The organism is Mycolicibacterium chubuense, from assembly GCF_001044255.1.
GTDB lineage: Bacteria > Actinomycetota > Actinomycetes > Mycobacteriales > Mycobacteriaceae > Mycobacterium > Mycobacterium chubuense.
The window spans coordinates 1-56,977 of record NZ_JYNX01000016.1 but is presented as its reverse complement, the minus strand read 5'-3'; the positions used below and the strand labels follow the sequence as shown (position 1 = coordinate 56,977).

Below are 56,977 nucleotides of genomic sequence, written 5' to 3'. Positions count from 1 at the left end.
GTGATCTCGGGATTCCTGATAACGGGCAATCTTCTGAGGATGGCGGATCGCGCTGGAAATGTTTCCTTCAAGCGATTCTACTGGCACCGTGTACGTCGCATCGTCCCAGCTGCGACAGTGGTGCTAGTTCTGACGTACTGCTGTTCGCTAGTTGTATTTCAAACATTTCGAGCGAATGAAGTCGGCGTCGATGCGTTGTTCGCTTTCGCTTTTATATCTAATTGGTGGTTCGCGTTCCAGCAGACCGACTATTTCGCGGGGGGCGATGCCGTCTCGCCGTTACAGCACTATTGGTCGCTGTCAGTTGAAGAGCAATTTTATTTTGTGTGGCCGGCATTAATATTTGTGGTCGGCCTGATAGTTGCGCGAAAATCCTGGAATCATCAGCGTCGGCTTCACCTCGCTGGGGCAATCATGGCTGGAATCGTCGTTGCATCTTTTGTATGGGCCATGTACGAGACTGCCGTAGCACCGACGTGGGCCTATTTCGACACCTTCGTCCGCGTGTGGGAGCTCGGCGTCGGGGCTCTCATGGCGACAGCTACAGGCGTACTGGCGCGGATTCCGAGAATCGCGAAGCCTTGGCTTTCGTGGGCTGGATTGGCGCTGATTCTGGCAGGTGTGCTGAGTATCAGCGAGCAGTCACTCGGCTTTCCAGCACCGTGGGCACTCGTGCCAGTCGCAGGATCAGCGCTAGTCATTGCCGCCGGTGTCTCGGGCGAGCCGCAATTCCAAGCCTTTCTCCGGAACCCTGCAAGTGTGTATATAGGCAATATCTCATATTCCCTCTACCTGGTTCATTGGCCGACGATTGTATTTCTTGCGGCGTTGATGCCTGAGGGCCGATCTTTTTATGTGGCGGCTGCAGCGACGTCGTTCGCCTTGGCGATCGCCTCCTATCACTTCGTGGAGAATCCCCTGCGCTACGGCGACTGGAACAAGTTGCGCCAAGTGCTCAAAGATATCCGCCGCCGGCGCTATATTCCGCAAAGATCGAGCGGATATGCAGGTGTGGGTGCTCTTTTCCTGATCACCCTCGGTCTATGGGCGTATGCGATCCGGCCCGAGATACCTCATGAAACGCCGCCAGTCATTGTGGCGCAAGAGAATGTAGATCCTTCTGCCGGCAAGCCTCCTTCTGGGCCTTTTACTTCACAACTACAGCGGGAGATGGTGCAGGCGCTGTCAGCCACGAAGTGGCCAGCATTAGATCCTTCGATGGAGTCGGCCATGAACACTCCGGAATCACCACTTGATGTTCACGCCTGCAACGCAGCCGACCCCATGGATGAGTCGAGGTGTCGGTGGGGATCGCCCTCTGCAGGAACCCGCATTCTCCTGGTGGGGGACTCGATCGCGTTGTCCTACGGCGGTCCGCTTCGCGACATTGCGCTTAATTCCGAGGGCCGGCTTCAACTTCAGGTTGCAGCCATGGGGGGCTGCGAGTTCGTGGACGCGCCAGTGTTCAATCCCGACTCCTCTATCGTCGAGGCTTGCCCTGGCTGGGCGCAGCGAGTTGTGGACTCGATCAACGCGACAAAGCCCGATGTCGTGATTGTGTCCAATCTCTACGGAGCCAAGCGTGTCGTTGGAAGCGACCAGTGGATGACGCCCCGCGAGTGGTCTCGCGCCCTGCGCTCGATGATCGAGAAGTTCCGGCCCAGCACGGGGAAGGTGGTATTGCTCTCTGCCCCACCGGCCGACAAGAACATCCGGGAATGCTACGGCGCTCGATCGAGCTCTCCGGCAGATTGCATAAGCCAGGTAAACGACGTATGGCGATCGGTGGGCGGAGTTGAGCGTGATGTTGCGGCATCGATTCACGGAACGTGGGTTGACTCGCGACCTTGGTTCTGCGGCGAGGAGCGGTACTGTCCCAGTTTTGTTGGATCGACGCCCACAAAGCTTGACACCAACCACATGACCGTTGCGTATGGGCAGAAGATCGCGCCAGCAATCGCGGAGTCACTCAGAGCGGCTGGGGTGATCTGACGTGCCGCGTTAATGCCCTCTCTGGCCGCACAATCCGACTCTTAATGCGGCCGCTTCGCAGGGCCGCTTTCGACTGTTGATGCCGATGCATGGTCGGTAGGGTCAAACCAATTCGCCCGCCGCACGGACGGACGGACCGATACGAAAGACACATCACTCTGATGACAAGACGCGCACTAATTACAGGAATCACGGGCCAAGACGGCTCATACCTCGCTGAACTCCTTCTGAGCAAGGGTTATGAGGTCCACGGGCTTATCCGTCGCGCGTCGACCTTCAATACGTCCCGCATTGATCACCTCTACGTTGATCCGCACTCGCCAGACGCTCGCTTATTCCTGCACTACGGCGATCTCGGTGACGGCGCACGATTGGTAACACTTCTGGCTGATATCGATCCCGATGAGGTTTATAACCTCGCGGCTCAATCCCACGTCCGCGTTTCCTTCGATGAGCCGGAGCACACCGCCGATACGACTGGTACGGGCACAATTCGCATGCTCGAGGCGGTGCGACTCTCAGGCATCAAAACTCGCTTCTATCAGGCCTCGTCGTCAGAACTTTATGGTGCGACGTCACCTCCGCAGAATGAGGACACACCGTTCTACCCCCGTTCCCCGTATGCCGTCGCGAAGCTGTACAGCTTCTGGATCACGAAGAACTACCGCGAGGCGTACGGCATGTTCGCCGTCAACGGAATCCTCTTTAACCACGAATCACCCCGACGCGGTGAGACTTTCGTGACCCGCAAGATCACTCGCGCGGTTGCTGCGATCAAGGCCGGCCGGCAGGAACACGTTTACATGGGCAACCTCGACTCGATCCGCGACTGGGGCTACGCACCTGAATATGTCGAGGGCATGTGGCGGATGCTCCAGGCGGAGGAGCCTGACGATTACGTTCTGGCGACGGGCGTGGGAATCATGGTTCGGGAATTCCTCGAGATCGCCTTCGACCATGCCGGTTTGAACTGGGAGGATCACGTTCGCTTCGATGAACGCTATCTCCGGCCCACTGAGGTCGACGCCTTGATTGGTGATCCAACGCGTGCGGCCAAGAAACTCGACTGGGTTCCCGCCGTTGATGGCCGCCAGCTCGCGCGCCTGATGGTGGATGCCGATATCGAGGCGCTCAAGCATGCGGGCCGGCCGTGGATCGACCGGGTGCAGCTGGAGTCCTGGGTGACGCCGTCGACTGAGGACGCGAGAATGCCGTGACTGAAGGCCTGCAGTTTTCGCCGACGGAGTTGGACCGTGACGCGACTTTTTATGTGGCGGGGCACCGAGGCCTCGTCGGGTCCGCGATTGTGCGCCGCCTGGAAGCGGCAGGATTCCACAACATCGTTGGGAAGACCTCCAACGAACTCGACCTTAAGAATAGAGACGCGGTATTCGATTTCTTCGCCGCAGAGAAGCCGGCATACGTCGTGCTGGCGGCAGCGAAGGTCGGCGGCATTCTGGCAAACAGCACCTACCCGGTCGATTTCCTTAGTGACAACGTTCGTATCCAGGTCAATGTGCTTGATGCAGCACGAGAGTCGGAGGTCGAACGTCTGCTGTTCCTCGGGTCGTCCTGCATCTACCCGAAGTTTGCCAAACAACCAATCCGTGAAGATTCGCTGCTTACCGGCGCACTCGAACCCACCAACGATGCCTATGCCATCGCGAAGATCACCGGCATCCTCCACGTTCAAGCGGTGCGTCGGCAATATGGCTTGCCGTGGATCTCGGCGATGCCGACAAACCTCTACGGGCCCAACGACAACTTCTCGCGCACCGGGTCGCATGTGCTTCCCGCCTTGATCCGGCGCTACGACGAAGCCGTCGCGGAGGGCGCGTCCTCCGTGACGAACTGGGGGACCGGTACCCCTCGGCGTGAGTTCCTCCACGCGGACGACATGGCGGACGCCTGCCTCCACCTTCTCGAGCATTACGACGGCCCGCAGCAAGTCAATGTCGGCAGCGGCACCGATGTGACTATCCGTGACATCGCCGACACCATTGCCTCCGTTGTCGGCTACGACGGCGAAACGCGTTGGGATAAAACAAAACCTGACGGAACTCCACAGAAGCTCCTCGACGTCTCCAAACTCACTCAGACTGGATGGACGTCGAAGATCGATCTGCGCGAGGGGCTCGAACGGACTGTCGCCTGGTACCGCGAGCACGTCAACGATCTTCGTATATAGCACGTCAACGATCTTCGTATATAGAAGGTCATGCAGTGCTTTCGAGCTCAGCGGGTCAGCCACCGGGCCAGCAATCGGTCCACCCACGTCCGAGACTCGCAGCTACTTCGTTGAAACCGCGGACATTCGCACAGTGAACAATCCGTTCCTGCTCGGTAGTGTTCATGAGCGGTCCCGTCGTGGCCACACCGACACGTCTCGACCTGCACCATGATCAAGATACGCTTGGCTAATGCGTTAGCTGGCAAATACTGAGAATTTACTGAGTTGGGTGCGGCGTCGTATTTTGCCAGGTCGCTGAGAGCGCCGCTGAGATTGGCCCGCGCGATCTACCGCCGCTGAGTACAGTGCCTGCGTGGGCTATCCCGAGAATGTGCTGGCGCAGGACGAACACGTCGTCCTGCACCGCCACCCGCACTGGGGGCGTCTCACCATCCCAGCGCTCGTCCTCATTCTGGCGACCGCCGCCGCCGCGTTCCTCGCCGGCTACGTCAACACTCTTGCCTGGGAGCCGTCCGCGAAGAACATCGTCTTCCTCGTCATCGCCGCCGTCTGGCTCATCCTCATCGGTTGGCTCTCGATCTGGCCGTTCCTCAACTGGTGGACCACCCACTTCGTCATCACCGACCGCCGGGTGATGTTCCGCCACGGCCTGGTCACCCGCTCCGGCATCGACATCCCGTTGGCCCGCATCAACAGCGTCGAGTTCCGGCACGGGCTGCTCGACCGCATCCTTCGCACCGGCACGCTGATCATCGAATCCGCCTCGCAGGACCCCCTCGAGTTCCACGACATTCCCCAGGTCGAGCGCGTCCACTCGCTGCTCTACCACGAGGTCTTCGACACCCTCGGATCGGAAGAATCCCCCAGCTGACGGACTGCGCATCGCTGCGCGCTCCAATACCGTGCAGACCATGGGGGACAGGCGACGCTCAGGAGTGCGCGCGGGACCGCTGCCGGCGGCCGTGATCGCCCTTGTCTTCATACTGTTCCTCAACGGCGCCACCGGTACCTTCTTCTTCGCTCACGCCCAACCGGACCCGCTGCGCAAAGTCGACGCCATCGTCGTACTCGGCGGCGAACACGACGGCCGGGAAGCGTACGGCCTCAAGCTCGCCGAGCAGGGCTACGCGCCCACCGTCCTCATTTCTGACGCGTACGGGCCAAGGGATGTCGTTATGGAGGAGGTATGCAAACCGCGCGCTGACGTCGAAGTGATTTGCAAGCGATCGAAATTGCAGACCACCCGCGGCGAAGCGCTTATGACCCGTGCTCTCGCCGAGCAGCGCGGCTGGCGGTCGATCATCGTGATCAGCTGGCGCTATCACATGCCACGAGCCCGATGGATATTTAATGCCTGCTTCGCCTCGCCTTCCCGATCTATAGTGATGCGCGACGTACCGCGCAGCTATCCGTTCTCGGTGGCCCGTTGGCAGTACACCTTCCTCTATCAGTACGCGGCCTGGGTCAAAGCCGAAGTCCAGGGCTCTTGCGACGGGATCAGCTGAGCTTCTTGTACAGCGTTGCCCCGCCGCGCACCGCGAGATAACCCAGCAACGCGAACGTCACCCCCACCACGCAGTACACCGCCAGCCTTTTGGTGATCCCCGCGGTGCTGCGGACCGGCGCGTCGCCGCCCACCCACGCCGGAGACGCCAGCGCGAACGCGACCATGCTCGTTGCAGACCCCAGCACGCCATAGCCCAGCACAGCCGTCACCTTCGGTGAAACCAGTTGTGCGCTCAGCATTCCCATCAGCCCGCACACCGATGCCGTCGCCAGCAGCAGCCGCGTCCCCGTGGGCCGGCGCATCAGAAGCGCGCCGATCGCCGAACCCGCCGCGCCGCCGAGGGCGACCAGCAGCCACGTCACCGTGCCACCATCCGCGCCGCCAGCAAGCCGCACAGCAGTCCGGCGACCGCCGCCGCCGGCGTCCCGATCAGGAACCCGATCGACAGCTTCGGTGGCTGGCTGATGGTGAGCACCGCCCACGCGCTGAGACTCGCCGCACTCGCACACGCACCGAACACCGCCACCCGCAGGGCCGACGTCAGCCCGGCCGCCACCAGAAACCCGGCCACCGCGAACGCGATTGCGGCCGTCACCGTTGTCGACACGAACACGTGGCGCGGCAACGGCCACGCCGTCGCCGCTCCGTACCGCACCAGCGCGCCCACCGTGCCGCCGACAACGAGAGCGGCCGTGTGAGTAGGAGATTGACGGTGTCGGGCGGGCACCAACTCAGGCTATGCGGACGCGGCTTTCGATGCTCGGGCACGCGCTGACGCCGATGTCAGATACCGTGGACGGGTGTCTGGTTCGCTGAAGCGTTTTGACGAATGGCTCAACCGCCAACTCGAGCAGTGTGCGCGCGACGCCGGTGAGGACGTCAACACCTATGTGGCGCGGGCGGTCGCGTCGAAGATGGTGGCGGACCAACGCCTGTCCGACAATGCTGCCGTCGAACGGCTCATGGAGCACCTGTCCGAGTCCGGCGTCTTCGCCGGCACCGACATGCCGAGTGTGTCCACCGTGATCGCCGACCCCGACCGGTTGCGCGCCCTGTATGCCACCGGGTTGCTCGACTCTCCGCGCGAGGAGATCTACGACCGCATCACCCGCGCGGCGGCCGATGCGCTGGACGCCCCGAACTCCTGCGTGACGCTCGTCGACGTGGACCGGCAATTCTTCAAGAGCGCCGCCGGGATGCAGGCGAACACGCCAGAGGAAAGGCAGACGCCACTCTCGCGGTCGATCTGTCAGTACGCAGTGGCTAATGGATTGCCGCTCATCCTCGAGGACGCCCGAGCTGACCCGGTGTTCAAGAATCATCCGGCGGTCCGCGACGGCACCGTCGTCGCCTATCTCGGTATCCCATTGACCGACGACAACGGCAACGCCGTCGGCACGCTGTGTGTATTCGACACCAAGCCGCGGCTCTGGGGGACCGGTCACGTACAGGTCCTGACCGATCTCGCCGGCCTCGCCGCCGAGCGCATCTTCGGTCCTGGCACGGGTCAAGGCCGCTGACGCACTGAGCTCAGCTATGCCGCGCGCCACTGTACCGTCGTTCAAGGTGGCAAATTAACATTCGCGGATGGCAATTTGACTGCAGCGGGCGCTCAGCACACTTAGAGTTGGGTTTCCTAGTGCCTTCCCAGGGGACCCGCGCATGCAGCTCGACACGAAGCACACGGTGCACACACCGAGCGCTCGGCCGACGACGCCGCTGCGCGCGGCGAGTACGCCGCTCGTGGTCGAGAAGCCGTCCTTATGGCACCGCCTGGTCGACTACCTCCGCAACGAATCGGGCTATGTCGCCGTCACTGTTGGGCTGGACATCTGGGCCGGCTTCTGGGCGGTGTTCTTCGCGCACCTGGTTTTCAGGGGGCAGGTCGACAGCCGGGGCGCCTTGACCTGGTCGTGGGTCTTCGTGCCGATACTGATCGTGATTCTGGCGACGCGGTCGATGTACAAGCGAAAGCTCGGTGACCGGTTCCTCGACGAGTTCGAGCCCGTCGAGACGTCGGTGGCGGTCTCGGCTCTCTTCACGCTCGCCGTGATGACGTGGGCAATTCCACCATTGGAGGTAGGCCAGCCAGTTCCGCCCTTCATCCCTCTCAGCCGCATCGCGCTGTGGACGTGGGTTTTCGCAGCGATTCTCGTTCCCGCGGTACGACTGTGCCGTTCGCTGACGCAGCGCTACCTGCGGCGCAAGTTCAACTTCGGCAAGCCGGCGATCATCGTCGGCAGCGGCCCGATCGCCCACCAGATCATCACCCGGATGCAGCAGGTGCCCGACTACGGACTGCGCCCCGTCGGCGTCATCGACGACACGCGGCCCGCGAGTGTCGAACTCGGGGGTGTCCCGTACCTCGGCACCACCGACAATCTCGAACGCGCGGTCGTGACATCGGGCGCCGAGAAGCTGATCATCGCGCACTCTGCGGTGTCCGACGAACAACTGGCGGCCGTCGCCCAGCGCGCGCACAACCTCGGCCTGAAAGTCCGTGTGGTGCCGCGCATGATGGACGTCGTCGGCGTCGGCGCCACCATCGAGCACATGGGTGGCATCCCGCTGATGGTGCTCCACCACACCAATCCGAAGGGCTGGCAGTTCGCGGTCAAGCACACCATGGATCGCACCTTCGCCACCGTCGGTCTGGTGCTGATCTCGCCGCTGTTCCTGACACTGATGCTGCTCGTCCGGCTCAGCTCGCCGGGGCCGATCTTCTTCGGACAGGACCGAATCGGCCGCGACAGCAAGGTGTTCCAGTGCCTGAAGTTCCGCAGCATGCGCCCCGCCGACCCCTCCGGTGAGGCCTTCCAGCTCAAGGATGGCGCGGCCCCCGGCGGTGTCGAGGGCGAGGACCGGCGCACCTGGATCGGCAAGATCATGCGCAAGACGTCGATGGACGAATTGCCCCAGCTGCTCAACGTGATCCGCGGGGACATGAGCCTGGTCGGTCCGCGGCCCGAGCGGCCCGAATTCGTCGACCTGTTCGAGATGCAGATCCGCCGCTACGGCGACCGGCACCGCGTCAAAGCCGGCATGACGGGCTGGGCGCAGGTGCACGGCCTGCGTGGGCAGACCTCGATCGCCGACCGCGCCGAGTTCGACAACTTCTACATCGAGAACTGGTCGATCCTGCTCGATCTCAAGACCCTCGCGCTGACGGTGCTCGCTGTACTGCGGCCCGCAGAGTGAGGCCGTTCGATGCGGGCCGGCGGAACATACGCACGCTGTTTCGTCCATTTGAATTCGCGTCGAACCGTTCTGTCATACGCTTTGCTCGGGGAGTAGATGGGTTGGGGTGGGTGTGGAGCAGGGACCGAACCACGTCGGATTGATTCCCGACGGCTTGCGGCGGTGGGCCAAGAGCCACGACACCACGCTCGCCGCCGCATATCTGCGCGGCGCCCACAAAGTGATCGAGATTCTGCAGACGCTGCAAGCCCATGGCGTACACACCGTGACGGTGTACAACCTGAGCCGGGCCAACCTCGGCCGCACCCCCGATGAACTCGACGCGGTGTACCAGGCGTCACTGCAGTTCCTCACCACACTGATCCCGGACCGGTTCGACCCGGCGAAGTGCAGCCTGCGTCTCTATGGCGATCGAAAAGCGTTGCCCGACAACTATGTTGCCGCCGCGCACGACCTCGAAGTCGCGATGACCGGGGATGCGTTCCGCATCAACATGCTCGCCGCCTACGACGCCTACGACGAGCTGCGCGAGGCCTCCCGGCGGGCCCAGCAGGACGGCTGCGACATCTCCTCGGCGTTCGAGATCGGCGACGTCGACCTCGTCATCCGCACCACCCCCGAGCCGCTGCTCAGCGGCTTCCTGCCGCTGCAGAGCCAGTACGCGCAGCTGCGCTTCCTGGACACCCCGCTCAACGACCTCACCACCGGGCACATCGACGACCTCATCGCCGAATTCCGCGGCGTCCCACAACTGCGGGGGCGGTAACTGTGGAGCGCGCGCCGCTGATCATCGGCGCCGGGCCGGCGGGCCTGTCGGCCGGCCTCGAACTGACCCGGCGTGGCGTCACCCCGACCATCCTCGAATCCACCGGCGGCATCGGCGGGCTGGCCCGCACCCAGGTCGACGGCGACTGGCGCATCGACCCCGGCGGGCACCGGTTCTTCACCCGCAGCGAGGAAGTCGCCGACCTCTGGCGTTCGCTGCTCCCCGAGGATCAGTGGCTCGTCGTGCCCCGCAGCTCCGCGATGCTCGTCAACAACCGCTACGTCCGATACCCCTTGATGGGGCGTGACCTGCTGCTTCAGCTCGCGATCGGTGACGTGGTACGCGGTGCCGGCGGCTACGCCTGGGCACGCTTCCGCCGCCAGACCCGCATCGAGCCGCGCGAGATCAGCTTCCAGGAATGGGGGCGCTCGGAGTTCGGCCGGCACTGGTACGAACTGTTCTTCGACGGGTACGTCCGCAAGACCTGGCTCGCCGACCCCGAGAACATCGCCAGCGACTGGGCCAACCAGCGCATCAAGCCGATCGGTTGGCAGCTGTCCAAACACGAGCAGGCCGCCGACCAGGACGTGTTCCGGTATCCGCGCTACGGGCCAGGTCAGCTGTGGGAAGCCGCGGCCAAGAAGCTCGCGAACGCCGGGGTCGACGTCAGGCTGAACGCGATGGCGGCCGGCGCCCGCTACGACGGCCGCACCTGGACGGTGACCACCGACCGGGGCGACGTCGTCAGCGGGGATGCGCTGTTCTCCAGCATGCCGCTGCGCGTGCTCGTCGACATGCTCGATCCCGCGCCGCCGGACTATATCCGCGCGGTCGCTGACAACCTCCGCCACCGCTCGCTGATCACCGTCGCGGTCGCGCTCCGCAAGCACTACGACATCCCTTACAACTGGGTGTACACCCCCGGCCCCAACTTTCACGCCGGCCGCATCCAGAACTACCGGCGCTGGTCGCAGGACCTCTGCCCCAAGGGCTTCAATGGCACCTACCTGGGCTTCGAATACTTCCTGCTACCCGACCAGGACCTGTGGCTGGCCAACGAGCACGGCCTGGGCGCGATCGTCGAACGCGATCTGCACCAGCTGGGCTTCAAGAACCCGCAGATCGAGCGGGTGATGATCACCCGGTCCAAGTTCGCCTACCCGATCCACGATCCGGCGCGCGACCGCAGCGTGGTGCGCATCCGCGACTACCTGCGCGAGCATTACCCGTCGCTGCACCCGATCGGCCGGAACGGCATGCACCACTACGACAACCAGGACCACGCGATGCTCAGCGCGATCCGCAGCGTCGGCAAGTACTTCGGCGAGAATGTCGACCCCTGGCAGGTCAACACCGACCTGAGCTACCACGAGCAGGGGCTGCGCCGCTAGGACGTCTTCGAGATCCGGGTCTCGGCGTCGTACTGCCGCGCTTTGCGGCGGCGCGACGACCGCATCGGCGTGACGGTGCCCTCGGCGGGGTGCCGGCTCTCGTACTCGTCCTCGAGCGCCTCGGCGATGCCGCCGCCGGTCAGCGTCGACTCCAGCGCCTTGTCCGGGTTGCGCGCGAACTCGTCGGGGAAGACGAAGCGGCGGAACGCCCAGAACCGGAACGCCATCTGCAACAGGTTGCCGACCACGTAGGCCGACACGAAGTCCGCGACGTTCTCGGTGAACAGGGAGACCATCGGCACGCGCAGCATCAGCACGTAGCTCGAGATCCACAGCGGGGCCATGCTCAGCAGTACGCCCACCCCGCTGACCCCGAAGAACAGCAGCGCCTCGTGGTGCTTCTCGCGGCCACCCCGGTCCCGGAAGCTCCACTCCCGATTCAGGATGTACGACGCGATCACCGCGACGATGCCCGCGATGATCTTCGCGGTCACCGGCTTGGGCTCGAGGATCGTCAGCTTCAGCGTGAAAAAGATCGCCGAATCGATGACGAACGTGGTGGCGCCGACGATGGCGAACTTGATGAGCTCATGGTGCCGCTCCGCGTAGGGACGGAGCGGCCCAGGGAGACGCTTGATCGTCGCATCGGCAAAGGACACAAGGAGCGAGTCTACGGAACGAACCCTTGAAACTCCCAAGCGCGAAGTAACCGCAGGTCAACGATGTGGTGTAGGTCATGACACGATGTACGGCGTGCCACGAACCGGATCCTCCCACCCCGTCGTCGCGATGGTCGGCGGCGGCCAACTCGCCCGCATGACCCACCAGGCGGCAATCGCGCTGGGCCAGACGCTGCGGGTGCTGGCCGTGCGCAGCGACGAGTCCGCCGCCCAGGTGTCGCCCGACGTCGTCCTGGGCCACCACACCGACTACGACGCGCTGCGCCGCGTCGCCGACGGGGCCACCGCGCTGACCTTCGACCACGAGCACGTCCCCACCGAACTGCTGGAGAAGCTCGTCGCCGACGGCGTCCCCGTCTACCCGCCCCCGTCGGCGCTGGTGCACGCCCAGGACAAGCTGGTGATGCGTCAGCGGCTGTCCGCCCTCGGCGCGCCCGTGCCGCGCTTCGCTTCTGTGACGAGCACCGGCGAGGCGGAGGCCTTCGCCGTAGAGGTCGGGGGAGCGGTCGTCATCAAGACCATCCGCGGCGGGTACGACGGCCGCGGCGTGGTCATGGCCGACACCCCCGAGGACGCCCGCGACATCGTCGCGCGCTACCTGGCCGACGGCGTGCCGGTGATGGTCGAGGAGAAGGTGGCGATGCGCCGCGAGCTGGCGGCGCTGGTCGCGCGGTCCCCGTTCGGGCAGGGCGCGGCGTGGCCCGTGGTCGAGACCGTGCAAGAGGACGGCATCTGTGTGACGGTGATCGCGCCGGCGCCGTCGTTGTCTTCCGAGGTGGCTTCTGCCGCTTCCGAATTGGCGTTGCGGCTGGCGTCCGAGCTGGGCGTGGTCGGGGTGCTGGCCGTCGAGCTGTTCGAGACCTCCGACGGTGCGCTGCTGGTCAACGAGCTCGCGATGCGCCCGCACAACTCCGGGCACTGGACCATGGACGGCGCCCGCACATCGCAGTTCGAGCAGCATCTGCGCGCCGTGCTGGACTACCCGCTGGGCGACACGACGCCGCTGACGCCCTACACGGTGATGGGCAACGTGATCGGGGCGCCGTCGACCCCCACGATGTCGATGGACGAACGCGTGCACCACCTGTTCGCGCGGCTGCCCGAGGCCAAGGTGCACCTCTACGGCAAGGAGGAGCGGCCCGGCCGCAAGATCGGCCACGTCAACATCGTCGGCGAGGACTGGGAGTCGCTGCGCGAGCGCGCCGAGCGGGCGGCACACTGGCTCTCGCACGCCGAGTGGACCGACGGCTGGGACCCGCACGCCTGAGGTCTCAGGTGAACGCCCGCGTGTACTGCGGGGGATGGGGCAGCGCGTGTCCCAGCGCGGCGGCGGCCTGCCGCGGCCATGCCGGATTGCGCAGCAGCTCCCGGCCGAGGAACACCGCGTCGGCCTGACCGCTCGCCACGATCGTCTCGGCCTGCTCCGCGTCGGTGATCAGCCCGACCGCGGCCGTCGGGATGCCCGCCTTGGCGCGGACCGCCTGCGCGAACGGCACCTGATAGCCCGGCCCCACCGTGATGGGGGCGTCGGGCACGATGCCGCCGCTGGAGACGTCGGCCAGGTCCACACCCCGTTCCTTGAGCAGTGAGGCGAGTTCGACGGCGTCGTCGACGGTCCAGCCGGGACGCTCGTCGTCGGTATCGCCGGCGAGCCAGTCGGTGGCCGAGGTGCGGAAGAACAGCGGCAGCTCCTCGGGCCAGTGCCGACGGACCTCGTCGACCACCTCGGTGGCGAACCGCATCCGGTTGGCCAACGAGCCGCCGTAGCGATCGGTGCGGTGGTTGGCCTGCGGGGACAGGAACTGGTGGATGAGATAGCCGTGCGCGCCGTGCAATTCGAGCACCTGGAAGCCGGTGTGCGCCGCGCGGGCGGCCGCCGTGCCGAAGGCCGCGATGATCGCGGCGATGTCCTCTTCGGTCAGTTCGGTCGGCTGGGGAAGGCGGCCGAACGCTTTGGGGCTGGGAGCCGTTGTCGGCCAACTGTTCTGGGTGCGCTTCGGATCCGGCCACGGCCGACCCGTCGAACCCTTGCGACCGGCGTGCACCAGCTGGATGCCCGGGACGGTGCCCAGCCCGCGGAGGAAGGCGGTGATTCTCTGCAGGGCCTCGGCTTGGGTGTCGTTCCACAGCCCCAGGTCGTAGTCGCTGCTGCGACCGTCGGGAAGGACCGCCGTCGCCTCCGTCATCACCAGCGCCGCCCCGCCGGCCGCGCGTGCCCCCAGATGCGCGAGGTGCCAGTCAGTGGGCGCGCCCGTCTCCGGGCCATCGGGGACCGCGGCGAACTGCATCATCGGCGACATCCACACGCGGTGGGCAAACGTGATGTCCCGCAACGTCAACGGATCGAACAGATGGGTGGTCATCGGACGCTCTCCTCGGTGTGCGGCTCCGCCGGCAGCGGCATGCCGCGGGTTTCGGGGGCGAAGGCCAGGCCGATCACCGCGACCACGCCCAGCGCCGCGACCGACGCGGTGGCCAGACCGAGATTCCCGTCGAACCACGACACCGCGATGACGCCCGCGACGAGCGGCCCGAACGCGGTGACGAACCGCCCCGCGCTGTTGCAGACCGCCAACGCCGTCGCCCGCACACTGACCGGGAACAGTTCCGGGCCGTAGATGAACGTGCCCGACAGCGCGCCGAACAACCCGAACCCGAGGATCGGCATCGCGAACAGGTACTCGGTGTAGGTGCGGTCGAACGCGAACGTCGCCACGATCGCCGCAGCCGAAACCGCGAAGCACAGCCCGAACGTCTTGCGCCGCCCGAACGCATCGGCGAGGAAACCCCACAGCGCGTACCCGATGATGCCGCCGGCGTTGAACAGCATCGAGGCGATCGCGACCCGGTGATCGGCCGTCTCCTTCGGCAGCCCGTCGGACGCGGTGAACTGGCGGATGATCTGCGGATACCACGTCGACACGCTCCAGAACGCGATCAGCGAGCCCGTCGCCAACGCGGTGCACACCAGCGTCGGGGTCAGCAGCGGCTTACTGAACAGTCGCTTGAGGACAAACGTGTCTTTTTCGTTGCGGCGCTTCCGCTCTCGGCGGCGGTCCAGGTGAGCGCCGACCTCCTCCGGCTCGGGAACGTACCGGCGGATGAACCAGACCAGCAGCGCCGGCAGCACCGCGAGGCCCAGCATCAGGCGCCAGCCGTAGTGGCCGAGTGCGGCGTACACCGCTGCGGCGACGAAGAACCCGCCGGCGTAGCCACTCATCATGATGCCGCCCGCGCGGGCGCGGAACCGGTTGCGCCACGTCTCGGCGATCAGCGCGGCGCCGACGGGCGCCTCCACCCCGGATCCGACGCCCGCGACGAACCGCAGAAGCGCCAGCTGCCACCACGTTTCGGAGAACGCGGCGAGCGCGGTGAACACCGCGTAGGTGAGGATGCCCAGCGACAGCACCCGGGTGCGGCCGAAGTAGTCGGCCAGGATGCCGAAGCAGATCCCGCCGACCGCCCAGCCCAGCAGGAACATCGTCACCGTCAGGCCGCCGTAGAGGCCGATGGCCGACGGGGTGACGCCGATCCCGCTGTTGGGCAGCAGCTCCGTCATCGTGGGCCCGAGCACCAGCACGTAGAGGCTGCCGGCGAAACCGTCCAGGCCCCATCCGAGCGTCGTCCCGGCGAGCACCAGCCACTGGGTGCGGGTGATCTCCCGGTGCCAGGTGGTGTGGGGTGGCGTCTTGGTGGTCATGTGCTGCTCCTGTCAGTTCAGCCGGGTCTCGGCGGAGGCGCCGTACCAGTCGACGGACGAATCCGACGTCCGGACCACGATCGTCTTCACCCACGAGAAGTCGTCGAAAGACTCTGTGCCCGCGTCTTTTCCGATGCCGGACTCCTTGACGCCGCCCCAGGGCAGCGACGGTTCCAGACGGTGGTGGTCGTTGACCCACACCATGCCGGCCACGATGGCGTCGGCGACCCGGTGCGCCCGCGCGACGTCGGTGGTCCACACCCCGGCGCCGAGCCCGTAGAGGTTGTCGTTGGCCATCGCGACCGCGTCGGCCTCGGCGTCGAAGGGGACGACCACGGCGACCGGGCCGAAGATCTCCTCCCGCGCGACCGCCATGTCCATCGTGGCGTCGGCGAACACGGTGGGCGCGACGAAGAAGCCCTCTGCGAGGTGGTCCGGCAGCTCGGGTGGGCCTCCGGCCGCGAGCCGGGCGCCCTCGTCGGCGCCGGTGCGGATCAGCGCGACGATCTTGTCGCGCTGGCGGGCGCTGATCACCGGACCCATCTGGGTGCCGGACTCACTCGGGTCACCGACGCGAATGTTTTTCGCCCGGGCGGCCAGCCTGTCGACGAACTTGTCGTAGATGCCGCGCTGCACCAGGAATCGTGAACCGGCGACACAGGATTGGCCCGCCGCGATGAACGCTGCGAACGCCGCCCCTTCGGCCGCCGTCACCGGATCGACGTCGTCGAACACCACCACCGGCGTCTTGCCGCCGAGCTCGGCGGTCATCCGGGCGAACCGCGCGGCCGTCGCCACTGACGCCGAGCGGCCGGCCTCGGTGCCGCCCGTGAGCGTGATCTTCGCGACGTCGGGATGCTCGGTCAGCGCGACACCGGCCTCGCGACCACCCGTGACGACATTGACGACGCCGTCCGGCACGCCGGTCTCGGCGAGGATCTCGGCGAGCGCGAGCGTCGTCAGCGGGGTGAGCTCGGACGGCTTGACCACCACTGTGTTGCCGTTGGCCAGCGCGGCCGACAGGCTGCGGGCCAGGATCAGCATCGGGTGGTTGAACGGCGTGATGATGCCGCACACGCCCAGCGGCTGTCGGCGCTGGTAGGTCAGATAGGGGCCGTCGCCGGGCAGCACCGCATTGCGTTGCGCGGCAAGCAGACCCGCGTTGTAGCGGAACCACTCCGGCACCCGGGACAGCTGCGCGCGGGTCTCGGTGATCGGCCGTCCGTTGTTCCGGGTCTCCAGGCGGAACAGCCGCTCGGAGTTGGCCTCGATCGCGTCGGCGATACGCAGCAGCAGCTTCGCGCGCTCGCTGCGGACCATGGCCGGCCACGGGCCGGTGTCGAAGGCGGTTTTGGCGCGGGCCACTGCGGCGTGCACGTCGGCGGCGGTGTGCTCGGGGACGGTGGCGATGACGGCGGTGGTCGCGGGGTCGAGGATGTCGCGGGTGGCTTGCGCGTCCTCGCGGTGCCGCGGTGTGACCGGGGTTACAGAAGTCATGGTGCGAGTTTCGCCAGTGGCCTGCCGCGCTGGCAATGTTCCGCCGCACATACTTGTTCGGGTTTGGGTGTCGCCGGCAACACCTCGGGCGGCGGCTCTATAGAGTGCTGCCGTACCCCGAACGGAGAGGACCCCGCATGACGCCACGGGTCGGCTTGATCATGGGCAGCGACAGCGACTGGCCGGTGATGTCGGATGCCGCCGAGGCGCTCGCCGAGTTCGACATCCCGTTCGAGGTCGGCGTCGTCTCCGCGCACCGCACGCCGGGGCGCATGCTCAGCTACGCGCAGGAAGCGGCGGGCCGCGGTATCGAGGTGATCATCGCCGGGGCCGGGGGAGCGGCGCATCTGCCCGGCATGGTCGCCTCGGCGACGCCGCTGCCGGTGATCGGGGTCCCGGTGCCTTTGGCGCGGCTGGACGGTCTCGATTCCCTGCTGTCGATCGTGCAGATGCCGGCCGGCGTGCCGGTGGCGACCGTGTCGATCGGAGGGGCGCGCAACGCGGGACTGCTGGCCGTCCGGATCCTCGGGGCGTTCGACCCCAAACTGCGGTCGCGGATGGCGGACTTCCAGGCCGGGCTGGAGAAGATGGTGCTGGAGAAGGACTCGGCGCTGCGGCAGCGGCTGCTGGGTGACTAGATTTCGCTGACCGCGTCAATAAGGGCGGTAATGGCTGCTCGAGCCGCCGTTCCGGTCCTGGCAGGTTCTTGCTGACGCAAGCGTCAAACGGTTGCTTAGCAAACTCGGATTCGTGTCGCCGAGACGTCTCGCGGGGAGCCGTTCACGGCAGATGTGATCTTCGTCACACTAACGAAGGTGTGACGGAAAAGGGTCGGTCAGGACGCCCGGAGGACGACGACCGGTTCGGCGCTCTGCACCGGAGCGGCGGCCTGGATGTGCCCGGTCTGCGCTGCATGCACGCCCGCGTCGACTACCGCCGATGCGCGCAGAACATGGCGAGTACCGTTCCAGCCACACTCGCAGTGCGCGGTACGGCGAAGGACTGGGCCATCGATGTACACCTGCATGTTTCGGAGAGTAACCATGCAACTTGAGAACAAACCATGCCTGCAGCTGAGCTCCGGCTGAGAGAGCAGGCGGGCGGACTTCGCGTCGCAGTGCGAGCACGGTAAAGTTACCGGCGAGTAGCAAGGAGATGATGATGGCTGGATGGGGCGGAAATCCGTCGTTCGATTTGTTCCAGTTGCCCGAGGAACACCAGGAGCTGCGCGACGCGATCCGCGCGCTGGCGGAGAAGGAGATCGCTCCCTACGCCGCCGACGTCGACGAGAACTCGCGCTTCCCGCAGGAGGCTCTCGATGCGCTGGTGGCGTCGGGCTTCAACGCGGTGCATGTGCCCGAGGAGTACGACGGCCAGGGTGCCGACTCGGTGGCGGCCTGCATCGTCATCGAAGAGGTCGCGCGCGTCGACGCGTCGGCCTCGCTGATCCCGGCGGTCAACAAGCTCGGCACCATGGGGCTGATCCTGCGCGGCTCTGACGAGCTGAAGAAGAAGGTGCTGCCCTCGATCGCCTCCGGTGAGGCGATGGCGTCCTACGCGCTCTCCGAGCGTGAGGCCGGCAGTGACGCCGCCGCGATGCGCACCCGCGCCAAGGCCGACGGTGACGACTGGATCCTCAACGGCGCCAAGTGCTGGATCACCAACGGCGGCAAGTCGAGCTGGTACACGGTCATGGCCGTCACCGATCCCGACAAGGGCGCCAACGGCATCTCGGCGTTCATGGTCCACGTCGACGACGAGGGCTTCACGATCGGACCCAAGGAGCGCAAGCTCGGCATCAAGGGCTCGCCGACCACCGAGCTGTACTTCGAGAACTGCCGCATCCCGGGCGACCGGATCATCGGCGAGCCCGGCACCGGCTTCAAGACCGCGCTGGCCACACTCGACCACACCCGTCCGACCATCGGCGCGCAGGCGGTCGGTATCGCGCAGGGTGCGCTCGACGCGGCGATCGAATACACCAAGGACCGCAAGCAGTTCGGCAAGAGCATCTCCGATTTCCAGGCGGTGCAGTTCATGCTCGCCGACATGGCGATGAAGGTCGAAGCCGCAAGGCTGATGGTCTACAGCGCGGCCGCGCGCGCCGAGCGGGGCGAGGGCAACCTCGGCTTCATCTCGGCGGCGTCGAAGTGCCTGGCCTCCGACGTCGCGATGGAGGTGACCACCGACGCGGTGCAGTTGTTCGGCGGCGCCGGCTACACCATCGACTTCCCGGTCGAGCGGATGATGCGCGATGCCAAGATCACGCAGATCTACGAGGGCACGAACCAGATCCAGCGCGTCGTCATGAGCCGAGCCCTGCTGAAGTAATCCTGTTGCCGCGGAATAGCATTCCTGGCTGCTGCTGCGCGATTTTCGCGGCCAGGAATGCTATTCCGCGTGCGGGCGGACCTCAGCCTGCTGCCCGCGGGTGCGAGACCGCCTTGCCGGGCAGGGGCACGATCATCGGCACCGTCTCCCGGTAGGCGGCATAGCGTGGTCCCAACTTCGCCATCAGGTCACGCTCCTCGAGGTGCATGGCGAGGAAGATCCACGCCGTCGTCACCGACGCGAACAACAGGTGGCCTACCGTCATCGTCGGCGCCGCCCAGAAGGCCACGATGAAGCCGAGATTCAGCGGGTGGCGCACCACGCGATAGAACAGCGTCGTGCGGAAGCCCGTCTCGGCCGGCCCGTGGCCACGCCAGGCCGCGAACACCTGCTTGAGCCCGAAGAGTTCGAAGTGGTTGATCATGAACGTCGACGCGAGCACGACAGCCCATCCGAGCCAGAACACGATGTAGATCGTCCATCGTGCGGGCGGTGAACTCACCTCCCACACGACGGTCGGAAGCTCCCGCCACTGCCAGAGCGCAAGCGCGAGAAAAGCACTCGCGGCGAGCACGTAGGTGCTGCGTTCGATGGACTGCGGGACGAAGCGGGTCCACCATCGCTTGAACGCCGGCCGCGCCATCACACTGTGCTGCACGGCGAACAGCGTCAGCAGCACCACGTCGATGGCCACGGCTTGCCCCCACGGGGCCTGGACGGCGTGGTCGACGGAGCGGGGCACGCCCAGATCGCCGACCCAGAGGATCGCGTACACGAACACGGCGAGGAACAGCACGTAGCTGACAGCGCCGTAGCAGAGCGTCAGGAATCGAGTCATGCCCCGATGGTGAACCGGCACGGTGGCGACGGCATGGGGCAAATGCCCCCATTTTCTGCGCCGCGGAAGCGCATTCCCGGTTGTACTTTCGCGGAAATCGCAACCAGGAATGCTATTCCGCGGGCGCGGCCGCGGGCGCGGGCGCGAGGGCGTTTGCGCGCGGCTGCCGCTAGCCTGCCGGGCGCAGGTGCGTGATGTCGCCCGCCGAGACCGTCACCAGCGTGCCGTCGCGGTCGATCACCAGTCGGCCGCTGTCGTCGATACCCGTTGCGATGCCGACGATTTCGTCGCCGCCGGGCAATAGCGCGCGTACCTGCGTGCCGATCGTGGAGCTGACGCTTCGGTAGTCCGCGGCCAGCGGGCCGTCGACGCCGTGGGCCGCACGCCACTGCCGTACCCGCTCACTGAGCGCATCCAGCAGCGCCGCCGTCAGCTCGGTGCGGTCGGCGTCGTGCTGCAGCATGGTCAGCGACACCGCATTGGGATCGGGAAGCTCGTCGGGGTCGAGGCTGACGTTCAGCCCGAGGCCGATGACGACGACCGACCCCGCCACCTCGGCGAGGATGCCGGCCAGCTTGCCGCCGCCGACCAGGACGTCGTTGGGCCATTTGAGCGTCGCGTCGACGCCGTAGTGCTGACGCACCGTCCGGCAGACCACCAGCCCCGTCAGCAGCGGCAGCCAACCCCAGCCGTCAGCCGGGACATCGGTGGTGTCGACGGCGAAGGACATCGAGATCTGCGTCCGCGGGGGAGCCGACCAGCTGCGGCCGTGGCGGCCCCGTCCGGCGGTCTGGTGCTCGGCCAGCAGCACTGCGCCCGCGATGTCCTCACCGCGGCCGGCGCGGGCGACGAGATCGGCATTCGTCGAGCCCGTCTCCTCGACCACATCGACGCGTCGCCATTCGGTGCCGGTGATCGATGCGCGCAGCACATCAGGATTCAGGGCAGGGCGGTTGACTGCGTGCACGCGTCGAGGCTAGTCGACCCGGCGCTTTCGCTTTACGTACCGGGCTAATTCGTCGCCGCGTCCGAGTGCTCGAGCGTCTCGACCTGCTGCGCGGCCCATGCGTGATCCGCGGTGACCCGGTTGAGGTGGCCGAAGCCGAGGACGAACGCGATCATCGCGGCGAGCGCCCACAGGTTCCCGAACGCCCACTCCCATGTGGTCGCGGCGGGCGCCGTCTCCAGCCAGAACGCGGCGATCGCCACCAGGGCGTAGCCGCAGAAGATGAAGAAGCGGCCATCGGGGCTGGCCAGCCAGCCGGGATGCCGACGGTTGCGCAGGTGCCATGCGGTGAGCACGGCGAGGACCGCGAGTGCGGAAACGGTCGACTCCATCGGCGCCTCTCCTTGCCACGATCTTGATTCGTGCGAAATCAAAGACCGTCTTTGCCACAACTGTCGCTACCCGCCGGTTCAGAGTGTGGACGACAAAGCTGTGAACAGCTTGTGGTTATGCAAACAATAAGGTCACGGTTACGATCATGTCAATTATGTCGGCCTGGAATTGACTTTACCTAGGTTCGGACCGGAGTTCGCCAAAACGGCAGATTGACGTCACAAATTGATCTCGGCCTTAGCCGCGAGTTGTCTTCTCGGTTTCGCGTCGGCGGTCCAGCAAATACGGGTTCGCATTGGCCACGTACACCAGGGATGCCCCCGCCACATACGGCGCCAGCAGATGCTCAATCACGTCGTCGGCGGTGTCCCACGGCGCGGACGACAGCACCCGGTCGTCGGCGGTCAGGCCTTGCGTCGCCGCCGACGCGCGCGCGGCAGCCAGCACGTCGTCCGCCAACCGGCCGTCCAGCGCGAGCTCCGTCTGCCGCCACGGCGTGATCTGGTCCCCGTGCACGCGCACCGCCGTCGCGTAATCGATAACTCCCACCGGCAGATTCGACGCGGGCGTGCCGAACGGGTCCAACGACAACACCGCCACGGAGCCCCCGCCGACAGCGAGATATGCCTCATCGATCCGGTCGGCCGTACACAGAACCTGTTCGACGGAATCAGGCCGCGGGGGCTCGAGCACGACCTCCGCGGCGGCCCACCAGATGCCCAGCATCACCGCCGCCGTCTGCCAGTGGGCGGGCAACATGACCGCGACGTGACTACTGGGGTGACACTCCATCTCGTCGCGCAGCAAGTTCGCGGTTTTCGCGGCCCAGTTCGCCAGCGTCACCGTCGAACACTCGATGCGTTCACCGGTCGCATCGTCGTAGTAGGTGATGCGCGGGCCCGCCGGGTTGCGTGCCAGCAGCGGGTCGAGAATCGCCGCGCCGAGATTGGTCATCAGTTGACGCACTGCGGGTCGTCGGACCCGGCCGTGATGATCGGCGACGCCGTCGGCAGGGCCTCGCCGCCACCCGACGCATTGGTCACCGGCGCCGACAGCGCGACGTCCGTACCGTCCAGCCCCGATCCCGGGCCCGTGTAGTCGGCGGCCAGCATCACGCGCACCGTGCCCGGCGGCACCGAGGCATCCTCGACGATCGGCAGCCCGCCCAACTCCTTGGCCACCGCCTGCGCACCCATGTCGTCGCTCTTGGCGGCCTGCACCTGGCTGTTGGTGACCTTGGCGCCCTCGTTGTTGCCGACATTGCCCGCCGCGAAGCCCTTGCCCGTCAGCACCGACGAGACCGCGGCGGCCAGGCCGTTGACGTCGCTGTCGTTGATGACGTCGGCGGTGGTCTTGTCATTGCTGTAGGCGATCTCGTCGGTCTTGCCCTCGTCCTGGTCGTGCAGCAGGCTGCTCACCCAGTCCTTGACCTCCGACGGATTCACCCGCACCACCGACTGCATGCCGTCGTCGCTCCAACCCGCCTCCTCGACGATCGGGATGGTCGCGAACGCGACGTTGCCGCCCGACAGCTTGGTCAGCTGGTCGGCGAAGTCCATGATGTTCCAGCCGTCGGAGAGCACCACCGAACGCTGCACCGCGTCCTCGAGCCGGTTCAGTGTGGCGGGGCTCGAGAGCGTCTTGCTGGAGATCACCTCATGGGCCAGCGACGCCATGAACGCCTGCTGACGGGTGACGCGGTCCAGATCGCCGCGGGGCAGATCGTGGCGCTGCCGCACGAAGCTCAGCGCCTGCGGACCGTCCAGCTTCTGCCAGCCGGCGGGGAAGTCGGCACCCGAAAGAGGTTCGTAGACAGCATCTTTGAGGCAGACATTGACGCCGCCGAGGGCGTCGGTGATCAACGCGAAACCCAGCAGGCCGATCTCGGCGTAGTGGTCGACGGTGACGCCGGTGAGGTTGGCGACCGTCTTGATCAGCTCCTCGCGGCCCGCCTCGGTGGCTTCCTTCTCCGCGACGGCGGGGTCCTCGCCCTGCTGCTCGACGAGCTGCTTCATCTTCTCCAGGTGCACCGAGCCGTAGACGCCGTTGATCTTCATCTTGCCGATGCCGGGCGCCTCCACGTAGGAGTCGCGGGGGATCGAGATCGCCGTCGCCGAACGCCCGTTGTTCGGGATGCGCACCAGGATGATGGTGTCGGTGTTGGTGGAGACGTCGTCGCCGGCGCGCAGCGTCGCGAGCTCCTCCTGGCTAAGCGGGTTGCCGTGCGCATCGGTGCGGCTGTCCATGCCGACCAGCAGGATGTCGATCGCGCCGTCCTCGCCGCCCTCGCCCAGCGCGACCGGGCTGACGTGGTTGATGCCCGACTCGAACGACCGGATCTTGCCCCACGCGACCCCGGTGCTGACCACGATGGCCAACGCCACGACCACGGAGACGACACGGGTCAGCTGAGCTGCAGGCATCCGCCCAGGCTACTGGCGCGTGGACGGCAGACGGGGGAGCCGACCTCGGCGTGCCACACTCGCTACCTATGGCTGACCGGATCGTGATCACAGGCGCAGGCGGCATGGTCGGACGCTTTCTGGCAGGTCAGGCCGCGTCCACCGGATATGACGTACAGGCCTTCACCTCGGCGGAGTGGGACATCACCGGACCCGGCGACGACTTCGTCTCACCCGGCGACGTCGTCGTCAACTGCGCGGCGTTCACCCAGGTCGACCAGGCCGAGGCCGAACCCGACCGGGCGCACGCGGTCAACGCCACCGGCGCCGGCAACGTTGCGCAGGCCTGCGCGCGGGCCGGGGCGTCGCTCATCCACATCTCCACCGACTACGTGTTCGGCGCATCCGGCGCGCGGCACCCGTACGAGATCGACGACGAGACCGGACCGCTGTCGGTGTACGGGCGCACCAAGCTGCTCGGCGAGCAGGCCGTGCTGGCCGCACTGCCGGCGGCCTACGTGGTGCGCACCGCCTGGATCTACGAGGGCGGCGACGGGAAGGACTTCGCCGCCGTCATGCGGCGCGCCGCCGCCGGGTCGGACACCGTCGACGTCGTCGCCGACCAAATCGGCTCCCCGACCTACGTCGGCGACCTGTGCCGGGCGCTGCTGCAGATCGCCGGCGGCGGGGTGCGCGGGCCGGTGCTGCACGCCGCCAACGCCGGCACGGTCAGCCGGTTCGAGCAGGCCCAGGCCGTCTTCTCGCTGCTCGGGGCCGATCCGGCGCGGGTGCGGCCCGTCACCAGCGACCTGCATCCCCGGCCCGCGCCGCGGCCCTCGTACTCGGCGTTGTCGGCCGAAGGCTCGGCGCGCGCCGGGCTGACGCCGCTGCGCGGATGGCGGGAGGCGCTGGCCGACGCGCTGGGCAGGCCCTGACGCGGTTGCCGCATTCGCCGAGTCGACCATGAGGCCGCCCCAATGGTGGCAAGCTGCGCTGGTGGGGGCACGGAAGATGTGACAAGCGACAGTGCCGGGCTGACATCGCCGTGGACGCCCGGTCGTCGGCAGATTCTCGCGCGATATGTGATCGCGGGAGTGCTCGGCCTGTGGGGGGTCGTCACCACCGCTTTGGTCTTCGGTGCGCGAGGTCCCCACGGTGCGCCCGCCACCGCCGTGTCGATCGCAGCGGCGCTGTGCTGCCTGCTGCTCGGGGCGCTGTGGGCCGCGCGCTCGCAGTCCGAAGTGGTCGGCATCCTCGGCGCGGTGGCCGTCGCGGCGGCGAGCCTGAGTCAGTCGCACGCATGGATCGGCCTCGCGGGGTGCTTCATCATCGCGGTGCTCAACAGCTTCGGCGCCTTCCTGCATCCGCTACGCAGCGTCGTCGCGGTCATGGTGATCGCGACGGGCACCGCCGTGGTGCTGGGCGTCGAACTGGCGCAGCGCACCGGAGATCCGGCGTTGGCGATCGGCGCCGTCGCCGTGGTCTGTGCGCTGAACATCGGCCTGCCGCTGGCCGTCACCGCCATCGCGAGCTCGGTGCGGATGGACCTGCGCGAGGTCGATCACGACGGGCTGACCGGCCTGCTCAACCGCCGCGCATTCCTGCGTGAGGTCGCCGAGATCACGCATTCGCAGACCGACCCCGACGCCCATCTGGTCCTGATCATGATCGACATCGACGACTTCAAGAAGATCAACGACACCGCCGGGCATGCCGCAGGAGACCGTGCCTTGATCGACATCGCCAAGACTTTGCGCGACGAGGCCGCGTCGTCGGCGGTGATCGGCCGCTACGGCGGGGAAGAGTTCGCCATCGCCGACGTCCTGATCGACAGCGAGGCAGGTGAATTCGCCGGACAGCTGTGTCGCCGCCTCGCCGCGGTGGCGTCGCCGGTGCCGTTCACGGCCAGCCTCGGCTGGTCCAGCATGGGTCTGCGCACCATCGCGCTCGGCGCAGAGGCCCAGGCCATCAACGCGCTGCTGGTGTGCGCCGACAGCGCGATGTACGCCGCGAAGCGCAACGGCGGCAACGGGGTTCGGCATCGTCCCGCACCACCGCTAGGCGCGGCCGACGACTTCTCGTTCGACGTGTGGCTGCAACGCTCGGCGCAGCTGGTCGGCGGCGCCGCGGCGCCCGACACGTCAGGCGCTGAGACTTCCGGTGCCGAGAAGCTGCTCGACGCCGCCGTCGACGGTGTCGGCCTGACCTCGGTGTTCCAGCCCATCGTGTTGCTGGCCGACGAGTCCGTCGTGGGCTTCGAAGTGCTGACCCGCTGGCCGCAGCTCGACGACCCCTTCCCGCCCGACGTGTTCGCGCGGGCCGAATCCACCGGGCGCACGGAGGAATTGGAGGACCGATGCATCGCATCGGCGTTCCGGTCCGCGGTGGCCGCCACCATGAGCCCGCAGTGCTGGCTGTTCGTCAACCTGGAGTCGACCGTGAGCACGGCCTCGGCGATCAGCGGGCGCGACAACGACCGGCTGGTGCTGGAACTGACCGAGCGCAGGCTGCTCGGGCACCCCGGCGTGCTGCTGAACAAGGTGGACACGCTGCGCGCGCAGGGCTTCGCGATCGCTCTCGACGACGTCGGCGCGGAACCGGATTCGCTCGCGCTGCTCGACATCATCGGCCCCGACATCATCAAGCTGGAGCCCGCCCTGATCGGTCACGGGGCGAGCAACGACCACGTACGCACCTTGGCGGCGGTCCTCGCCCATCGTCGGCGGACAGGGGCGACGATCCTCGTCGAGGGCATCGAGACGACCGCCCAGCTCGACCGCGCACGGGCCCTCGGCGCCACCCTGGGTCAGGGCTACCGATTCGGCCGACCGACACCCACGCCGCACTGGTCGGAGAACACCGTGCCGTGGTCACCGGAGCGGGTGGACCATCCGCCACCAGTCGGATCGAACACCCCGTTCGACATCGTCGTCGCCCACGCCGACGTGCGCACCGAACGCAAAGACACCCTCGTCGCGCTGTCGCGCTACATCGAAAGCCAGGCCGTCGCCGCGGCCAACCCGCCGATCGTGCTCGCCACGCTGCAAAGAGTCGAGCACTTCACGGAGGCCACCCGGGCGCGCTACCGCCGCATCGGGGCGGCGTCGCCGCTGGTCGCCCTGTTCGGCGAGCGTCTGCCCGCGGATCTCGGGCCGAACCTGCGCAGCGTCGCCCTCGACCCCCACGATCCGCTCACCGCGGAGTGGATCGTGCTGGTCCTCGGCCCGGATACGTCCACCGCGCTGATCGCCCGTGAGGAACACGGAGGGCCGCGCGCCGACGGCGACCGGTACTTCGCCGCCGCGCTGACCAACGACCGTCTTCTCGTCACCTTGGCGGCGCGCAGTCTTCTCAGCCGGGTACGGTGACGCGGCTCAGGCCGGATACCCTCAACGCCGTGAGATTGGTAGCCCCCGCGTGAGCGACGAACTCTTCGTCGTGACCGTGACGTACTCGCCGGGGCCCCACCTCGACCGTTTCCTCGCGTCACTGGCGCACGCGACCGAGCGGCCGGTGACGGTGATCATGGCCGACAACGGGTCCGTCGACGGCTCGGTCGAGGAGGCCGTCGACCGCTATCAGAACGCGCGGCTGCTGCGCACCGGCGGCAATCTCGGTTACGGGTCGGCGATCAACCGGGCCGTCGCCGAATACGGACTGCCCGCTGCCACCGACATGTTCATCGTCGCCAACCCCGACGTGCAGTGGGGACCGGGCAGCATCGACCAGCTGCTCGAGGCGGCGGGACGCTGGCCGCGCGCCGGCGCGCTGGGACCGCTGATCCGCGACCCCGACGGCACGGTGTATCCGTCCGCGCGGCATCTGCCGTCGATCATCCGGGGCGGCATGCACGCCGTCGTCGGCCCCGTCTGGCCGTCGAACCCGTGGACCGCCGTCTACCGCCAGGAGCGCGAAGACCCCAGCGAACGCGCCGTCGGCTGGCTGTCCGGATCCTGCCTGTTGCTGCGCAGCGCGGCGTTCACGGAGATCTCCGGCTTCGATGAGCGCTACTTCATGTACATGGAGGACGTCGACCTCGGCGACCGACTCGGCCGGGCCGGGTGGCAGAACGTCTACGTGCCCTCGGCGGAGGTGTTGCACGACAAAGGCCACTCCACCGGCCGCGACCCCGCTCGCAACCTGGCAGCCCACCATGAGAGCACCTACACTTTTCTCGCGGATCGCTACCCGCGACGGTGGCAGGCACCGTTACGGTGGGCGTTCCGGGGGGCACTGGGGGCGCGGTCACGGCTGGTCGTGCGGAGTTCGCTTCGGGCCCGACGGAAGGAAGGGCAGAGCTGATGGTGAATCCGGCCGACGTCGACGCAGTGATCCTGGTGGGCGGCATGGGAACTCGGCTGCGACCGTTGACGCTCTCGGCGCCCAAGCCGATGCTGCCGACCGCCGGGCTGCCGTTCCTGACCCATCTGCTGTCGCGGATCGCCGAGGCGGGTATCGAACACGTCGTGCTCGGAACCTCGTACAAGGCGGGCGTCTTCGAAGCCGAGTTCGGTGACGGGTCCAAGCTCGGGCTGCAGATCGACTACGTCGTCGAGGACGAGCCACTCGGTACCGGCGGCGGAATCGCCAACGTCGCGTCGCGGCTGCGGCACGACACGGCCGTCGTCTTCAACGGCGACGTGCTCTCCGGGTGCGACCTGCGGGCGCTGCTGGCTTCGCATTCCGACAACGATGCGGACGTCACGCTGCACCTGGTGCGCGTCGGCGACCCCCGCGCGTTCGGTTGTGTGCCAACGGATTCCGATGACCGGGTGACGGCCTTCCTGGAGAAGACGCAGGACCCGCCGACCGACCAGATCAATGCCGGCTGCTACGTCTTCAAGCGGTCGGTGATCGACCGGATCCCGAAGGGCCGTGCGCTGTCGGTGGAGCGTGAAGTGTTCCCCGGGCTGCTGACCGACGGCTACAAGGTGTGCGGCTACGTCGACTCCAGCTACTGGCGCGACATGGGCACGCCCGAGGACTTCGTCCGCGGCTCAGCGGATTTGGTGCGCGGCATCGCGCCGTCGCCGGCCCTGACGCACCAGCGCGGCGAGAAGCTGGTGCACGACGGGGCGTCGGTGGCGCCGGGTGCACTGTTGATCGGCGGCACGGTGATCGGGCGCGGCGCCGAGATCGCCGGCGGCGCGCGGCTCGACGGCGCGGTGATCTTCGACGGCGTGAAAGTGGGTGCGGGCGCAGTGATCGAGCGGTCGATCATCGGCTTCGGCGCGCATATCGGGCCGCGGGCACTCATTCGCGACGGCGTGATCGGCGACGGTGCGGACATCGGCGCCCGCTGCGAACTGCTGCGCGGCGCGCGGGTGTGGCCGGGCATCACGATCCCCGACGGCGGCATCCGCTTCTCGACGGACATCTAGGGTCCCTTCGCCGCGGAACGCCGCCCGCCGCGGAATAGCATTCCTGGCTGCTATGCGGGCCTTTTCACAGCCATGGCTTCTCTCTGGCGACGGGCCCACGCTTGTTTCACCCAGGCGATGACCTCGTCGTTGCGATCGCCGGCCATCACTCGAACGACGATCCATCCTGCGTCAGCCAGCTTGCGCAGACGCCGCGCATCCCAGCGGTACTGGTCAGTGTCCGTGCGGTGGTGATCGCCGTCGTACTCCACCGCGATCCGCAAATCTTTCCACCCCATGTCGAGGTATGCGAACTCGAAGCCGTACTGGTCGATCACCGGGATCTGCGTCTGCGGCGGTGGAAAGCCTTTGTCGATCAACAGAAGTCGCAACCGAGTCTCCTGCGGTGACTGCGCGCCGGCGTCCACCAGCTCCACTGCCTCGCGGCACAGTCGCACGCCGTGCCTGCCCTTGTAGCGGTAGGTGAGGTCGAGGATCTCCTCAGCAGTCACCCCCGTCGCGGAGGCGAGTGCATCGAGGTGCGCCACGGCGATGTTGCGGGGAAGGTAGCGGCCGAGATCGAGGGCCGTGCGGGCAGGCGTGGCGACGGGCATGCCGTCGATCCAGGTGATCTCACCGGGCGCGATGCGCTCCCGTCTGGTGACGATGCCGTCCGGGCAGTGATTGTTGGCCCACAGCAGCTCGATCTCAGTCGCGTCGTCGACCCATCGCGCGCCGTGCAGCGCCGCGGCGGCTCGTCCGGTGATCACCCCGCGGCGACGGGACCACAGCCACGCACCCCTCGTGCGGACTGCCAGCGTGGGCTCGACGTCCTTTTGCACGTAGATGTCGGGAAAAATCGCGTGGTAGTTCCACCGCAACGACGCCCGAGTGATGGTGCCCGCGAGCACGGATTGCGAACCGACGATGACGTCCCCCATGAAAAGAGCATGCGGTCTTCGCCGGGGGCCTCAGCGCACGAGAAGCCATGGCTGTGGATAAGCCGATTTCGCAGCCAGGAATGCTATTCCGCGGCGGGGGCGAGGTGCACTCTCGCGAGGGTGGCGAGCTGCGTGAGGCCGAAATCGCTCGAGTCGGGCAGGTCGTCCAGCGGCCACCACCGCAGATCCAGCGACTCCTCGCTGCGCTCGGCCTCGGCGCCCTTCGGCGCGCGGGCCACGAACTGCACATCGAGGTGACGGGTCGGCACGCCGAGCGAGCAGGTCACCGGATGCACGTGCACCGCGGTCGGCAACTCGTCGATGATGAGGCCCTCGATGCCGGACTCCTCCGTGGCTTCCCGCAGCGCCGCCGCGACCAGCGTCGCGTCCTCCGGCTCGCAGTGCCCGCCGAGTTGCAGCCAGCGCTGGAACCGCGGATGCAACGTCAACAACGCGTGCGTCCCCGCGTGATTGACCACCAGCGCGGAGCCCGTGATGTGTCCCGGCACCGACTCGCGCAGGCAGGCCTTCTCGTTGGCGTCGAGGAAGGCCAGCAGCGCGTGGCGCATCGACTCCTGCGCCGGGTCGGCCGGCCGCCACGCGTCAAGGGTGTCGATCGCCGACTGATGAAGACTCACGGGTGACCGGATACCCCGCGAATCAACGGACAACCAGCAGGCCGTCGGTCGGCACCGGCGCGCGCGGAGACGCCGGCCCGTCGGACGCATAGCCGATCGCGACCGCCCCCAGCGGCTCCCAGTCCGGTGGCAGATCCAGTTCGGCGCGCACCAGATGCGGCGCGAAGATCGTCGACCCGATCCAGCAGCTGCCCACCCCGCGCACCGCCAGCGCGACCAGCAGCCCCTGCACCGCCGCGCCGACCGCCACCGTGAACATCGTGTGCTCGGCCCCGGTGCGCTGCGCATCCGGATAGGTGTGCGCGCCGTCGGGCACCATGAACGGGATCACCAGCTCGGGCGCGTCGTAAAGGATCTGCCCGCGCGCGACACGGCGCTCCACCGACGAGGGGTCGCGACCGTCGCCGGACAGGTCCGCCCGCCACTGCTCCTTCATCCGGTCCAGCAGCCGCGTCCGTACCGCGCTGTCGCGCACCCACACGAACCGCACCGGTCGGGTGTGATGCGGCGCGGGCGCGGTCAGCGCCTCGCCGACCGCGGCCTCGACGAGTTCCGGCGCGACGGGTTCGTCGCTGAAACTGCGCACCGAGCGGCGCAGCAACTGCGCCTGCGACCGGCCCAGCGCCAGAGCCTCCTCGGTGCCGAGCCAGAACAGGTCCTCCTCGCCGGCACGCACCAGCGTCCGGGCGTTCGATCCGTCGTCGCGCAGCGTCAGCCCGCGCACCACCGCGACCGGCACCGCCGTCAGCTTCCCCTTCACCAGATCGGCCGCCGCCGCGATCTCGTCAGCAACCGCGATCTCGGTGACGATCAACTCGTTGCCGTGCTGATCGTGTTCGCCGGCATAGCCGTGCAGCACCTGCAGTCCGGCCGCGCCGATCGCGACGTCGGTCTGCCCGGTGCGCCACGCCCGGCCCATCGTGTCGGTGACGACGACCCCGACCTCGACGCCGAGCCGCTCGCGCAGCGCGGCGACCAACGCCGCGGCGCTGCCGTCGGGATCTACGGGCAGCAGGGCGAGTTCGTGCGAGTCGACGTTGGATCCGTCCACCCCGGCGGCGGCCTGCACCAGCCCGATCGCGTTCTCGGTGATCAGCGTGCGACCCTTGCGGGCCAGGACCCGCACCGCCTCGTTGTCGATCAGCTTGCGGCGCAATGTGTCCCGCAGCTCGGGATCGGCGGGTGCGTCGACGATGCGGCCCTCGCACTTGGACAGCACCTTGCTGGTGACGACGACGACGTCGTGATCTTGCAGCCACGGCGCGGCCTCGGCGATCGCCGCGCCCAGATCATCGCCGGGCCGGAACTCCGGAAGCCCGGGGACCGGCAGCAGTTCCACCCGCGCCGACGTGCCGTGGTCGCTCACAGCGTGATCCCGGCCAGATCCAGCCCGGCCCGCACCATCTCGGCGGTGACGGCCGGCTCACTCATCAGCAGCGGCGCCGAGCGCACCGTCACCCCCTCGACCACCGCGTCGTCCCCGGAGTGCACCAGCCAGCCGTCGAGGATGCCGGTGCCCGACCGCGCGCCGTAGTGCGCGCCCACCGCCTCGGAGGTGCTCTCGACGCCGATCACCGTCAGGCAGGCGTCGGCCATGCCGCGCAACGGCTTTCCCGCGATGATGGGGGAGTAGCCGATCACCGGGGCCTCGGTGGCGCGCAGCGCGGCGCGGACACCGCCGATACCGAGGATCGCCCCGATGCTCACCACCGGATTCGACGGGGCGATCAGCACCACGTCGGCACCCTCGATTGCCTCGGTGACACCCGGTGCGGCGGTGGCATTGTCGGCGCCGACGAACGCGAAGCTGTCGGTGGGCACCTGGGCGCGGTAGCGCACCCACCACTCCTGGAAGTGGATGGCCTTCTTCTCACCGTCCTCGGGATCGGTGATCACGACGTGGGTTTCACTGCGGTCGTCGCTCGCGGGCAGCAGCCGCACGCCGGGGTTCCAGCGCCGGCACAGCGCCTCGGTCACCTGCGACAGCGGATAGCCCGCGCGCAGCATCTGGGTGCGCACCAGATGGGTGGCCAGATCGCGGTCGCCCAGACCGAACCAGTCGGGCTGCACGCCGTAGGCGGCGAGTTCCTCCTTGGCATGCCACGTTTCGTCGCGGTGCCCCCAACCCCGCTCGGGATCGATACCGCCCCCGAGGGTGTACATGCAGGTGTCGAGATCCGGGCAGATCCGCACGCCGAACATCCAGGCGTCGTCGCCGACGTTCACCACAGCAGTCACATCATGCTCATCGGTATCGTGAGTACCGAACTGCCCCAGCCCCAACAGATATTGGACACCAAGGAGGAAGCGCGCACCACCGACGCCGCCGACGAGAACAGTGACCTTCACACCGACCGAGACTAGGCGCACCGCGGTGCGGCCCGCGCCCGGGAGGGCTCGGATCGCCGGAGTGACAGACACGCCACAACGCGACGCGCCGTATTTGTGTCACGGAATGGTATGAATTCCTGTTCTAGCGCTTGACCGCGACAGCTAACGCGTGTGTAATCACACCAGTGTCATTCGCGGTTCTCCGGCCGGTTCCGGTGTCGCAGACCGAGATTCGATCACTTGTTCGAATTGGGTGGCCACACAGAGTAATAGTGGGGCTGGCATACAACGGATCTACGAGACCTGTGGAGGAGGGGAACATGGCATTTGAGCACGCCGATTTCGGCAATTCGGTTCATTTTGACAGCAGGCTCCTCGGCTCGGTGGGAAGTGCGCCGCACATCCAGACCGGACCGGTGGCAGCAAGCATCGGAGGGCGCCCGCAACTGAGCGTGGTGCCCGACCCGATCGACGACGAGCTGGCAACCGAAGAGGACCAGTGGCAGGAGCGTGCTCTGTGCGCGCAAACCGACCCCGAGGCCTTCTTCCCGGAGAAGGGCGGCTCGACCCGCGAAGCCAAGCGCATCTGCCAGGGCTGTGAGGTGCGCGACGCGTGCCTCGAGTACGCCCTGGCCCATGACGAGCGCTTCGGCATCTGGGGCGGACTGTCCGAGCGGGAGCGCCGGCGCATCAAGCGCGGCATCATCTAGTCGTCGTCTAGTCGTCGTCGATCGTCGGGTCGATCACCGACGGCTCGACGCCCAGATAGGTGGCCACCTGCGCCACCAGGAGCTCGTGCAGCAGCTCGGTCAGCTCGACGGTGTCCTTCGCCCGTCGCTCGATCGGCTTGCGGAACAACACAATTCGCGCCCGGGTGGAATTCCCGCGGACGTCCACCCCGGCCGGGATCAGCCGGGCCAGCGCGATCGGCCCGTCGGCGATGACCTCCGGCGGCCACTGCACACTGTCCGGGTCCTTCGGCGAGATGCGGGGGATCTCGTCGACCGCGACGTCCAGCGTCGCTACCCGGTCCTGCCAGCGTCGCTCGATCGGCTCGTAGGCCTCCAGCACCGCCATGTCGAAACGCTCCGCACGACTGCGCCAGCCCGGAACGGTGGGAGGGAGCAGCGGTCCACGCATTCCGCGGCCACGCCGGGACCCCCGGTGGTTGCGCCCGGTCACGAAAAAGATCGTAACGGTTGGGCTTCGGGCCCCTCCCGGCTGCGCGTGTCCGCCGCGATCCGGGCGAATCCGCACGATAACCTCTCGTTCGTGAATGTTCCCCGTCGCTGCTGCCGGCCTGGCTGCCCCCACTACGCGGTCGCGACGCTCACGTTCGTCTACTCCGACTCGACCGCCGTCGTCGGCCCGCTGGCCACCGTGTCCGAGCCGCACTCCTGGGACCTGTGCGTCATGCACGCCGGACGCATCACCGCCCCCCGCGGCTGGGAACTGGTCCGCCACGCCGGACCGCTGCCGACCCACCCCGACGACGACGATCTGGTCGCGCTCGCCGACGCGGTGCGCGAGGGCCGCGAGGCCCCGGCCGGACCGGTCGCCGGATTCTCCGCCTTCACCGATCCCGTCAGCGGCGCCCAGGGCGGCGCGCTGATGGCCCCGCCCGTGCGCCGGCCCGAACCCCACGGGCGTCGCCGCGGGCACCTGCGCGTCCTGCCCGACCCCACCGACTAATCCGCGGCGGCCGTACCCGCGGCTCCCGACGGCTAGGCTGGCGGCGTCGGTCTGCACGCAAGCGTGAGGAGCCCCCATGTCCCGGCCCGCCGAGGCGGTACAGCGCGTCATCAAGGCGTATGACGTGCGTGGACTCGTGGGCGAGGAGATCGACGAGCAGTTCGTCAGCGAGGTCGGCGCCGCGTTCGCCCGGCTGGTTCGCGACACCGCCCACCAGGTCGTGATCGGCCACGACATGCGCGAGAGCTCCCCGGTGCTGTCAGCCGCGTTCGCCGAGGGCGTGATGGCCCAGGGTCTCGACGTCGTCCGCATCGGCCTGGCCTCCACGGACCAGCTTTACTTCGCCTCCGGCCTGCTCGACTGCCCGGGCGCGATGTTCACCGCCAGCCACAACCCCGCCGCCTACAACGGCATCAAGCTGTGCCGCGCCGGGGCCAAGCCCGTCGGCAAGGAGTCAGGGCTGGTCACGATCAGCGACGAGGTCATCGCCGGCGTCCCCGCCTACGACGGGCCGCACGGCACCGCCACCGACCGCGACGTGCTCGGCGACTACGGCGACTTCCTGCGCTCACTCGTCGACGTCAGCGAACTGCGTCCGCTGAAGGTCGCCGTCGACGCCGGTAACGGCATGGCCGGCCACACCGCCCCCGGCGTCCTCGGACCGATCCCGTCGGTCACGCTCTCGCCGCTGTTCTTCGAACTCGACGGCACCTTCCCCAACCACGAGGCCAACCCGCTGGACCCGGCCAACCTCGTCGACCTGCAGGCCTACGTCCTTCAGACCGGCGCCGATATCGGGCTGGCCTTCGACGGCGACGCCGATCGCTGCTTCGTCGTCGACGAGAAGGGCCAGGCGGTCTCGCCGTCGGCGGTCACCGCGCTGGTCGCCGCGCGCGAACTCACCCGCGAGATCGGTGCGACCGTCATCTACAACCTCATCACCTCGCGCGCGGTGCCGGAACTGGTCATCGAACGCGGGGGCACCCCGCTGCGCTCGCGGGTCGGGCACTCCTACATCAAGGGCCTGATGGCCGAGACCGGCGCGATCTTCGGCGGCGAGCATTCCGCGCACTACTACTTCCGCGACTTCTGGGGCGCCGACTCCGGCATGCTCGCCGCACTGCACGTGCTCGCCGCGCTCGGCGAACAAGACCGACCGCTGTCGGACTTGATGGCCGACTACGAGCGCTACGAAGCCTCCGGCGAACTCAACTACACCGTCTCCGACGCGCCGAAGATCGTCGACGCCGTGCTGGCCGCGTTCGGGCAGCGGGTGCACGCCATCGATCATCTCGACGGCGTGACCGTCGACCTCGGCGACGGCAGCTGGTTCAACCTGCGGATGTCGAACACCGAACCGCTGCTGCGCCTCAACGTCGAGGCCCGCACCCCCGAGGAGGTGGCCGCGCTCGTCGACGAGATCGGCGCGCTGATCGCCTCGGGCGCAAAGGAATCGACGTGAACGCCACCGTAGTCGTCGACCTCGATGACACCGACGGCCTGCTGGCCGCCGACCGTCAGGGGCTGCTGCGGGCCGCGTCGATGGCCGGCGCTCAGGTGCGGGCCACCGCCGCGGCTCTCGACGAGGGCGACCTCGAACCGGTGCGCTCCGATGTGCCGCCGCGGACCGTGGTGTGGGTGGCCGGCCGCGGGACCGCGGCGACCGCAGGCTCCATGCTGGCCGCCGTGCTCGGCGGGACGCTGTCCGCGCCGATGGTCGTCGCCGCCGAGGCGCCGCCCTGGATCGNACCGGTGCGCTCCGATGTGCCGCCGCGGACCGTGGTGTGGGTGGCCGGCCGCGGGACCGCGGCGACCGCAGGCTCCATGCTGGCCGCCGTGCTCGGCGGGACGCTGTCCGCGCCGATGGTCGTCGCCGCCGAGGCGCCGCCCTGGATCGGCGCCCTCGACGTGCTGATCGTGGCCGGGGACGATCCCGGTGACCCCGCGCTGGTGTCGGCCGCGGCGACCGCGGTGCGGCGCGGCGCGCGCGTCGTCGTCGTCGCGCCCTACGACGGCCCCCTGCGCGACGCGACCGCCGGCCGGTCGGTGGCGCTGCCGCCGCGACTGCCCGTCCCCGACGATTTCGCGCTGGCGCGTTACCTGGCCGCCGGCCTGGCGGCACTCGAGGCGATCATCCCCGGCGTCCGGGTGGACCTCGCGACGCTCGCCGACGAACTCGACGCCGAGGCCTTCCGAAACAGTGCTGCGCGTGAGTCTTTCACCAACCCGGCCAAAGAACTGACTCAGCGCATGCTCGACCGCGACGTGGTGTTCGCCGGCGACACCCCCGCCACCCTGACGCTGGCCCGCCACGCCTGCACGGTGATGCTGCGGGTCGCCCAGAAGACCGTCGCCGCGGTGGGGCTCTCCGACGTGCTGGTGGCGCTCGGCCAGGGGTGGGGGCGCAGCACGTCAGGTTTTCAGGAGGCGTCGATCTTCCATGACGACGAGATCGACGGACCGCTGCCGCAACGCGCGCGGACGATCGTGCTGACCTCCGACGCCGACCGGCCCGCCGTGTCGGCGCGGCTGCGTGGTTTCGACGACGTGTCCGTGGTCAATGCCAACGACGTGCCAGAACTAGGGGGGGAGGAGACATCGGGCTCAGCAGTGACGCCCGGTGTCAGCCGGCCCGAGCAACAACTGGCGCTGATGGCGGTCCGCCTGGAGATGGCGGCCGTTTATCTGCGCCTGATTCGAGGGTGAGGCCAGTGCATCTGCTCAGGGGTGCGGTGCGAACCTATGCGTGGGGTTCGAGAACCGCGATCGCCGAATTCACCGGGGCGCCGAGCCCGACCCCACACCCGGAAGCGGAGCTGTGGTTCGGGGCGCACCCCGGCGACCCGGCGCATCTGCAGACCGAGGACGGGGACCGCTCGCTGCTCGACGCGCTGCGCGCCGATCCCGAAGGCGAACTGGGGCAGGTGGTCCGCGGTCGCTTCGGTGACTCGCTGCCGTTCCTGGTCAAAGTTCTTGCCGCCGACGAGCCGCTCTCGCTGCAGGCCCACCCCAGCACCGAGCAGGCCATCGAGGGCTTCGCCCGCGAGGAGCGGATGGGCATCCCCGTCAACGCCCCGATCCGCAACTACCGCGACCGCAGCCACAAGCCCGAGATCATCGTGGCGCTCAGCCAGTTCGAGGCCCTGGCCGGGTTCGCGCCCGCTGCCCGGTCGGTGACCCTGATGCGTGCGCTCGGGGTGGCGGAGCTGAATCCGTTCATCAACCTGCTCGCCGGGCAATCCGACGCCGACGGGCTCCGGGCGCTGTTCACGACGTGGATCACGTTCCCGCAGCCCGATCTCGACGTCCTGGTGCCCGCGGTGCTCGACGGCGCTATCAACTACCTGCGCTCCGGCGAACAGGAATTCGCCCGCGAGGCCAGGACCGTGCTCGAACTCGGCGAGCGGTATCCCGGCGACGCCGGCGTGCTCGCCTCGATGCTGCTCAACCGGCTCTCGCTGCAGCCGGGCGAGGCGATCTACCTGCCCGCCGGCAACCTGCACGCCTACCTGTCGGGCGTCGGCGTCGAGGTGATGGCCAACTCGGACAACGTCCTTCGCGGTGGCCTGACCCCCAAGCACGTCGACGTGCCCGAACTGCTCCGCGTCCTCGACTTCACCCCGGCCGTCGATATCATCGTGCACCCCGACTCCGTGCGTGACGGCGCCGAACTCGTCTACCCCACGCCGGCACCGGAATTCGCGGTGTCGGTGCTCACCGTCGACGGCGAGCAGCTGGGCCACGAGATCGACGCGCCCACCCGCCACGACGGCCCGCAGATCCTGCTGTGCACCCAGGGTTCGGCGACGGTGCACGCGAAATCCTCGGCGGTGACCCTGCAGCGCGGGGCCGCGGCATGGGTGGCCGCCGACGAGGGGCCGATCAGGCTGATGTCGCAGGAGCCGACGCGACTGTTTCGCGTGACCGTCGGGATCTAGCCCGCTTGTCGGCGGCCCACAGCCGCATGTTGTGCCGGACGGTGCGGCCTACCAACTTCGCCGACGGCACCATGTACAGAGTGTCGAGAAGGCTGAAGCGGCGCAGGAACCATTCCGCGAGAACAGGATCCGACTCGGCCGCGCCGAGGAACTGGTCGAACAGGGACCCGACCGGCCGGTACCACCACGGCATCGGGCCCTCGGCCCGGTGCAACACGAGGTCGCCGATCGCGTTCATCGTCCACACCGGCCACGTCGTCTTCGTCGTGGCCTTCGCGAACGTCAGCGCCAGGTTCTCACCGGGATCGCGCAGCGCACGCTCCAGATGACCCGCCTGCAGCGACGTCATCGTCATGCCCTGGCCGAACGTCGGATTGAAACTGGCCACCGCGTCACCGAACGGCAGGATGCCGTCCGGGAACCGGTCGAGCTTGTCGTAGCGGCGCCACCGGCTGGTCGGGTATTTGTGGAACGCCACCTCGCCGATCGGCTCACCCTGGCGTAGCGCGGAACTGACATGCGGCGGCAGGATCTCGTCGGCCAGCGCGCACATACCCTCGAAATCCTTGGGCGGCTCCACTTTTGCGATACCGAACGTGGTCAGGCCCCAGGTGCCGTCCTCGTAGTACAGCATGCCCAGACCCACCGGCTGCTCCCGCGACGCCCCGGCGACCACCACCTTCTCGGCGAACAGCCCCTCCGGGATGCGCACCTGGTGCGTCGCGTAGCCGATGCCGACGTCCACCGTGTCCTCGGGCGGCCGCGCAAAACCCCACTGCTCCAACCACACCGGCAAGCGGGTGCCCCGCCCCGTCGCGTCGACCACGAGATCCGCGTCGACCGTCGACCCCGCCACCCTGACCCCGGTGACCCGGCGTCCGTCGTACACCGGCTCGTCGACACCCTCGCCGACCAGCGTCACGTTGGGGATCTGCAGGACGCGCCGGCGGATCTGCCACTCCAGATGCGGCCGGCTCGGCACGTAGGCGGTGAACTCGTCCTGCAGCCGGTGCTGGGTGCCCAGCACATGGCCCGCCGCCCCGAAGTGGATGCAGTCCGGCCGGTTCTCCAGGATCGGCACGCCGGCGGCGACCATGTCCTCGAGCAGGCCGGGGAACAGCGACTCGAACTCCTGCGCGCCGCGGGCCATCAACAGGTGCACATGCCGGCCCTGCGGCACAGCCGCGCGGTTGGCCGGTCCGTCGGGAAGCTCGTCCCGCTCGAAGATCGTCACCCGGTCGAAGACCCCGGAGAGGACTCGGGCGGCGCACAGCCCGCCGAGGCTGGCGCCGATCACGATCGCGTGTTCTGCACTCTGTGTCATGAGGGCTGCCATTGAAGGTCACTTTAAGGGACGTAGTGGGTACATTCCCGCACAGACGATGACGAAACGAGGACGTTGATGACCCAGGAGTCGGCGGCACCGGCCACCAACAAGAGGCGGACCAAGTCGGTGGAGCAGTCCATCGCCGACACCGACGAGCCCGACACCCGGCTCCGTAAGGACCTGACCTGGTGGGATCTCACCGTCTTCGGGGTGTCCGTGGTGATCGGCGCCGGCATCTTCACGATCACCGCGTCGACGGCCGCGAACCTCACCGGCCCGGCAATCTCGATCTCGTTCGTCATCGCCGCGGTCGCGTGCGGGCTCGCCGCGCTGTGTTACGCGGAGTTCGCCTCCACCGTGCCGGTCGCGGGCAGCGCGTACACGTTCTCCTATGCGACGTTCGGTGAGTTCGTCGCGTGGATCATCGGCTGGGACCTGATCCTCGAGTTCGCCGTCGCGGCGGCCGTCGTCGCCAAGGGCTGGTCGAGCTATTTGGGCACCGTGTTCGGTTTCGGCGGTGGCGTCGCGAATATCGGTGGGCTGGAAGTCGATTGGGGCGCCCTGCTGATCATCGCGTTCGTCACCGCGATCCTGGCCTACGGCACCAAGCTCTCCGCCGGCGTCAGTCTCGCGATCACCGCGGTGAAGGTCGCGGTGGTGCTGCTGGTCGTGATCGTCGGCGCGTTCTACATCAAGACCCAGAACTACACGCCGTTCGTCCCGCCCGCCGAACCGGGCGGCGGCGGATCGGGCACCGAGCAGTCCCTGTTCTCGCTGCTGACCGGCGCCGAGGGCAGCCACTACGGCTGGTACGGGGTGCTCGCCGGTGCGTCGATCGTGTTCTTCGCGTTCATCGGCTTCGACATCGTCGCCACCACCGCCGAGGAGACCAAGAACCCGCAGCGCGACGTGCCCCGCGGCATCCTGGCCTCGCTGGGCATCGTCACGGTGCTCTACGTCGCCGTCACCGTCGTGGTGTCGGGCATGGTCAGCTACAAGGAACTGCGCGACGAAGAGACGCAGAACCTCGCGACGGCCTTCGCGCTCAACGGGGTGGACTGGGCGGCCAAGGTGATCTCGATCGGCGCGCTGGCCGGGCTGACGACCGTGGTGATCGTGCTGGTGCTGGGTCAGACACGGGTGCTGTTCGCGATGTCGCGCGACGGCCTGGTGCCGCGGCAGCTGGCCAAGACCGGCAAGCACGGAACGCCGGTGCGGATCACGCTGATCACCGGCGCGGTCGTCGCGATCACCGCGACGGTGTTCCCGATCGGCAAGCTCGAGGAGATGGTGAACATCGGCACGCTGTTCGCGTTCGTGCTGGTGTCGGCGGGTGTGCTGGTGCTGCGGCGCACGCGGCCCGACCTGCCGCGCGGCTTCCGGGCGCCCTGGGTGCCGGTGCTGCCGGTGCTCTCGATCATCGCGTGCGTGTGGCTGATGCTGAACCTGACCGGTCTGACGTGGATCCGGTTCCTGATCTGGATGGCGATCGGCGTGGCCGTGTACTTCCTCTACGGCCGGCGGCACTCCGTCCTGGCGATTCGGGAGCGCTGACGCACCTCTGCGGTCGCTGAGCGCGCCGGATTCGCTGCGGACGGAACCCGTCGAGCGGTCCGCTTCGTCTGATCAGTCATGGTCAGCGAGTATCTGCGCCGGCATGACGGCGTGATCACCCTCGAACAGGCGCGAGCTGCGGGGATGAGCCCGCGCGCGGTGCAACGACGGCTGCAGTCGGGGCGATGGCGGCGTTGCACACGCGGCGTCTACTTCGCCGACGACCGTCCGTTCACCGACGAGGCCCGGATCCGCGCCGCAGTGTGGGGTTATGGCCGGTCCGCGGTCGCGAGCGGGCTCAGCGCGGCGTGGTGGCACGGTCTGACACAGTTCGCCCCCGACCTCCCTGAGGTCACCGTGCCCCGGGACAGCCACGGTCGGCGTCACGCGGACACCCGCCTGCGGCGCCGGGATCTGCGCGACGCCGATGTGGCCGAGATCCGTGGACTGCGGGTGACGTCTCTCCCGCTGACGGTGGTCGAGGCGGCGGCGCAGCGCGGGGGCGGTGCCCAGCTGCTCGACCGGGCGCTGCAGCGTCGCGTCGACCTCGACAGCCTGTGGCGGGCGCACCTGCGCAACAAGGGCCGCACCGGCGCGCCGCGGTCGCGTCGACTCCTGCAGGCTGCTTCCGACGGGGCGCGCTCGGCCGCCGAGCGGCTGCTGCACCGGCTGCTCCGCGACGCCGGCATCAGCGGGTGGAAGGCCAATCTCCTTGTCGGCGGCTACCGCGTCGACGTCGGCTTTCCCCATGCCAAGGTGGCGATCGAGGTGGACGGATTCGCCTTCCACAGCGGTGCCGAGGCGTTTCAGATCGACCGCGAGCGGCAGAACGACATCGTGCTGCGGCGCTGGCAGGTTCTGCGGTTCACGTGGCTGGACCTCACGGAGTACCCGGAGCGGGTGATCCGGCTGATCCGCGCCGCGGTTTCGGCGCGCTGACGCACCGTGACGGTAGCCGGGAGCGCCCGATTCGCGTTTACAAAACAATGCCTGCTGTCTAGACAGGCGACAAAACTGGCTCTATAGTCAATTGCAGTTGGTGATCGCACTCACAGCAAGGAGGCATCGGGTGACCACACAGGAACTGCAGGGAGGCCCACAGGGCGCCGGGGTCGAGGAATGGCGCGACAAGAAGCGCTACCTCTGGCTGATGGGCCTGATCGCGCCGACGGCGCTGTTCGTCATGCTGCCGCTGGTGTGGGCGTTCAACCACTGGGGCTGGCACGGTGCGGCGCAGGTGCCGCTGTGGATCGGCCCGATCCTGCTCTACATCCTGCTGCCCGCCCTGGACCTGCGATTCGGGCCCGACGGCCAGAACCCGCCCGACGAGGTGATGGAGCGGCTGGAGAACGACAAGTACTACCGCTACTGCACCTACATCTACATCCCGTTCCAGTACGCCAGCGTCATCCTGGGCGCCTACCTGTTCACCGCGTCGGACCTGAGCTGGCTGGGCTTCGACGGCGCGCTGCCGTGGCCGGCGAAGATCGGGGTGGCGCTGTCGGTGGGCGTGCTCGGCGGCGTGGGCATCAACACCGCGCACGAGATGGGGCACAAGAAGGACTCGCTGGAGCGGTGGCTGAGCAAGATCACCCTCGCGCAGACCTGCTACGGCCACTTCTATATCGAGCACAACCGCGGCCACCACGTCCGCGTCGCGACCCCGGAGGATCCGGCGAGCGCGCGGTTCGGCGAGACCTTCTGGGAATTCCTGCCGCGCAGCGTCGTCGGCAGCCTGCGCTCGGCCTGGGAGCTGGAGGCCAAGCGGCTCGAACGGGCAGGCAAGTCGAAGTGGCACTGGTCCAACGACGTGCTCAACGCCTGGGCGATGTCGGCGGTGTTCTACGGCGCCCTGATCGCGATCTTCGGCGTCGCCCTCATTCCCTACATCCTGATCTCCGCGGTGTTCGGCTTCAGCCTGCTGGAGACCGTGAACTACCTCGAGCACTACGGCCTGCTGCGGCAGAAGAACGAGAACGGCCGCTACGAGCGGTGCGCCCCGGTGCACAGCTGGAACTCCGACCACATCGTGACCAACCTGTTCCTGTATCACCTACAGCGGCACAGTGATCACCACGCCAACCCGACCCGGCGCTACCAGACGCTGCGCAGCATGAAGGGTGCGCCGAACCTGCCCAGCGGCTACGCGTCGATGATCGGGCTGACCTACTTCCCGCCGCTGTGGCGCAAGGTGATGGACCACCGGGTGCTCGACCACTACGACGGCGACATCACCCGGGTGAACATCCACCCGCGGGTGCGGGACAAGGTGCTCGCCCAGTACCGCGACGAGCGCTTGCGCGAGGAGCCGAAGGACGGGGCGGACTCGTGAGCACGTACCGCTGCCCCGGCTGCGACTACGTCTACGACGAAGCCAAAGGTGCGCCGCGGGAAGGGTTTCCGGCGGGCACGGCCTGGGCCGACATCCCCGACGACTGGTGCTGCCCCGACTGCGCGGTCCGCGAGAAGGTCGACTTCGAACCGATAGGAGTGAATCAGTGACCGACTACAAGCTGTTCGTCTGCGTGCAGTGCGGCTTCGAGTACGACGAGGCCAAGGGTTGGCCCGAGGACGGCATCGCCCCGGGCACCCGCTGGGAGGACATCCCCGACGACTGGAGTTGCCCCGACTGCGGCGCCGCCAAGTCCGACTTCGACATGGTGGAGGTCTCACGACCGTGACCGTTACAGTCGCGCGTGTGAGCAGCACCAACGACAAGCGCATCACCTACGCGGAGGCATCGCGGGTCCTGCTGCGCGATTCGATCCTCGACGGCATGCGCGAGTTGCTGCTCACCCGCGACTGGTCGGCGATCACGCTGTCCGACGTCGCCAAGGCCGCCGGCATCAGCCGGCAGACCATCTACAACGAGTTCGGCTCCCGCCAGGGCCTCGCCCAGGGGTACGCGCTGCGACTGGCCGACCGGCTGGTCAGCCAGATTCAGGGCGCGATCCTCGACAACGTCGGCGACGTGTACGCGGCGTTCCTGCAGGGGTTCCGCGACTTCTTCGCCGAATCGGCCGCCGACCCGCTGGTGATCTCACTGCTGACCGGCACGTCCAAACCCGACCTGTTGCAGATCATCACCACCGACAGCGCGCCGATCATCACGCACTGCTCGGCGCGGCTGACCGAGCTGTTCATGACCAGCTGGGTGCGCTGCAGCGAAGAGGACGCGGGCGTGCTGGCCCGGGCGATCGTCCGGCTCGCGATGAGCTACATCTCGATGCCGCCGGAGGCCGACCACGACGTGGCGCGCGACCTGGCCCGGTTGATGACGCCGTTCGCCGAGCGCTACGGGGTCATCGAGCCCGCATAGCGGCCGCGTCCCCGACCGGATCGCGGCGACCGGGGGCGATGACCTTCCGGAAGCGCAGGAACAGACCCACCGCGACGACCGCGACCACGGCGATGAGCAGATGCGAGGCCTCATAGCCGTACGCGCCGACCACCGAGCCGGCGACGACGTTGCTCAACGACGCGCCGACGCCCTGCATCGTCATCACCGCCGCCAGCCCGACGTTGAATCGGCCGGACCCGGCCAGCAGCCCTTCGACGGCGATCGGTGTCGCGATCCCGATCAGCCCTGCACCGACCCCGTCGAGGGTCTGCACCGGGAAGATCGTCCAGAACCCCGAGTTGGTGCCGGCGATGAGGCCGCGCACCGGGAGCGCCCCCAGCGCGATCAGCAGCACCGCCGACAACCCGAACCGCCGGATCATCATGGGCGCCAACACCGCCATGGCGATCATCGCCACCTGAGACACCCCGGTGATGATCGCCGTCGTGCGGAACGGGGTGCCGAGTTCGATCGCGAAGTCCTGCGCGACCAGCCGGCTCATCGGCGCATTGCCGAAATGGAACAGCAACAGCACCAGGGCCAGAAGCAGCAGACCCCGCGTCGCGAACAGCACCCGGAACCCCGACGGCGCCGCTGCGGCGCCGGCCTCGTCGAGCCCGCGTGCGGCGTCGTGGTCGATGCGAGCCGGGTCGATCATCGCGGCCGCGACGACAGCGCCCACCGCCGTCACCACCATCAGCGTGACGATGGCGTGCTCGCCGTACAGCGTCACCGTGACGAACACCGCCGCCAACGACACCACGTTGCCCGCGTGGTTCCAGAACTCGTTGCGGGCGATCTGGCGGCCGAACAGCCGCGGGCCCATCAGCCCGAGCGTGAGACCCGTCAGTGCCGGCCCGATCACCGCGCCGACGACCGCCGTGCCGACCTGCCCCAGCCAAACGACCGACGGAGTCGGCGCCACCAGCGTCGCCAGCCCCACCGCCGTCACCACGATCACCGGCCCGGCGACCAGCGCCCGCTTGTAGCGGGTGCCGTCCACCAGCGCCCCGAACGCCGGCGTCACCGCCAGCCCGATCAGGCCTCCCACTGTCGCGATCGCGCCCAACGCCACCGGTGACCAGCCGCGTGTCGCCAGGAATGCGTCGAGGAAGGGGCCGAGTCCGTCCCGGGCGTCGGCGAGGAAGAAGTTCAGCGCGGCCAGGAACAGCAGCGACCGCCGACCCACGGCCGTCGCACGCTCCTCCACCACCCACCCACCTCCACTCGGCGCGCGCCGGAGTACCCTCTGCGGGACGTTTGCCAAACCGGGGCGAATTGGAGGCGGCCGCGCCCGCCCGCTAGGGTGTTGTGGATACCTCTCAGCTGGCAGTGCGTCTCCGCTGTTGAAAAACGGATCGACGAGCGCCTGTCCCGCGAGCCCGCAGGCTGAGTGTGTCGCCGGCGCACTGTGGTGCGTCCCGAGGCAAATGTGACGAATCAAAAAGGGGCTCTACATGACTGCACCGACACTGACCGCAGACGTCCGCAACGGCATCGACTTCAAGGTCGCCGACCTGTCGCTGGCCGAGTTCGGCCGCAAGGAGATCCGGCTCGCCGAGCACGAGATGCCCGGCCTGATGACGCTGCGCCGCGAGTACGCCGAGGTCCAGCCGCTCAAGGGCGCCCGGGTCTCCGGCTCGCTGCACATGACCGTGCAGACGGCCGTGCTGATCGAGACGCTGACCAGCCTGGGCGCCGAGGTGCGCTGGGCGAGCTGCAACATCTTCTCCACCCAGGACCACGCGGCCGCGGCCGTCGTCGTCGGACCCCACGGCACCCCCGAGGAGCCCAAGGGCATCCCCGTGTTCGCGTGGAAGGGCGAGACCCTCGAGGAGTACTGGTGGGCCGCCGAGCAGATGCTGACCTGGCCCGGCGAGCCGGCCAACATGATCCTCGATGACGGCGGTGACGCCACCATGCTGGTGCTGCGCGGCGCCCAGTTCGAGAAGGCCGGCGTCGTGCCGCCGGAGGAGGACGAGCACTCCGACGAGTACAAGGTGTTCCTGAACCTGCTGCGCCGCTCGCTGGAGTCCGACAAGACCAAGTGGACGACGATCGCCGAGTCGGTCAAGGGCGTCACCGAGGAGACCACCACCGGCGTGCTGCGCCTGTACCAGTTCGCCGCGGCCGGCGAGCTCGCGTTCCCGGCGATCAACGTCAACGACTCGGTCACCAAGAGCAAGTTCGACAACAAGTACGGCACCCGGCACTCGCTGATCGACGGCATCAACCGCGGCACCGACGTCCTGATCGGCGGCAAGGCCGCGCTGGTCTGCGGCTACGGCGACGTCGGCAAGGGCTGCGCCGAGGCGCTCAAGGCGCAGGGCGCCCGCGTCGCGGTCACCGAGATCGACCCGATCAACGCCCTGCAGGCGCTGATGGACGGCTTCGAGGTCAAGACCGTCGAAGAGGCCGTGGGCTGGGCCGACATCATCATCACCGCCACCGGCAACCAGGGGATCATCACCCTCGAGCACATGCGGTCGATGAAGCACCAGGCGATCCTGGGCAACATCGGTCACTTCGACGACGAGATCGAGATGGCGCGCCTGGAGCGTGACCCCGACATCCGCCGGATCAACATCAAGCCGCAGGTCGACGAGTTCGTCTTCCCCGACGGCCACTCGATCATCGTGTTGTCCGAGGGCCGGCTGCTCAACCTGGGCAACGCCACCGGCCACCCGTCGTTCGTGATGAGCAACAGCTTCTCCAACCAGGTGATCGCCCAGATCGAGCTGTGGACCAAGAACGACGAGTACGACAACGAGGTCTACCGGCTGGCCAAGCACCTCGACGAGAAGGTCGCCAAGATCCACGTGGAGGCGCTCGGCGGCACGCTGACCCGCCTCACCAAGGAGCAGGCCGAGTACATCGGTGTCGACGTGGAGGGCCCGTACAAGCCGGAGCACTACCGCTACTGACATGACGATTCGGGCGCGCGCGGCGACTCTGAGTGTCGTTGTGCGCGCCCGTTTCGCGTTGGTGCTCCTGCTGGCGCTGACCGGGTGTGCCCACCCGCAGTCGGAGGAGCCCGAGAGCACCGCCACCCGGCCCGTGATGGAGGTCCGGCACGACACCGAAGAACTCGCACGCACCTTTCCCGCGCTCGGGGCTCCGGTGTCGGCGTCGTGGATTCGCTGGGACAACGCCGGAGACGCCTCACGGGCGACGGCGGTCTGGATCGACGCCGTCGTGAAAGTCGCCCCGCCGACGATGGATTCTCTTCTGCGACAGCATGATTCGGAGCCTTCGACGCAGCATCCCGCGGTGCAGAAAGCGCTCGAGGCCGACGTGCCGCCCGGGCCGTTCCGCACCGGCGTCGAACTGAACATGGCGTTCTCGCCCGGCCGCAAGAGCACGCGGGTGTTCCTGGACCCGCCGCACGACACCGTGGTGCTGCAGTCCTACGAGATCAACTAGGAACGGCCGACGCCGATGATCCGTCAGCTCGGACGGTAGGCCGGCGGTAGCGGCATGCCCGACTCGGCCATCACCGCCCGCAGGCGTGTCGGATAATCGGTGATGATGCCGTCGGCGCCGGCGGCGATCTGCGCGCGCATGGCCCCCGGGTCATTGATGGTCCACGGGATCACCCTCAATCCGAGACCGTGGGCGCGGGAGACGAACTCGGCGTCGGCCACCAACGCGAAACCGGGATCGCCGGGAACCTGGCCGTAGGGCACGGAGTAGCCCGGCGACAGGATGTCGGCGCCCACCATGGTCGCCGCGATGATCGGATCACCGACGACCGCGGGATCGATGCCGTTCAGCCACGCCGAGCCGGGCACGAACGTCGACTCGTCCCACAGGGCGACCAGCGGGATCGCCGGTTCGGCGGCGTGCACCAGCGGTAGGGTGCGCCAGTCGAAGCTCTGGATCTCGACCCGATCCTGCTTCCCCGCGGCACGCACGGCCGCGAGGATGACGTCGACGAACTGGGCCGGCGGCGCCGACATCTCGGGCTGGTCGGCCTCGATCTTGGTCTCGATGTTGTAGCGGACACCAGCGCGATACGAGTCCGCGAGCGCGAACACCTCGGGCAGCGTGGCGATCTTGTTGCCCGTGACCACCTCGGCCCCGGGGAAACCCGACAACAGCTTCCCGCAGTCCAGCGTGCGCAGCTGAGCAGACGTCAGCTCCCACACCAGCTTGCCGACATAGGGGTACTGCGGATCACCGGGAGAGGCGGGGGCGGTGTCGGCGCACTTGTCCGCCTGAATCACCGGGTCGTGCCACACCATCGGGTGGCCGTCCCGGGACAGCACGATGTCGAGTTCCAGCGTGGTGACGCCGAGTTCGAGCGCCTTGGCGAACGCACGGAGTGACTCCTCGGTGGTCTCGCCGCGGCCGCCGCGGTGGGCCTGCAGATCGAAGTCGGTCGCGGCCGCCGACGCCGGCGCGGACCCGAAGAGCCCGGCCAGGAGGGCCGACGCGATCATCACGGCGAGAGTGCGCATGACCCCTAGCCGTAGCAGCGGCAGTCGACGCCGAGGTGTCTGCTCCATGAACACTGTTCAGACCAGTCCCAGCTGCCGGTAGATCGTCGGACGCCACAGCCGCGCCTGCGAATTGACGAAGATCCCGCCCAGCGCCCAGTCGTGCATCTGGCCGTCGCCGATCACCACCGTGAAATCGGCGTCCGGGTCCTGTGCGAGCAGCTTGTCGCGGAACATCAGATCCCCGGGATAGGGCCGCTCCACCGTTCCGACGTAGATGGCGGTCGGCGGCAACCCGGTCAGGTCCTCGACCATGATCGGGTTCACCCGCGGATCGTCGGCGTTCAGCGCGCCACCCGCCGACGGCGGCAACCGGGGCGGAATGATCGGGTCGTCGATGTCGTCGACGATCGGGCCGCTCAACGTCAGGTGCAGCACGGGGGAGATCAGCACCATCCGCGACGGCTCCTCCTCGGAGAGCACGCACGCGACGTCTGCCCGGCAACGGCGCACCAGTTCCTGAGCGACCAGCATCGCGTAGGTGCCGCCGGCGGAATCGCCGTACAGGCTCACGTTGCCGGCACCGTGCGCGTCGATCATCGCCGCCAGATAGTCCGCCATCGGCGGGACCAGCGTGTCGACGCTCGCGGTGCCCTTCGGCGGCGCCAGCGGATAGATCGGGACCACCACCGTCGCGCCGGTCTGACGGGCCATGGCCGCGTAGTCCGCCCAGTTGATGATGTTCGCCTCGGCCACGAAGCCGCCACCGTGCAGCGCAAGGACGTACTCGCCCGTCGGCTTCTTCGGCGTCATCGACCACACCGTCATGCCGGCGTATTCGCTCTCGGTGATGGTGAGCCTGCCGGTCACCCACCGGGGCGGACTGGTGTGCGTGACGTTGCCGCCATCCCCGTCGAAGATCGCGGAATCCTTGTGCCGCAACGTCTGAAGCGTCCGCAGGATCAGCCGGTCCACCAACGACGGCGGCCCGGTGGTGATGGTCTGCGGCCCGTCGGTGATGTCGGTGTCGGTGACGCGCTCGCGGCGCGGGGTCGCGCCCAGGGGCAGCAGCGGCGCGACGACGTCGGGTGCGGGCGCGTCGTCCGTCTTCTCGGCCGCGTCGGCCGCCTCGGCGGCCTTCGCGGCACGAGCCGCTCTCCTGTTGTCCAGGGCGACGCGGCGGGTCTCGGCAGCCTCGCGCCTGCGCTCGGCCGACTTCAGCCGCGGCCGCGTCTCGGCGCGCGGGCCCTGCTGTGCCGACGCGGTCTCCGTCCCGCCGGTTGCCGAGTCTTCGGCCGAAGCGACCGCACACCCACACCCCAGCAGCACCGCGGCCCCGACCCCAGCCGCCACAGCGAACTCCGCAGCTTTGCTCACACCCCGCATGGGCAATCCCTATCACCCGCGGGACACTCGCCGCCCGGGATTAGGCTCATCGGGTGCTCATCGTCATCGAGGGCGTCGACGGCGCCGGCAAGCGCACGCTGACCAACGGGCTGCGCGCCGCGTTCGAATCCCACGGCCACTCCGTCGCTGACCTGGCCTTTCCCCGGTACGGCGTGTCGGTGCCCGCCGACCTGGCGGCCGAGGCGCTGCACGGTCGGCACGGCGACCTCGCCGACTCCGTGTATGCGATGGCGGTGCTGTTCGCGATGGATCGTGCCGGCGCGCGCGACGAGATCGCCCAGCTCATGGCGACGCACGGGGTGGTCCTGCTCGACCGCTACGTCGCCTCCAACGCGGCCTACAGCGCCGCGCGGCTGCACCAGGACGCCGACGGCGACGTCGTCGCCTGGGTGCACGAGCTCGAATACCGGCGTCTGGGGTTGCCGGCCCCCGACCGGCAGGTGCTGCTCGACGTGCCGACCGAACTCGCCGCGCAGCGCGCCGCCAGCCGGGAGGCCGCCGACGCCGACCGCACCCGCGACGCCTACGAGCGCGACGACGGCCTGCAGCGACGCACCGGAGCCGTCTACGCCGGGCTCGCCGCGGCGCACTGGGGCGGCCCGTGGGAGGTCGTTCCTCCCGACGTCGACGCGGCGGCGCTGGCACAGCGGTTGCTGGCCGGATCCAGTTAGCGAGACGAAACCCGGTTCCCCGACGTACGCTCCCTGCGGGGACGTCGCACAGCGACGCGAGAGCTCGGGGGTTTTCATGGTCGTTCGCACTCCTACGCAGGCCGATCTGATGGCGCGGTTCGACGAGCTCGTCGCCGCCCTGCGGTCGGCGGGGGAGCGATTCGACCAGGGCAGGCTGATCGAAGCGCGCGATCTGGCCGGCCACATCCGCCGCCTGGTGCACCAGGGCGCCACGACACGCGCGCTGATCGACGAGCTGGGTGTGCCGCAGGACTTCACGTGGGTGGACACCGCCGGCGTGCTCAACCCGAAGACCGCGGCGTCGGCCGCCTGCCTGACGTTGATGAAGATCCGCACCGGTTCCAAGCGCTGCGGCGAGTTCGTGCCCAAGCTCAGCCTGTATCCGCCGGCGCCGATCCGTACCCGCGAGGGCGGGCACATCGACCGCGGCTCACGGATCCCGTTCGATCACTGGTGGACCAACCCGGTCGTGAAAGACGCTGACGGAGCGGAGTATTCGCGCAAGGATCTGGTGCTCGCGCTGGCGTCGTCGGACCTCACCGACCCCGAGGTCGAGGCGGCCTACGCGGCGCTGGCCGGCAGCGAATCGCTGGGCTGGGTGGTGCGCCGCGAAACCGCCGCGACAGGTCTGGAGCGCAACCCCGTCATGGCCAGCGTCCGGCAGATCGGGTTCGAGGTGCTCCAGTCGATCAGCCAGCAGCGCGACGTCATCGCCGCCTGCGCCTGACGTTCCGCCCACACCGGGGCAGTCGACCTGCGAAACGCCCCGTGTGGTAACCGGGGTTTATCGCTTTCTGGTGACACCATGGACACCATGAGGCAAAGGATCCTGGTCGTCGACGACGACCCATCGCTGGCCGAGATGCTCACCATCGTGCTGCGCGGTGAGGGCTTCGACACAGCGGTCATCGGCGACGGCACCCAGGCGCTGACCGCCGTGCGCGAACTGCGGCCCGACCTGGTGCTGCTCGACCTGATGCTGCCCGGCATGAACGGCATCGACGTGTGCCGCGTCCTGCGCGCGGACTCCGGCGTGCCGATCGTCATGCTGACCGCCAAGACCGACACCGTCGACGTGGTGCTCGGCCTCGAGTCCGGCGCCGACGACTACGTGATGAAGCCGTTCAAGCCCAAGGAACTGGTGGCCCGCGTGCGCGCCCGGTTGCGCCGCAACGAGGACGAGCCCGCCGAGATGCTCTCCATCGCCGACGTCGACATCGACGTGCCCGCGCACAAGGTGACCCGGCAGGGCGAGCAGATCTCGCTGACCCCGCTGGAGTTCGACCTGCTGGTGGCGCTGGCACGCAAACCGCGCCAGGTGTTTACTCGTGATGTGCTGCTCGAACAGGTGTGGGGTTACCGCCACCCCGCCGACACCCGTTTGGTGAACGTGCATGTGCAGCGGCTGCGGGCCAAGGTCGAGAAGGATCCGGAGAACCCGCAGGTGGTGCTGACCGTTCGAGGAGTGGGATACAAGGCCGGACCCCCGTGATCTTCGGCTCGAGGCGGCGCATCCACCGGCGGTCGGCACCACTGATCCGCGGACTGGGTGTGCTGGGTCGGGCGATGAGTCTGGCGTGGCGGCGCTCCCTGCAGTTGCGCGTCGTCACGCTGACATTGGGGTTGTCGCTCGCCGTCATCCTCGTGCTCGGATTCGTGCTGACGAGCCAGATCACCGACCGCATCCTCGAGGTGAAGGTCGGCGCCGCGACCGAGGAGATCGAGCGCGCTCGCACCACCGTCAGCGGCATCGTCGGCGGTGAGGAGACCCGCTCGCTCGACAGCAGCCTGCAGTTGGCCCGCAACACGCTGATCGACCGCAAGGCCGACGCCGGCGCGGGCCTGGCGGGCGCGTTCGACGCGGTGCTGATCGTCCCCGGTGACGGACCACGCGCCGCGACCGCGGCCGGTCCGATCGACCAGATCCCGAACTCGTTGCGCGACTTCGTCAAAGCCGGCCAGGTCAGCTATCAGTACGCGACCGTGCACACCGACGGCTTCTCCGGGCCTGCGCTGATCATCGGCAGCCCGACGTCCTCGCCCGTCACCAATCTCGAGCTGTACCTGATCTTTCCGCTGAAGAACGAGCAGTCCACCGTCGCGCTGGTGCGCGGCACCATGGCCACCGCCGGTGTGGTGCTGCTCGGTCTGCTCGCCGCGATCGCGCTGTTGGTGGCGCGCCAGATCGTGCTGCCCGTCCGGTCGGCCTCGCGCATCGCCGAACGCTTCGCCGAAGGGCACCTGAGTGAACGCATGCCGGTGCGCGGCGAGGACGACATGGCGCGCCTGGCGGTGTCCTTCAACGATATGGCCGAGAGCCTGCAGCGCCAGATCACCCAGCTCGAGGAGTTCGGAAATCTGCAGCGCCGCTTCACCTCCGACGTCAGCCACGAACTGCGCACCCCGCTGACGACGGTGCGGATGGCCGCCGACCTGATCCACGACCACGCCGAGGAACTCGACCCCGCGCTGCGCCGCTCCACCGAGCTGATGGTCAACGAGCTCGACCGGTTCGAGTCGCTGCTCAACGACCTGCTCGAGATCTCCCGCCACGACGCCGGTGTCGCCGAGCTCGCGGTCGAAGCCGTCGACCTGCGCTCGATCGTGCGCGGCGCGCTCGACAACGTCGGGCACCTTGCCGAGGACGCCCACGTCGACCTCATCGTCGACCTGCCCGGCGACGAGGTCATCGCCGAGGTGGACTCGCGCCGCGTCGAGCGGATCCTGCGCAACCTGATCGCCAACGCCATCGACCACGCCGAGCACAAGCCCGTGCGGATCCGGATGGCCGCCGACGCCGACACCGTCGCGGTGACGGTGCGCGACTACGGCGTCGGGCTGCGGCCCGGCGAGGAGAAGCTGGTGTTCAGCAGGTTCTGGCGCGCCGACCCGTCCCGGGTGCGCCGCTCCGGCGGCACCGGGCTGGGCCTGGCCATCAGCATCGAGGACGCGCGGCTGCACCAGGGCCGGCTCGAGGCGTGGGGCGAACCCGGCAAGGGCGCCTGCTTCCGGCTGACGCTGCCGCTGGTGCGCGGACACAAGGTGACCAGCAGCCCGCTGCCGGTCAAACCGATCGGCGAGCCCGCCGGCGTCCCCACCCGCAAGCGCGAACCGGCAGGGGAGAGCGTGTGACGCGGGCTCTCGCGGCGCTGTTCTCGGCGCTGATACTGGTGCTCGCCGGCTGCGCTGGCGTGCCCAGCTCGTCGTCGCCCCAGGCGATCGGCACCGTCGAGCGGCCCGCCCCGCCGAGCCTGCCCAAGCCCACCGCCGGCATGGATCCCGACGTGCTGCTGCGCGAATTCCTCAAGGCCACCGCCGATCCCGCGAACCGGCACCTCGCGGCGCGGCAGTTCCTCACCGAGTCGGCGTCGAGCGGCTGGGACGACGCCGGCAGCGCGCTGCTGATCGACAACGTGGTGTTCGTCGAAACCCGAACGCCCGACCGGGTTTCGGTGAGCATGCGGGCCGACATCCTCGGTTCGCTGTCGGACATGGGCGTGTTCGAGACGGGGGAGGGCGCGCTGCCCGACCCGGGCCCGATCGAACTGGTCAAGACGCCCGGCGGCTGGCGCATCGACCGGCTGCCCAACGGCGTGTTCCTGGATTGGCAGCAGTTCCAGTCCACCTACAAGCGCAGCACCCTGTACTTCGCCGACCCGACCGGCAAGACCGTGGTGCCCGACCCCCGCTACGTCGCCGTCTCTGAACCCGACCAGCTGGCAACCGAATTGGTGAGCAAGCTGATCGTCGGCCCGCGCCCGGAGATGGAGAAGACGGTGCGCAACCTGCTCGGCGCGCCGCTGCGCCTACGGGGGCCGGTGACCCGTGCCGACGGCGGCAAGACCGGGGTGGGCCGTGGCTACGGCGGAGCGCGCATCGACCTGGAGAACCTGTCCACCACCGACCCCCACAGCAGGCAACTGCTCGCCGCCCAGCTGATCTGGACGCTGTCGCGGGCCGGGATCAACGGGCCCTACGTGATCAACGCCGACGGCGCCGCGCTCGACGACCGCTTCGCCGAAGGCTGGGACACCGGCGACGTCGCGGCGACCGACCCCGGTGCTCTTGACGGCGCGGCGGCCGGTCTGCACGCCCTCGTCGGCGGGTCGCTGGTGTCACTGGACGGCCAACGCGCACCGCGGGTTCCGGGCTCGTTCGGGTCGATGCCCGGCCAGACCGCGGCGTCGCTGTCCCGCACCGGCCAGGAGGTGGCGTCGATCGTCACCATGCGGCCCGGGGCACCCGACATGGCGTCGTCGCTGTGGGTGGGACCGTTGGGCGGCAACGCCTCCCAGGCGATGGACGGCCGCAACCTGACCCGGCCCAGCTGGGCGCTCGACGACGCGATCTGGGTCGTCGTCGACGGCATCAACGTGGTCCGCGTGATCCAGGACGCGTCCGGTCAGCCGGCCCGCATCCCGGTCGACGCGACCGTCGTCGCCGCCAAGTTCCCCGGCGTGATCACCGAACTGCAGCTGTCCCGCGACGGCACCCGCGCCGCGATGGTGATCGACCGGCACGTGGTGCTCGCCGGTGTGGAGCAGGCGCCCGGCGGCGGCTACGCGCTGACCTATCCGCGCCGGCTGGGCTACGGGCTGGGCGACACCGTGGTGTCGCTGGGCTGGCGCACCGGCGACGACATCGTGGTGAGCCGCACCGACCCCCAGCACCCGGTGTCCTACGTCAATCTCGACGGGGTGAACTCCGACGGGCCCAGCCGCAACCTGCTGATGCCCGTCACCACCGTGGCCGCCAATCCGTCGGCCGTCTACGTCGCCGACGAACGCGGCGTACTCCAGCTGTCCGGCTCGGGCGCCGAGGGCGATCCGGGGTGGGCCGAGGTCCGGCCGTTGATGGCGGCGGGCGCGCTGCCGGTGCTGCCGGGCTGACAGGGTCGTCGACGAAAGGGTTGTCCATGGACATCAGTGAGGCCTCCGAGATCCAGGTATCGCGCAAGACGGTGCTCGCCGGGGCCGGGGTGGGAGTGGCCGCCGCGGCGCTCGCGGCGTGCTCGAGCGGATCGGACAGCTCGTCCTCGTCCTCGTCGTCTGCGGAGTCTTCTTCGGCGGCGGCCGGGGCGGCGCTGACGAAGACCGGCGACGTGCCGGTGGGCTCCGGGGTGATCGTCGGCAAGACCGTCGTCACCCAGCCGACAGCCGGCGAATTCAAGGCGTTCTCCGCGGTGTGCACGCACTCGGGTTGTCTGGTCAACAAGGTCGCCGACGGAACCATCGACTGCCCGTGCCATGGCAGCAAGTTCAGCCTCGACGGCCAGGTCGTCAACGGCCCGGCCAAGAAGCCGCTCGAGCCGGTGAACATCACGGTGCAGGGGGAGTCGATCGTCCAGGCGTAGTCCTGCGCGGAATAGCATTCCTGGCTGCTGTGAGCGACTCAAAGTCAAGTGGTCATGACAACGGTTAGGCCGCTTGGTTAATGAGGGCGGCCATGCGTTGGGCTGGTGTGTCGAGGTCGAGGGTGGGGCGGGG

The 56,977-nt window shown here is 68.2% G+C and carries 55 protein-coding genes and 1 pseudogene (1 of these 56 cut by a window edge); 36 read left to right on the top strand and 20 right to left on the bottom strand.

The window, feature by feature from the left end; all coding sequences use genetic code 11:
- From MCHUDSM44219_RS28670 to MCHUDSM44219_RS03440, 5 genes are all read left to right on the top strand, one after another.
- Window positions 1–1,992: the 3' portion of an acyltransferase family protein gene (locus MCHUDSM44219_RS28670; protein ID WP_082162007.1), read on the top strand. The gene continues 177 nt to the left of window position 1, outside the view; the window shows 1,992 of its 2,169 coding nt (coding positions 178–2,169); its start codon lies beyond the left edge, outside the window; its stop codon occupies window positions 1,990–1,992.
- A gap of 161 nt (window positions 1,993–2,153) precedes the next feature.
- Window positions 2,154–3,209: a GDP-mannose 4,6-dehydratase gene (gmd, locus tag MCHUDSM44219_RS03455; RefSeq protein WP_048416829.1), complete on the top strand. Its 1,056-nt coding sequence runs from the start codon at window positions 2,154–2,156 to the stop codon at window positions 3,207–3,209.
- Entirely contained in the window at window positions 3,206–4,180 is a 975-nt protein-coding gene (locus MCHUDSM44219_RS03450) for a GDP-L-fucose synthase family protein (protein ID WP_048416828.1), read from the top strand. Before gmd ends, MCHUDSM44219_RS03450 begins: the two co-directional genes overlap by 4 nt.
- Before the next feature lie 355 nt (window positions 4,181–4,535).
- The gene (locus tag MCHUDSM44219_RS03445) at window positions 4,536–5,054 is read left to right on the top strand and encodes a PH domain-containing protein (RefSeq protein ID WP_048416827.1); all 519 of its coding nucleotides are present in this window, start codon (window positions 4,536–4,538) and stop codon (window positions 5,052–5,054) included.
- Between the two features lie 40 nt (window positions 5,055–5,094).
- Entirely contained in the window at window positions 5,095–5,688 is a 594-nt protein-coding gene (locus MCHUDSM44219_RS03440) for a YdcF family protein (protein WP_048416847.1), read from the top strand.
- On the opposite strand, the gene MCHUDSM44219_RS03435 is transcribed toward MCHUDSM44219_RS03440, so the two are convergent.
- Window positions 5,681–6,052 carry a hypothetical protein gene (locus tag MCHUDSM44219_RS03435; RefSeq protein ID WP_048416826.1) on the bottom strand — a complete coding sequence of 124 codons (372 nt, stop codon included), beginning with the start codon at window positions 6,050–6,052 and terminating at the stop codon, window positions 5,681–5,683. The two genes, MCHUDSM44219_RS03440 and MCHUDSM44219_RS03435, sit on opposite strands and share 8 nt — an antisense overlap.
- Window positions 6,049–6,417: a hypothetical protein gene (locus MCHUDSM44219_RS03430; RefSeq protein WP_048416825.1), complete on the bottom strand. Its 369-nt coding sequence runs from the start codon at window positions 6,415–6,417 to the stop codon at window positions 6,049–6,051. Before MCHUDSM44219_RS03430 ends, MCHUDSM44219_RS03435 begins: the two co-directional genes overlap by 4 nt.
- Window positions 6,418–6,490: 73 nt before the next feature.
- Here MCHUDSM44219_RS03430 and MCHUDSM44219_RS03425 point away from each other — a divergent pair, with 73 nt between their 5' ends.
- The 4 genes from MCHUDSM44219_RS03425 to MCHUDSM44219_RS03410 all read left to right on the top strand — a co-directional run bounded on the left by MCHUDSM44219_RS03425 (window position 6,491) and on the right by MCHUDSM44219_RS03410 (window position 11,045).
- A complete protein-coding gene (locus MCHUDSM44219_RS03425) occupies window positions 6,491–7,210 on the top strand; it encodes a GAF domain-containing protein (RefSeq protein WP_048416824.1) in 720 nt (239 codons plus the stop codon).
- A 142-nt stretch (window positions 7,211–7,352) separates the two neighbouring features.
- Window positions 7,353–8,888: a sugar transferase gene (locus MCHUDSM44219_RS03420; protein WP_048416823.1), complete on the top strand. Its 1,536-nt coding sequence runs from the start codon at window positions 7,353–7,355 to the stop codon at window positions 8,886–8,888.
- Between the two features lie 106 nt (window positions 8,889–8,994).
- Complete coding sequence (locus MCHUDSM44219_RS03415) at window positions 8,995–9,654, top strand: undecaprenyl diphosphate synthase family protein (RefSeq protein ID WP_413783575.1); 660 nt, start codon at window positions 8,995–8,997, stop codon at window positions 9,652–9,654.
- Window positions 9,655–9,656: 2 nt separating this feature from the next.
- Entirely contained in the window at window positions 9,657–11,045 is a 1,389-nt protein-coding gene (locus MCHUDSM44219_RS03410; protein ID WP_048416822.1) for an FAD-dependent oxidoreductase, read from the top strand.
- On the opposite strand, the gene MCHUDSM44219_RS03405 is transcribed toward MCHUDSM44219_RS03410, so the two are convergent.
- Window positions 11,042–11,704, bottom strand: coding sequence for a GtrA family protein (locus tag MCHUDSM44219_RS03405; RefSeq protein ID WP_048416821.1), 663 nt, complete (start codon window positions 11,702–11,704; stop codon window positions 11,042–11,044). The genes MCHUDSM44219_RS03410 and MCHUDSM44219_RS03405 overlap by 4 nt on opposite strands.
- Window positions 11,705–11,789: 85 nt before the next feature.
- Between MCHUDSM44219_RS03405 and MCHUDSM44219_RS03400 the strand changes: the two genes are divergently transcribed.
- Window positions 11,790–12,992: a 5-(carboxyamino)imidazole ribonucleotide synthase gene (locus tag MCHUDSM44219_RS03400; protein WP_048416820.1), complete on the top strand. Its 1,203-nt coding sequence runs from the start codon at window positions 11,790–11,792 to the stop codon at window positions 12,990–12,992.
- 4 nt (window positions 12,993–12,996) lie between these two features.
- On the opposite strand, the gene MCHUDSM44219_RS03395 is transcribed toward MCHUDSM44219_RS03400, so the two are convergent.
- Genes MCHUDSM44219_RS03395 through MCHUDSM44219_RS03385 form a run of 3 tightly spaced genes read right to left on the bottom strand, consistent with a single transcriptional unit; the run spans window position 12,997 to window position 16,922 of the window.
- Entirely contained in the window at window positions 12,997–14,088 is a 1,092-nt protein-coding gene (locus MCHUDSM44219_RS03395; protein WP_048416819.1) for an NADH:flavin oxidoreductase/NADH oxidase, read from the bottom strand.
- A complete protein-coding gene (locus tag MCHUDSM44219_RS03390; RefSeq protein ID WP_048416818.1) occupies window positions 14,085–15,425 on the bottom strand; it encodes an MFS transporter in 1,341 nt (446 codons plus the stop codon). Before MCHUDSM44219_RS03390 ends, MCHUDSM44219_RS03395 begins: the two co-directional genes overlap by 4 nt.
- Before the next feature lie 12 nt (window positions 15,426–15,437).
- Window positions 15,438–16,922 carry an aldehyde dehydrogenase gene (locus tag MCHUDSM44219_RS03385; protein ID WP_048416817.1) on the bottom strand — a complete coding sequence of 495 codons (1,485 nt, stop codon included), beginning with the start codon at window positions 16,920–16,922 and terminating at the stop codon, window positions 15,438–15,440.
- 137 nt (window positions 16,923–17,059) lie between these two features.
- On the opposite strand from MCHUDSM44219_RS03385, the gene purE reads away from it, so the two are divergent.
- Both purE and MCHUDSM44219_RS03375 read left to right on the top strand, forming a co-directional pair.
- Window positions 17,060–17,560: a 5-(carboxyamino)imidazole ribonucleotide mutase gene (gene purE, locus MCHUDSM44219_RS03380; RefSeq protein WP_048416816.1), complete on the top strand. Its 501-nt coding sequence runs from the start codon at window positions 17,060–17,062 to the stop codon at window positions 17,558–17,560.
- A gap of 523 nt (window positions 17,561–18,083) precedes the next feature.
- Entirely contained in the window at window positions 18,084–19,253 is a 1,170-nt protein-coding gene (locus tag MCHUDSM44219_RS03375) for an acyl-CoA dehydrogenase (RefSeq protein WP_048416845.1), read from the top strand.
- A gap of 82 nt (window positions 19,254–19,335) precedes the next feature.
- On the opposite strand, the gene mddA is transcribed toward MCHUDSM44219_RS03375, so the two are convergent.
- From mddA to MCHUDSM44219_RS03350, 5 genes are all read right to left on the bottom strand, one after another.
- Entirely contained in the window at window positions 19,336–20,091 is a 756-nt protein-coding gene (mddA, locus tag MCHUDSM44219_RS03370) for a methanethiol S-methyltransferase (protein WP_048416815.1), read from the bottom strand.
- Window positions 20,092–20,260: 169 nt separating this feature from the next.
- The gene (locus MCHUDSM44219_RS03365) at window positions 20,261–21,058 is read right to left on the bottom strand and encodes a biotin--[acetyl-CoA-carboxylase] ligase (protein WP_048416814.1); all 798 of its coding nucleotides are present in this window, start codon (window positions 21,056–21,058) and stop codon (window positions 20,261–20,263) included.
- Window positions 21,059–21,102: 44 nt separating this feature from the next.
- On the bottom strand, window positions 21,103–21,429 hold the full coding sequence (locus MCHUDSM44219_RS03360) for a hypothetical protein (protein WP_048416813.1): 327 nt from the start codon (window positions 21,427–21,429) through the stop codon (window positions 21,103–21,105).
- A gap of 238 nt (window positions 21,430–21,667) precedes the next feature.
- Window positions 21,668–22,384, bottom strand: coding sequence for a TIGR03089 family protein (locus MCHUDSM44219_RS03355; protein WP_048416812.1), 717 nt, complete (start codon window positions 22,382–22,384; stop codon window positions 21,668–21,670).
- A complete protein-coding gene (locus tag MCHUDSM44219_RS03350; RefSeq protein WP_048416811.1) occupies window positions 22,384–23,853 on the bottom strand; it encodes an LCP family protein in 1,470 nt (489 codons plus the stop codon). The genes MCHUDSM44219_RS03355 and MCHUDSM44219_RS03350 overlap by 1 nt, the downstream gene beginning before the upstream one ends.
- 68 nt (window positions 23,854–23,921) lie before the next feature.
- Between MCHUDSM44219_RS03350 and rfbD the strand changes: the two genes are divergently transcribed.
- The 4 genes from rfbD to manB all read left to right on the top strand — a co-directional run bounded on the left by rfbD (window position 23,922) and on the right by manB (window position 29,213).
- Entirely contained in the window at window positions 23,922–24,767 is an 846-nt protein-coding gene (rfbD, locus tag MCHUDSM44219_RS03345) for a dTDP-4-dehydrorhamnose reductase (protein ID WP_048416810.1), read from the top strand.
- 78 nt (window positions 24,768–24,845) lie between these two features.
- Entirely contained in the window at window positions 24,846–27,200 is a 2,355-nt protein-coding gene (locus MCHUDSM44219_RS30130) for an EAL domain-containing protein (protein ID WP_162232083.1), read from the top strand.
- Window positions 27,201–27,249: 49 nt separating this feature from the next.
- A complete protein-coding gene (locus tag MCHUDSM44219_RS03335) occupies window positions 27,250–28,134 on the top strand; it encodes a glycosyltransferase family 2 protein (RefSeq protein WP_048416809.1) in 885 nt (294 codons plus the stop codon).
- Window positions 28,134–29,213: a mannose-1-phosphate guanylyltransferase ManB gene (gene manB, locus MCHUDSM44219_RS03330; protein WP_048416808.1), complete on the top strand. Its 1,080-nt coding sequence runs from the start codon at window positions 28,134–28,136 to the stop codon at window positions 29,211–29,213. The genes MCHUDSM44219_RS03335 and manB overlap by 1 nt, the downstream gene beginning before the upstream one ends.
- A gap of 50 nt (window positions 29,214–29,263) precedes the next feature.
- Here the strand turns inward: manB and MCHUDSM44219_RS03325 are convergent, their stop codons facing one another.
- The 4 genes from MCHUDSM44219_RS03325 to cofD form a co-directional block, all read right to left on the bottom strand.
- On the bottom strand, window positions 29,264–30,133 hold the full coding sequence (locus MCHUDSM44219_RS03325) for an endonuclease domain-containing protein (protein ID WP_048416807.1): 870 nt from the start codon (window positions 30,131–30,133) through the stop codon (window positions 29,264–29,266).
- Between the two features lie 83 nt (window positions 30,134–30,216).
- Window positions 30,217–30,771, bottom strand: coding sequence for an NUDIX hydrolase (locus MCHUDSM44219_RS03320; protein ID WP_048416806.1), 555 nt, complete (start codon window positions 30,769–30,771; stop codon window positions 30,217–30,219).
- Window positions 30,772–30,793: 22 nt separating this feature from the next.
- A complete protein-coding gene (locus tag MCHUDSM44219_RS03315) occupies window positions 30,794–32,137 on the bottom strand; it encodes a coenzyme F420-0:L-glutamate ligase (protein ID WP_048416805.1) in 1,344 nt (447 codons plus the stop codon).
- Window positions 32,134–33,120: a 2-phospho-L-lactate transferase gene (gene cofD / locus MCHUDSM44219_RS03310; protein WP_048416843.1), complete on the bottom strand. Its 987-nt coding sequence runs from the start codon at window positions 33,118–33,120 to the stop codon at window positions 32,134–32,136. The genes MCHUDSM44219_RS03315 and cofD overlap by 4 nt, the downstream gene beginning before the upstream one ends.
- 428 nt (window positions 33,121–33,548) lie before the next feature.
- On the opposite strand from cofD, the gene MCHUDSM44219_RS03305 reads away from it, so the two are divergent.
- Entirely contained in the window at window positions 33,549–33,812 is a 264-nt protein-coding gene (locus tag MCHUDSM44219_RS03305; protein WP_172506368.1) for a WhiB family transcriptional regulator, read from the top strand.
- 7 nt (window positions 33,813–33,819) lie between these two features.
- On the opposite strand, the gene MCHUDSM44219_RS03300 is transcribed toward MCHUDSM44219_RS03305, so the two are convergent.
- Complete coding sequence (locus tag MCHUDSM44219_RS03300) at window positions 33,820–34,242, bottom strand: metallopeptidase family protein (RefSeq protein ID WP_043406597.1); 423 nt, start codon at window positions 34,240–34,242, stop codon at window positions 33,820–33,822.
- A 132-nt stretch (window positions 34,243–34,374) separates the two neighbouring features.
- On the opposite strand from MCHUDSM44219_RS03300, the gene MCHUDSM44219_RS03295 reads away from it, so the two are divergent.
- From MCHUDSM44219_RS03295 to manA, 5 genes and pseudogenes are all read left to right on the top strand, one after another.
- Window positions 34,375–34,794, top strand: a complete 420-nt coding sequence (locus MCHUDSM44219_RS03295) for a DUF3499 domain-containing protein (protein ID WP_048416842.1) — start codon at window positions 34,375–34,377, stop codon at window positions 34,792–34,794.
- Window positions 34,795–34,870: 76 nt separating this feature from the next.
- On the top strand, window positions 34,871–36,256 hold the full coding sequence (locus MCHUDSM44219_RS03290; RefSeq protein ID WP_048416803.1) for a phosphomannomutase/phosphoglucomutase: 1,386 nt from the start codon (window positions 34,871–34,873) through the stop codon (window positions 36,254–36,256).
- Window positions 36,247–36,541 (top strand): annotated as a pseudogene (locus tag MCHUDSM44219_RS31660) (TobH protein); the annotation flags it as partial. The gene MCHUDSM44219_RS03290 and the pseudogene MCHUDSM44219_RS31660, both read left to right, overlap by 10 nt.
- Before the next feature lies 1 nt (window position 36,542).
- Window positions 36,543–37,500: TobH protein (locus tag MCHUDSM44219_RS03285; protein WP_131722276.1), on the top strand; the 958-nt coding region annotated here is incomplete at its 5' end.
- Window positions 37,501–37,505: 5 nt separating this feature from the next.
- Window positions 37,506–38,732: a mannose-6-phosphate isomerase, class I gene (manA, locus tag MCHUDSM44219_RS03280; RefSeq protein WP_048416801.1), complete on the top strand. Its 1,227-nt coding sequence runs from the start codon at window positions 37,506–37,508 to the stop codon at window positions 38,730–38,732.
- Here manA and MCHUDSM44219_RS03275 read toward each other — a convergent pair.
- Window positions 38,677–40,056 carry an FAD-dependent oxidoreductase gene (locus tag MCHUDSM44219_RS03275; protein ID WP_048416800.1) on the bottom strand — a complete coding sequence of 460 codons (1,380 nt, stop codon included), beginning with the start codon at window positions 40,054–40,056 and terminating at the stop codon, window positions 38,677–38,679. The two genes, manA and MCHUDSM44219_RS03275, sit on opposite strands and share 56 nt — an antisense overlap.
- Window positions 40,057–40,134: 78 nt before the next feature.
- Here MCHUDSM44219_RS03275 and MCHUDSM44219_RS03270 point away from each other — a divergent pair, with 78 nt between their 5' ends.
- From MCHUDSM44219_RS03270 to alkX, 6 genes are all read left to right on the top strand, one after another.
- Window positions 40,135–41,613 (top strand): APC family permease, encoded by a 1,479-nt coding sequence (locus MCHUDSM44219_RS03270; RefSeq protein ID WP_048416799.1) that lies wholly within the window; start codon window positions 40,135–40,137, stop codon window positions 41,611–41,613.
- A gap of 78 nt (window positions 41,614–41,691) precedes the next feature.
- Window positions 41,692–42,552: a type IV toxin-antitoxin system AbiEi family antitoxin domain-containing protein gene (locus tag MCHUDSM44219_RS03265; protein ID WP_048416798.1), complete on the top strand. Its 861-nt coding sequence runs from the start codon at window positions 41,692–41,694 to the stop codon at window positions 42,550–42,552.
- A 211-nt stretch (window positions 42,553–42,763) separates the two neighbouring features.
- A complete protein-coding gene (locus tag MCHUDSM44219_RS03260) occupies window positions 42,764–43,945 on the top strand; it encodes an alkane 1-monooxygenase (protein ID WP_236695330.1) in 1,182 nt (393 codons plus the stop codon).
- Window positions 43,942–44,115, top strand: a complete 174-nt coding sequence (locus tag MCHUDSM44219_RS03255; RefSeq protein WP_048416797.1) for a rubredoxin — start codon at window positions 43,942–43,944, stop codon at window positions 44,113–44,115. The genes MCHUDSM44219_RS03260 and MCHUDSM44219_RS03255 overlap by 4 nt, the downstream gene beginning before the upstream one ends.
- Complete coding sequence (locus MCHUDSM44219_RS03250; protein WP_048416796.1) at window positions 44,112–44,294, top strand: rubredoxin; 183 nt, start codon at window positions 44,112–44,114, stop codon at window positions 44,292–44,294. The genes MCHUDSM44219_RS03255 and MCHUDSM44219_RS03250 overlap by 4 nt, the downstream gene beginning before the upstream one ends.
- Window positions 44,291–44,932 carry a TetR family transcriptional regulator AlkX gene (gene alkX / locus MCHUDSM44219_RS03245; RefSeq protein ID WP_413783574.1) on the top strand — a complete coding sequence of 214 codons (642 nt, stop codon included), beginning with the start codon at window positions 44,291–44,293 and terminating at the stop codon, window positions 44,930–44,932. Before MCHUDSM44219_RS03250 ends, alkX begins: the two co-directional genes overlap by 4 nt.
- On the opposite strand, the gene MCHUDSM44219_RS03240 is transcribed toward alkX, so the two are convergent.
- Window positions 44,916–46,166 carry an MFS transporter gene (locus tag MCHUDSM44219_RS03240; protein WP_053081169.1) on the bottom strand — a complete coding sequence of 417 codons (1,251 nt, stop codon included), beginning with the start codon at window positions 46,164–46,166 and terminating at the stop codon, window positions 44,916–44,918. The two genes, alkX and MCHUDSM44219_RS03240, sit on opposite strands and share 17 nt — an antisense overlap.
- Window positions 46,167–46,410: 244 nt before the next feature.
- Between MCHUDSM44219_RS03240 and ahcY the strand changes: the two genes are divergently transcribed.
- Window positions 46,411–47,877 carry an adenosylhomocysteinase gene (ahcY, locus tag MCHUDSM44219_RS03235; protein ID WP_048416794.1) on the top strand — a complete coding sequence of 489 codons (1,467 nt, stop codon included), beginning with the start codon at window positions 46,411–46,413 and terminating at the stop codon, window positions 47,875–47,877.
- A gap of 1 nt (window position 47,878) precedes the next feature.
- Window positions 47,879–48,376 carry a hypothetical protein gene (locus MCHUDSM44219_RS03230; protein ID WP_048416793.1) on the top strand — a complete coding sequence of 166 codons (498 nt, stop codon included), beginning with the start codon at window positions 47,879–47,881 and terminating at the stop codon, window positions 48,374–48,376.
- Window positions 48,377–48,399: 23 nt separating this feature from the next.
- Here the strand turns inward: MCHUDSM44219_RS03230 and MCHUDSM44219_RS03225 are convergent, their stop codons facing one another.
- Both MCHUDSM44219_RS03225 and MCHUDSM44219_RS03220 read right to left on the bottom strand, forming a co-directional pair.
- A complete protein-coding gene (locus tag MCHUDSM44219_RS03225) occupies window positions 48,400–49,413 on the bottom strand; it encodes a glycerophosphodiester phosphodiesterase (RefSeq protein WP_048416792.1) in 1,014 nt (337 codons plus the stop codon).
- 57 nt (window positions 49,414–49,470) lie between these two features.
- Window positions 49,471–50,745 (bottom strand): alpha/beta hydrolase, encoded by a 1,275-nt coding sequence (locus tag MCHUDSM44219_RS03220; RefSeq protein ID WP_236695327.1) that lies wholly within the window; start codon window positions 50,743–50,745, stop codon window positions 49,471–49,473.
- Window positions 50,746–50,831: 86 nt separating this feature from the next.
- Between MCHUDSM44219_RS03220 and MCHUDSM44219_RS03215 the strand changes: the two genes are divergently transcribed.
- The 6 genes from MCHUDSM44219_RS03215 to MCHUDSM44219_RS03190 all read left to right on the top strand — a co-directional run bounded on the left by MCHUDSM44219_RS03215 (window position 50,832) and on the right by MCHUDSM44219_RS03190 (window position 56,844).
- The gene (locus tag MCHUDSM44219_RS03215) at window positions 50,832–51,470 is read left to right on the top strand and encodes a dTMP kinase (RefSeq protein WP_048416791.1); all 639 of its coding nucleotides are present in this window, start codon (window positions 50,832–50,834) and stop codon (window positions 51,468–51,470) included.
- Between the two features lie 76 nt (window positions 51,471–51,546).
- Window positions 51,547–52,218, top strand: coding sequence for a hypothetical protein (locus MCHUDSM44219_RS03210; protein ID WP_048416790.1), 672 nt, complete (start codon window positions 51,547–51,549; stop codon window positions 52,216–52,218).
- 78 nt (window positions 52,219–52,296) lie between these two features.
- Entirely contained in the window at window positions 52,297–52,983 is a 687-nt protein-coding gene (gene mtrA, locus MCHUDSM44219_RS03205; RefSeq protein WP_040540373.1) for a two-component system response regulator MtrA, read from the top strand.
- Entirely contained in the window at window positions 52,980–54,623 is a 1,644-nt protein-coding gene (gene mtrB / locus MCHUDSM44219_RS03200) for an MtrAB system histidine kinase MtrB (protein ID WP_048416789.1), read from the top strand. The genes mtrA and mtrB overlap by 4 nt, the downstream gene beginning before the upstream one ends.
- Entirely contained in the window at window positions 54,620–56,380 is a 1,761-nt protein-coding gene (lpqB, locus tag MCHUDSM44219_RS03195) for an MtrAB system accessory lipoprotein LpqB (protein WP_048416788.1), read from the top strand. Before mtrB ends, lpqB begins: the two co-directional genes overlap by 4 nt.
- 26 nt (window positions 56,381–56,406) lie before the next feature.
- Window positions 56,407–56,844 (top strand): QcrA and Rieske domain-containing protein, encoded by a 438-nt coding sequence (locus MCHUDSM44219_RS03190; protein ID WP_048416787.1) that lies wholly within the window; start codon window positions 56,407–56,409, stop codon window positions 56,842–56,844.
- Window positions 56,845–56,977: the final 133 nt, after the last annotated feature.

Coding starts and splice junctions, on each gene's coding strand:
- gmd (WP_048416829.1), top strand. CDS start 2,154: ATGACAAGACGCGCACTAATTACAGGAATCACGGGCCAAGACGGCTCA.
- MCHUDSM44219_RS03440 (WP_048416847.1), top strand. CDS start 5,095: ATGGGGGACAGGCGACGCTCAGGAGTGCGCGCGGGACCGCTGCCGGCG.
- MCHUDSM44219_RS03420 (WP_048416823.1), top strand. CDS start 7,353: ATGCAGCTCGACACGAAGCACACGGTGCACACACCGAGCGCTCGGCCG.
- MCHUDSM44219_RS03400 (WP_048416820.1), top strand. CDS start 11,790: ATGTACGGCGTGCCACGAACCGGATCCTCCCACCCCGTCGTCGCGATG.
- MCHUDSM44219_RS03395 (WP_048416819.1), bottom strand. CDS start 14,088: ATGACCACCCATCTGTTCGATCCGTTGACGTTGCGGGACATCACGTTT.
- MCHUDSM44219_RS03390 (WP_048416818.1), bottom strand. CDS start 15,425: ATGACCACCAAGACGCCACCCCACACCACCTGGCACCGGGAGATCACC.
- MCHUDSM44219_RS03385 (WP_048416817.1), bottom strand. CDS start 16,922: ATGACTTCTGTAACCCCGGTCACACCGCGGCACCGCGAGGACGCGCAA.
- purE (WP_048416816.1), top strand. CDS start 17,060: ATGACGCCACGGGTCGGCTTGATCATGGGCAGCGACAGCGACTGGCCG.
- MCHUDSM44219_RS03375 (WP_048416845.1), top strand. CDS start 18,084: ATGGCTGGATGGGGCGGAAATCCGTCGTTCGATTTGTTCCAGTTGCCC.
- mddA (WP_048416815.1), bottom strand. CDS start 20,091: ATGACTCGATTCCTGACGCTCTGCTACGGCGCTGTCAGCTACGTGCTG.
- MCHUDSM44219_RS03360 (WP_048416813.1), bottom strand. CDS start 21,429: ATGGAGTCGACCGTTTCCGCACTCGCGGTCCTCGCCGTGCTCACCGCA.
- MCHUDSM44219_RS03355 (WP_048416812.1), bottom strand. CDS start 22,384: ATGACCAATCTCGGCGCGGCGATTCTCGACCCGCTGCTGGCACGCAAC.
- MCHUDSM44219_RS03350 (WP_048416811.1), bottom strand. CDS start 23,853: ATGCCTGCAGCTCAGCTGACCCGTGTCGTCTCCGTGGTCGTGGCGTTG.
- rfbD (WP_048416810.1), top strand. CDS start 23,922: ATGGCTGACCGGATCGTGATCACAGGCGCAGGCGGCATGGTCGGACGC.
- manB (WP_048416808.1), top strand. CDS start 28,134: ATGGTGAATCCGGCCGACGTCGACGCAGTGATCCTGGTGGGCGGCATG.
- MCHUDSM44219_RS03325 (WP_048416807.1), bottom strand. CDS start 30,133: ATGGGGGACGTCATCGTCGGTTCGCAATCCGTGCTCGCGGGCACCATC.
- MCHUDSM44219_RS03300 (WP_043406597.1), bottom strand. CDS start 34,242: ATGCGTGGACCGCTGCTCCCTCCCACCGTTCCGGGCTGGCGCAGTCGT.
- MCHUDSM44219_RS03290 (WP_048416803.1), top strand. CDS start 34,871: ATGTCCCGGCCCGCCGAGGCGGTACAGCGCGTCATCAAGGCGTATGAC.
- MCHUDSM44219_RS03275 (WP_048416800.1), bottom strand. CDS start 40,056: ATGACACAGAGTGCAGAACACGCGATCGTGATCGGCGCCAGCCTCGGC.
- MCHUDSM44219_RS03270 (WP_048416799.1), top strand. CDS start 40,135: ATGACCCAGGAGTCGGCGGCACCGGCCACCAACAAGAGGCGGACCAAG.
- MCHUDSM44219_RS03265 (WP_048416798.1), top strand. CDS start 41,692: ATGGTCAGCGAGTATCTGCGCCGGCATGACGGCGTGATCACCCTCGAA.
- MCHUDSM44219_RS03260 (WP_236695330.1), top strand. CDS start 42,764: ATGGGCCTGATCGCGCCGACGGCGCTGTTCGTCATGCTGCCGCTGGTG.
- ahcY (WP_048416794.1), top strand. CDS start 46,411: ATGACTGCACCGACACTGACCGCAGACGTCCGCAACGGCATCGACTTC.
- MCHUDSM44219_RS03230 (WP_048416793.1), top strand. CDS start 47,879: ATGACGATTCGGGCGCGCGCGGCGACTCTGAGTGTCGTTGTGCGCGCC.
- MCHUDSM44219_RS03225 (WP_048416792.1), bottom strand. CDS start 49,413: ATGCGCACTCTCGCCGTGATGATCGCGTCGGCCCTCCTGGCCGGGCTC.
- MCHUDSM44219_RS03210 (WP_048416790.1), top strand. CDS start 51,547: ATGGTCGTTCGCACTCCTACGCAGGCCGATCTGATGGCGCGGTTCGAC.
- mtrA (WP_040540373.1), top strand. CDS start 52,297: ATGGACACCATGAGGCAAAGGATCCTGGTCGTCGACGACGACCCATCG.
- MCHUDSM44219_RS03190 (WP_048416787.1), top strand. CDS start 56,407: ATGGACATCAGTGAGGCCTCCGAGATCCAGGTATCGCGCAAGACGGTG.